50 protein-coding genes (1 of these 50 running past the window's edge) are annotated in these 57,371 nt (G+C 61.8%); 28 read left to right on the top strand and 22 right to left on the bottom strand.

The window, feature by feature from the left end; translation table 11 throughout:
- Positions 1-559 carry the final stretch of a sugar phosphate nucleotidyltransferase gene (locus PHU01S_RS10155; protein WP_164763040.1) on the top strand. It extends 818 nt beyond the left edge of the window, so only the last 559 of its 1,377 coding nucleotides appear in the window; the start codon falls outside the window, past its left edge; its stop codon occupies positions 557-559.
- A gap of 88 nt (positions 560-647) precedes the next feature.
- Here PHU01S_RS10155 and PHU01S_RS10150 read toward each other — a convergent pair whose 3' ends face one another.
- The 3 genes from PHU01S_RS10150 to PHU01S_RS10140 form a co-directional block, all read right to left on the bottom strand.
- A complete protein-coding gene (locus tag PHU01S_RS10150) occupies positions 648-1,187 on the bottom strand; it encodes a GNAT family N-acetyltransferase (protein ID WP_127507467.1) in 540 nt (179 codons plus the stop codon).
- 127 nt (positions 1,188-1,314) lie between these two features.
- On the bottom strand, positions 1,315-3,024 hold the full coding sequence (locus tag PHU01S_RS10145; RefSeq protein ID WP_246029199.1) for a sigma-54 interaction domain-containing protein: 1,710 nt from the start codon (positions 3,022-3,024) through the stop codon (positions 1,315-1,317).
- A gap of 382 nt (positions 3,025-3,406) precedes the next feature.
- A complete protein-coding gene (locus PHU01S_RS10140) occupies positions 3,407-4,330 on the bottom strand; it encodes a proline dehydrogenase family protein (protein ID WP_127507463.1) in 924 nt (307 codons plus the stop codon).
- 258 nt (positions 4,331-4,588) lie between these two features.
- On the opposite strand from PHU01S_RS10140, the gene pruA reads away from it, so the two are divergent.
- The 6 genes from pruA (at position 4,589) to PHU01S_RS10110 (ending at position 10,477) form a co-directional block, all read left to right on the top strand.
- Positions 4,589-6,136: an L-glutamate gamma-semialdehyde dehydrogenase gene (pruA, locus tag PHU01S_RS10135; RefSeq protein ID WP_127507460.1), complete on the top strand. Its 1,548-nt coding sequence runs from the start codon at positions 4,589-4,591 to the stop codon at positions 6,134-6,136.
- Positions 6,137-6,335: 199 nt separating this feature from the next.
- The gene (gene rpoN / locus PHU01S_RS10130; protein ID WP_049868485.1) at positions 6,336-7,637 is read left to right on the top strand and encodes an RNA polymerase factor sigma-54; all 1,302 of its coding nucleotides are present in this window, start codon (positions 6,336-6,338) and stop codon (positions 7,635-7,637) included.
- Between the two features lie 315 nt (positions 7,638-7,952).
- Complete coding sequence (locus tag PHU01S_RS10125) at positions 7,953-8,432, top strand: hypothetical protein (protein ID WP_127507458.1); 480 nt, start codon at positions 7,953-7,955, stop codon at positions 8,430-8,432.
- 19 nt (positions 8,433-8,451) lie between these two features.
- Positions 8,452-9,144, top strand: coding sequence for a DUF2306 domain-containing protein (locus tag PHU01S_RS10120; RefSeq protein WP_048746861.1), 693 nt, complete (start codon positions 8,452-8,454; stop codon positions 9,142-9,144).
- 37 nt (positions 9,145-9,181) lie between these two features.
- A complete protein-coding gene (locus PHU01S_RS10115; protein WP_021879021.1) occupies positions 9,182-9,769 on the top strand; it encodes a TetR/AcrR family transcriptional regulator in 588 nt (195 codons plus the stop codon).
- 6 nt (positions 9,770-9,775) lie between these two features.
- Entirely contained in the window at positions 9,776-10,477 is a 702-nt protein-coding gene (locus tag PHU01S_RS10110) for a VC0807 family protein (protein WP_307721795.1), read from the top strand.
- Between the two features lie 83 nt (positions 10,478-10,560).
- Here PHU01S_RS10110 and PHU01S_RS10105 read toward each other — a convergent pair whose 3' ends face one another.
- Both PHU01S_RS10105 and PHU01S_RS10100 read right to left on the bottom strand, forming a co-directional pair.
- On the bottom strand, positions 10,561-11,181 hold the full coding sequence (locus PHU01S_RS10105; protein ID WP_048745230.1) for a DedA family protein: 621 nt from the start codon (positions 11,179-11,181) through the stop codon (positions 10,561-10,563).
- 394 nt (positions 11,182-11,575) lie between these two features.
- Complete coding sequence (locus tag PHU01S_RS10100) at positions 11,576-13,036, bottom strand: catalase (protein ID WP_048745242.1); 1,461 nt, start codon at positions 13,034-13,036, stop codon at positions 11,576-11,578.
- Between the two features lie 224 nt (positions 13,037-13,260).
- Here PHU01S_RS10100 and PHU01S_RS10095 point away from each other — a divergent pair, with 224 nt between their 5' ends.
- The 5 genes from PHU01S_RS10095 (at position 13,261) to PHU01S_RS10075 (ending at position 19,652) form a co-directional block, all read left to right on the top strand.
- Positions 13,261-14,568 carry an MFS transporter gene (locus tag PHU01S_RS10095; RefSeq protein WP_049868481.1) on the top strand — a complete coding sequence of 436 codons (1,308 nt, stop codon included), beginning with the start codon at positions 13,261-13,263 and terminating at the stop codon, positions 14,566-14,568.
- A complete protein-coding gene (locus PHU01S_RS10090; RefSeq protein WP_021879026.1) occupies positions 14,543-15,457 on the top strand; it encodes a polysaccharide deacetylase family protein in 915 nt (304 codons plus the stop codon). Before PHU01S_RS10095 ends, PHU01S_RS10090 begins: the two co-directional genes overlap by 26 nt.
- Positions 15,458-15,699: 242 nt before the next feature.
- Positions 15,700-17,220: an HD domain-containing phosphohydrolase gene (locus PHU01S_RS10085; protein ID WP_307721794.1), complete on the top strand. Its 1,521-nt coding sequence runs from the start codon at positions 15,700-15,702 to the stop codon at positions 17,218-17,220.
- Between the two features lie 197 nt (positions 17,221-17,417).
- On the top strand, positions 17,418-18,533 hold the full coding sequence (locus PHU01S_RS10080) for a hypothetical protein (protein ID WP_127507454.1): 1,116 nt from the start codon (positions 17,418-17,420) through the stop codon (positions 18,531-18,533).
- 9 nt (positions 18,534-18,542) lie between these two features.
- Complete coding sequence (locus tag PHU01S_RS10075; protein WP_048745228.1) at positions 18,543-19,652, top strand: DNA alkylation repair protein; 1,110 nt, start codon at positions 18,543-18,545, stop codon at positions 19,650-19,652.
- A gap of 208 nt (positions 19,653-19,860) precedes the next feature.
- Here the strand turns inward: PHU01S_RS10075 and PHU01S_RS10070 are convergent, their stop codons facing one another.
- The 10 genes from PHU01S_RS10070 to PHU01S_RS10025 form a co-directional block, all read right to left on the bottom strand.
- Complete coding sequence (locus PHU01S_RS10070; protein ID WP_127507452.1) at positions 19,861-21,135, bottom strand: MFS transporter; 1,275 nt, start codon at positions 21,133-21,135, stop codon at positions 19,861-19,863.
- 95 nt (positions 21,136-21,230) lie between these two features.
- The gene (locus PHU01S_RS10065; protein WP_049868478.1) at positions 21,231-21,680 is read right to left on the bottom strand and encodes a MarR family winged helix-turn-helix transcriptional regulator; all 450 of its coding nucleotides are present in this window, start codon (positions 21,678-21,680) and stop codon (positions 21,231-21,233) included.
- A 154-nt stretch (positions 21,681-21,834) separates the two neighbouring features.
- The gene (locus tag PHU01S_RS10060; protein ID WP_049868477.1) at positions 21,835-22,767 is read right to left on the bottom strand and encodes a methylenetetrahydrofolate reductase; all 933 of its coding nucleotides are present in this window, start codon (positions 22,765-22,767) and stop codon (positions 21,835-21,837) included.
- A 161-nt stretch (positions 22,768-22,928) separates the two neighbouring features.
- Positions 22,929-24,293, bottom strand: a complete 1,365-nt coding sequence (locus tag PHU01S_RS10055; RefSeq protein ID WP_246029198.1) for a lytic polysaccharide monooxygenase — start codon at positions 24,291-24,293, stop codon at positions 22,929-22,931.
- A gap of 364 nt (positions 24,294-24,657) precedes the next feature.
- A complete protein-coding gene (locus tag PHU01S_RS10050) occupies positions 24,658-25,164 on the bottom strand; it encodes a DinB family protein (RefSeq protein WP_048745227.1) in 507 nt (168 codons plus the stop codon).
- A gap of 120 nt (positions 25,165-25,284) precedes the next feature.
- A complete protein-coding gene (locus tag PHU01S_RS10045; RefSeq protein WP_021879036.1) occupies positions 25,285-26,766 on the bottom strand; it encodes an alpha-amylase in 1,482 nt (493 codons plus the stop codon).
- A 212-nt stretch (positions 26,767-26,978) separates the two neighbouring features.
- Positions 26,979-27,638: a TetR/AcrR family transcriptional regulator gene (locus PHU01S_RS10040; RefSeq protein ID WP_232316971.1), complete on the bottom strand. Its 660-nt coding sequence runs from the start codon at positions 27,636-27,638 to the stop codon at positions 26,979-26,981.
- Positions 27,639-27,684: 46 nt separating this feature from the next.
- Positions 27,685-28,731 carry an ABC transporter permease gene (locus PHU01S_RS10035; RefSeq protein ID WP_127507450.1) on the bottom strand — a complete coding sequence of 349 codons (1,047 nt, stop codon included), beginning with the start codon at positions 28,729-28,731 and terminating at the stop codon, positions 27,685-27,687.
- The gene (locus PHU01S_RS10030) at positions 28,728-29,465 is read right to left on the bottom strand and encodes an ABC transporter ATP-binding protein (protein ID WP_048745224.1); all 738 of its coding nucleotides are present in this window, start codon (positions 29,463-29,465) and stop codon (positions 28,728-28,730) included. Before PHU01S_RS10030 ends, PHU01S_RS10035 begins: the two co-directional genes overlap by 4 nt.
- A gap of 193 nt (positions 29,466-29,658) precedes the next feature.
- On the bottom strand, positions 29,659-30,189 hold the full coding sequence (locus tag PHU01S_RS10025) for a cupin domain-containing protein (protein WP_127507448.1): 531 nt from the start codon (positions 30,187-30,189) through the stop codon (positions 29,659-29,661).
- A gap of 175 nt (positions 30,190-30,364) precedes the next feature.
- Here PHU01S_RS10025 and PHU01S_RS26995 point away from each other — a divergent pair, with 175 nt between their 5' ends.
- Complete coding sequence (locus PHU01S_RS26995) at positions 30,365-31,828, top strand: GTPase (protein WP_307721793.1); 1,464 nt, start codon at positions 30,365-30,367, stop codon at positions 31,826-31,828.
- Positions 31,829-32,086: 258 nt separating this feature from the next.
- Positions 32,087-33,022, top strand: a complete 936-nt coding sequence (locus PHU01S_RS10015; RefSeq protein ID WP_021881799.1) for a methyl-accepting chemotaxis protein — start codon at positions 32,087-32,089, stop codon at positions 33,020-33,022.
- 179 nt (positions 33,023-33,201) lie between these two features.
- Here the strand turns inward: PHU01S_RS10015 and PHU01S_RS10010 are convergent, their stop codons facing one another.
- The gene (locus PHU01S_RS10010) at positions 33,202-33,372 is read right to left on the bottom strand and encodes a DUF1540 domain-containing protein (RefSeq protein ID WP_083436304.1); all 171 of its coding nucleotides are present in this window, start codon (positions 33,370-33,372) and stop codon (positions 33,202-33,204) included.
- Positions 33,373-33,563: 191 nt separating this feature from the next.
- Between PHU01S_RS10010 and PHU01S_RS10005 the strand changes: the two genes are divergently transcribed.
- On the top strand, positions 33,564-34,526 hold the full coding sequence (locus PHU01S_RS10005; RefSeq protein ID WP_021881800.1) for a hypothetical protein: 963 nt from the start codon (positions 33,564-33,566) through the stop codon (positions 34,524-34,526).
- 255 nt (positions 34,527-34,781) lie between these two features.
- Positions 34,782-34,949, top strand: a complete 168-nt coding sequence (locus PHU01S_RS25730; protein WP_021881801.1) for a hypothetical protein — start codon at positions 34,782-34,784, stop codon at positions 34,947-34,949.
- Between the two features lie 55 nt (positions 34,950-35,004).
- Here PHU01S_RS25730 and PHU01S_RS10000 read toward each other — a convergent pair whose 3' ends face one another.
- The 3 genes from PHU01S_RS10000 to PHU01S_RS09990 form a co-directional block, all read right to left on the bottom strand.
- Positions 35,005-35,373, bottom strand: a complete 369-nt coding sequence (locus tag PHU01S_RS10000; protein ID WP_021881802.1) for a hypothetical protein — start codon at positions 35,371-35,373, stop codon at positions 35,005-35,007.
- Between the two features lie 149 nt (positions 35,374-35,522).
- Positions 35,523-37,109 carry a histidine kinase N-terminal 7TM domain-containing diguanylate cyclase gene (locus PHU01S_RS09995; protein WP_069202607.1) on the bottom strand — a complete coding sequence of 529 codons (1,587 nt, stop codon included), beginning with the start codon at positions 37,107-37,109 and terminating at the stop codon, positions 35,523-35,525.
- Between the two features lie 206 nt (positions 37,110-37,315).
- The gene (locus PHU01S_RS09990; protein WP_127507446.1) at positions 37,316-38,155 is read right to left on the bottom strand and encodes an alpha/beta fold hydrolase; all 840 of its coding nucleotides are present in this window, start codon (positions 38,153-38,155) and stop codon (positions 37,316-37,318) included.
- Between the two features lie 243 nt (positions 38,156-38,398).
- Between PHU01S_RS09990 and PHU01S_RS09985 the strand changes: the two genes are divergently transcribed.
- The 9 genes from PHU01S_RS09985 (at position 38,399) to PHU01S_RS09945 (ending at position 51,345) form a co-directional block, all read left to right on the top strand.
- Positions 38,399-41,326, top strand: coding sequence for an ATP-dependent DNA helicase (locus tag PHU01S_RS09985; protein WP_246029197.1), 2,928 nt, complete (start codon positions 38,399-38,401; stop codon positions 41,324-41,326).
- A 616-nt stretch (positions 41,327-41,942) separates the two neighbouring features.
- Complete coding sequence (locus tag PHU01S_RS09980) at positions 41,943-43,481, top strand: phytoene desaturase family protein (protein ID WP_246029196.1); 1,539 nt, start codon at positions 41,943-41,945, stop codon at positions 43,479-43,481.
- On the top strand, positions 43,478-44,935 hold the full coding sequence (locus PHU01S_RS09975; protein ID WP_021880467.1) for a phytoene desaturase family protein: 1,458 nt from the start codon (positions 43,478-43,480) through the stop codon (positions 44,933-44,935). The genes PHU01S_RS09980 and PHU01S_RS09975 overlap by 4 nt, the downstream gene beginning before the upstream one ends.
- Positions 44,929-45,858 carry a phytoene/squalene synthase family protein gene (locus tag PHU01S_RS09970; protein ID WP_127507444.1) on the top strand — a complete coding sequence of 310 codons (930 nt, stop codon included), beginning with the start codon at positions 44,929-44,931 and terminating at the stop codon, positions 45,856-45,858. Before PHU01S_RS09975 ends, PHU01S_RS09970 begins: the two co-directional genes overlap by 7 nt.
- 65 nt (positions 45,859-45,923) lie before the next feature.
- Positions 45,924-46,820: a carotenoid biosynthesis protein gene (locus tag PHU01S_RS09965; protein WP_246029195.1), complete on the top strand. Its 897-nt coding sequence runs from the start codon at positions 45,924-45,926 to the stop codon at positions 46,818-46,820.
- Positions 46,804-47,574 (top strand): lysophospholipid acyltransferase family protein, encoded by a 771-nt coding sequence (locus tag PHU01S_RS09960; RefSeq protein ID WP_049868470.1) that lies wholly within the window; start codon positions 46,804-46,806, stop codon positions 47,572-47,574. Before PHU01S_RS09965 ends, PHU01S_RS09960 begins: the two co-directional genes overlap by 17 nt.
- Positions 47,550-48,782, top strand: a complete 1,233-nt coding sequence (locus tag PHU01S_RS09955) for a glycosyltransferase family 2 protein (protein WP_049868469.1) — start codon at positions 47,550-47,552, stop codon at positions 48,780-48,782. The genes PHU01S_RS09960 and PHU01S_RS09955 overlap by 25 nt, the downstream gene beginning before the upstream one ends.
- Positions 48,779-50,302 carry a phytoene desaturase family protein gene (locus tag PHU01S_RS09950; RefSeq protein WP_048745234.1) on the top strand — a complete coding sequence of 508 codons (1,524 nt, stop codon included), beginning with the start codon at positions 48,779-48,781 and terminating at the stop codon, positions 50,300-50,302. The genes PHU01S_RS09955 and PHU01S_RS09950 overlap by 4 nt, the downstream gene beginning before the upstream one ends.
- Positions 50,303-50,574: 272 nt before the next feature.
- Positions 50,575-51,345: a sporulation protein gene (locus PHU01S_RS09945; protein WP_049868468.1), complete on the top strand. Its 771-nt coding sequence runs from the start codon at positions 50,575-50,577 to the stop codon at positions 51,343-51,345.
- 186 nt (positions 51,346-51,531) lie between these two features.
- Here the strand turns inward: PHU01S_RS09945 and dat are convergent, their stop codons facing one another.
- Together dat and PHU01S_RS09935 are read right to left on the bottom strand one after the other, a co-directional pair.
- Positions 51,532-52,386, bottom strand: coding sequence for a D-amino-acid transaminase (gene dat / locus PHU01S_RS09940; protein WP_127507442.1), 855 nt, complete (start codon positions 52,384-52,386; stop codon positions 51,532-51,534).
- Positions 52,383-53,009: a nucleotidyltransferase family protein gene (locus PHU01S_RS09935; protein ID WP_127507440.1), complete on the bottom strand. Its 627-nt coding sequence runs from the start codon at positions 53,007-53,009 to the stop codon at positions 52,383-52,385. Before PHU01S_RS09935 ends, dat begins: the two co-directional genes overlap by 4 nt.
- Before the next feature lie 226 nt (positions 53,010-53,235).
- On the opposite strand from PHU01S_RS09935, the gene PHU01S_RS09930 reads away from it, so the two are divergent.
- Positions 53,236-53,895, top strand: a complete 660-nt coding sequence (locus tag PHU01S_RS09930; RefSeq protein WP_246029194.1) for an ATP-binding protein — start codon at positions 53,236-53,238, stop codon at positions 53,893-53,895.
- A gap of 93 nt (positions 53,896-53,988) precedes the next feature.
- On the opposite strand, the gene PHU01S_RS09925 is transcribed toward PHU01S_RS09930, so the two are convergent.
- The gene (locus tag PHU01S_RS09925) at positions 53,989-55,272 is read right to left on the bottom strand and encodes an NAD(P)/FAD-dependent oxidoreductase (RefSeq protein WP_127507438.1); all 1,284 of its coding nucleotides are present in this window, start codon (positions 55,270-55,272) and stop codon (positions 53,989-53,991) included.
- Between the two features lie 568 nt (positions 55,273-55,840).
- Between PHU01S_RS09925 and PHU01S_RS09920 the strand changes: the two genes are divergently transcribed.
- Entirely contained in the window at positions 55,841-57,043 is a 1,203-nt protein-coding gene (locus tag PHU01S_RS09920; protein ID WP_049868464.1) for a ParM/StbA family protein, read from the top strand.
- 28 nt (positions 57,044-57,071) lie between these two features.
- Positions 57,072-57,371 (top strand): hypothetical protein (locus PHU01S_RS26630; protein WP_246029193.1); only part of this gene is annotated, 300 nt, incomplete at its 3' end.

Raw genomic sequence — 57,371 nt, 5'->3', positions numbered from 1 at the left:
CTGGGAGACGTTCGTCAGCCATATGGACGGCACTGTGATCGGGCCTGGACATGTCGCTGAAGGCTCCCACAACACCCATCTGATCAACGAGCTGAGCAGCCCGATTCATGTGATCGGCTTGTGCGATGTCATCGTGGCGGCAAGCCCGGACGGAATTCTCGTCGCCAGCAAGAGCGAGGCGAGCCGCATCAAGAGCATGCTGGGCGAGCAGGCGCGGCTGCCCATGTACGAGGAGAAGCGATGGGGAATATGCCGGACGATCGATTACGCCGAGACGGAGGACGGGGCGGTGCTGACGCGGCGCGTGGAGCTGCAGCCGGGCAGCCACACAAGCTACCATCTGCATGAGCGCAAGGAAGAGGTGTGGACGGTTCTGTCCGGGACCGGCCGCTTCATGCTCGAGGATCAGATCTACACGGTCGGACCCGGGGATGTGATGCGGTTTCCTCCTGGCGCCAGGCACGGAGTGAAGGCTGTCACGGAGCTGCTCTGCATGCAGGTCGAGATTGGCGATGTGCTGGATGAAAAAGACATCGAGCGGCTGCTGATGAGCTGGTAGCGGCGGCATTCCATGCGAAAAGAGGCCATCGGCCGCGCATCAGGTTCTGACTGCGCAGCGGATGGCCTTTTTAAATGGAAGGGAGGGATCAGGGGCTCGGCACCTTTCTTTTCCAGATCATGTGGTCCTCGCCTTTTCCCCAGTAGTCTCGCAGCCGGAAGTCCGGCTCGCCGAACTTTTTCGTCCAGATCCGCTGGGCGCTCCTGTAGCCGCTGTCCAGGCAAAATTCGTCGATGCCCCGCTCCCGCAAGGAAGCGAAGGCGCCTTCAAAGAGAGAATTGCCGATTCCGCGCCGCTGGTAGGCGGGATGGACGAAGACGGTGCCGATCTCCGGAAGATGGCCGTACCGGCCATCGGTCACTTCGAGAATCAGGCTGCTGGGCGGACCGTGCTCGATGGAACCGACAAGGGCTCCGTCGACCTCGGCAACCAGGAAATGAACTTCCCCGCCTTCGCTCTCGAAGCAGCGCTCCAGGCGGAGCCGCTTGCTTTCGATTTCATTTTCCAGGTCTTCAGCGTGATCGTTCAAGCCTTCCTTGGCAAACGTATCCGTGATTACGGTCCGGAAAAAAGCGTTCATCGACGCGGCCTCTTCACGCTTCGGAATCCGGATTTTCATCGAATGCATATCGCTTTCCCCTCTTTCTGCTTGGGTCCCGCAGGGGAAGCGCACAGCGGTCGGCCTCAGGCTCCGCCGGCGCATCGGTCCGGCCTTGGCCCGGCATCGGGACAATTCCGTGCTCCGTCGGTATGTCCTAAAGCGGCAATCCCAGCCGTTTCATCCGGTTGTACAGCGTCGCCCGCGAGATATCGAGCTTTTTGGCGACGGCCCGCTTGTTGCCTTTTTCGGCTTCCAGCATTTCGAGAATCTTCTGCTTCTCGACCTCGTCCTTCATGGACTGCAGCCGGGCGCCGGCCTGCGCTTCCTTGACGGGAGCAGCCGGAGCCGCCGAGCCCGGAGCGCTCAGCACCGGCCCCGGCAAGTACTCCGGCTTGAGCTCTCCGTCGGAAGAAAGAATGACGAGCCTCTCGACCGCATTGCGCAGCTCTCGGACGTTGCCGGGCCAATCGTAGCTCATCATCGCCTGCACCACTTCGCTCGGACAAGCTTCGATGAATCGGCCGTAGGCGACGGAGAATTCCGAGAGGAAGGTCTGGATCAGCTCATAAATGTCGCTCTTCCGGTGCCGAAGCGGAGGCACGTCGAGCGTGACGACATTGAGGCGGTAGTACAGATCCTCGCGGAACTTATTCTCGCCGATCATCGCCTTGAGATCGCGGTTCGTAGCGGCGACGATCCGGCAATCCGCCTGCTTCAAGGCCGAGCCGCCGACCGCGTAATACTTCTTCTCCTGCAGCACGCGCAGCAGCTTGACCTGCATGTCGAGAGGCATTTCCCCGATCTCGTCGAGAAAAAGAGTGCCGCCTCCGGCCATTTCGATCTTGCCCTTCTTGCCTCTCGGATCGGCGCCGGAGAACGCTCCGCGCTCATAGCCGAACAGCTCGCTCTCGAACAGGGAAGGAGGGATGGCGCCGCAGTTGATGGCGATGAACGGGGCTCCGGCCTTCTCCCTCGAATCGTGGATGGCGCGCGCGTAGAGCTCCTTGCCGACCCCGCTTTCGCCGAGGATGAGCGCGGTCGCCTGGGTGGAGCCGATCTTGCGGGCCGTCTCGACGGAGGTTTTGAGCGCCGCGCTCGTTCCCTTGATGGGGGCGAAAGGATCGCTCGTCGGGCTGAGCTTGGCGACCTCCCGCTCCAGATGCTGGACTTTGGCCGCCATCGTGAACAACTGCTTGTTCATGCGGATCTGGGAGGTGATGTCGATCTCCGCAGCTACCGCCCCAATCACCTTGCCGTCCAGCTCGATCGGGCGGGCGTTGATCATGGCATGGATATCCTGCCGCGGCTGATGCTGCATCTGTCGGACGGCGTCGCCCGTATGCAGCGTGCGCAGCACCTGAAGGCGCTCTCTGGGGAAAAAGTCCGATGCCTGCTTGCCGAGAATATCCTCGCGGCGGATGCCGAACATCCGCTCCGCGTCGGCGGTCCATGCGATCACCTCGCTGTGCTCGTTGATGACTGTAATCGCAATCTCCGATGCTTCCAGAGCCGCGTCGAAGCCCGCCTTGAGCTGCCGGTAGGCCAGCGCAAGCTCCCGGCGGACATCGCTCATGCGGACGATGCCGCAGGGCTGTCCGGATGTCCCGGTAAGCAGCGCGTAGGGACAGTCCCCGGCAATGGCGGCCAGCTCGTCCAGTCCGGTTCCTTCCGGAACGGCATGGACCGCGATCCGGCCGGAATTGCCGGGGGCTCCAGGCACGAGCCACTCATAGAGCCCTTCCGCGGTGCGGATGAAGGTAACGATGCCCGTCTGGGGCAAAATGCCGGAGCCGGCCTCTTCCTCGGTCCATAGGGCAAAGTCTTGCGTCATGATGCTGCAGCCTGCAGGAAGCTGGTGCCTCATCTTATCCCTCCTCATCCGCGGTTTCAGATGTAACCGTTATCTTTATTATAAGAATTGGCGGCGAAAAGTGTACAAAAATTTTGACACTTTCGGTCGAAACGCAAAAAAACAGGCTGCTTAATCCCTTGGGAGGGATGCAGCCTGGCATGAAACGAGGGCTAGAAAGGCTAAGGCGCCGAATCGATCGGGAAGCCGATCTCTCCGAAGCGTTTTCGTTGCCGTCTGCGCCATGAGCATATCGGACGAGCCCCTATGTGCTGCATGGAGAACGGTTCGCTTGGAGGCGGGCTCTCGCCTCCAAGGGGCTTGCACCGAAATGTCTCTGGCAAGACATGTCAAAAAAAGTCCAAAGTGTCTAATGGATTAGACACTTTGGAGAGAACTAGTTGAACATGTTTTTGAGGACCATCATCAGGTTGGCTGGCTTCTCCGCCAGGCGGCGAGTGTAATAGGGGTACCACATCGCCCCGTAAGGCACATAACAGCGGACGCGGTAGCCTTGCCGGGCGAGCTCGGCCTGGTAGGACATGCGGAGGCCGTACAGCATCTGGAATTCAAAGGCGTCCTTGGAGATGCCGTTGTCCTCCACATACTTCTTGGTCCAGTCGATGATCGTATCGTCGTGGGACGCGACGGCGGTATAGATGCCGCGGTCCAGATGGGTGCGGATCATGTCCTTGAAATTGTCGATGACGGCCGATTTCTTCTGAATGGCGACCTCGGCGGGCTCTTTGTAGGCTCCCTTCACAAGGCGCAGCCGGATCCCGGCTTCGATCATGTCCTCGATATCCTGCCTGGTCCGGTGCAGGTAGGCTTGAATGACCGTGCCGACGTTGGTCAGCCCTTCGGCATGCAGACGCTTGACGATGTCGATCGTCGCCTGCGTGAACGGCGTGTCCTCCATGTCGATGCGGACGAAGTTGCCGCATTGCTGCGCTTCCTTTACGACCAGCCGGATGTTTTCGTAGCAAGCCTGGGGATCGAGGGCGAGGCCCATCTGAGTCGGCTTCAGCGAAATGTTGGAGACGACTCCGGCTGCGGCGATCGCCTGGACGAGCCGGACATATTCCTTGCGGTAGCCTTCGGCTTCCCGCATGCTTTTGATTCCTTCGCCGAGATGATCCAGCGTGGCCATGATGCCTTTGCCGTTCAACTCCCGGATGGCGTCTATCGCTTCGGGAAGCTCTTGCCCCGCTATGAATTTGCCGGCAAGCTTCTTGCCGTATTTGAGCGTCAGCTTCTCTACCAGGCTGTTGCCCGTAATGGTAAGCAAGGTTTTGCGGTACAGCTCGGATCCGATTTCCATCCTCGATTGCCCCTTCCGTTCTCCGTCGAAAAAAATAGATTCCCGAAGCCTTGTCGCCGGGAATCGGCTGCCTGCAAATAATAGAAGCAAGCGCCGTGCCAACATCGAGGAAGCCGAGCTTGAAAAATAAAAAAACATTTTGCATCAACAAAGAGTTGAAGTTGGCATGAAACTTGCTTGAATACTTATGTTGAGAAACAAAAAAAGGAGCCGGCCATGCAGACGCAGGGCTGAGAACATATCCAAGGAGGATGTACCATGAGAGAGGAATTTGTGAACGAGCCGTTTTCCAACTTCAAGGATGAAAAGACCGCCCAAGCCTACGACGAAGCTTTGAAAAAGGTGGAGGCCGAGCTCGGCCAAACCTATCCGGTCGTCATCGGCGGCGAGAAGATCGAGACAGGCAGCCTGCTCGATTCCATCAATCCGGCGGATACGAAGCAGGTTGTCGGCCGCGTCCACCAGGCGGACCGCGAGCTTGCGGAACGCGCCATCCAGACGGCATCCGACACGTTCAAGACTTGGAGGACGATGGCTCCGGAGTCCCGCGCCCGCTGCCTGTTCAAGGCTGCTGCGATCATGCGCCGCCGCAAGCATGAGTTCTCCGCATGGCTGACGTTCGAATCGGGCAAAAACCGTGCGGAAGCGGATGCGGACACGGCCGAAGCGATCGACTTCATGGAATTCTACGCCCGTGAAATGCTGCGTCTGCACGCTCCTCAGCCGCTGACCCGCCTCGCGGATGAGGACAACGAGCTCTATTACATGCCGCTCGGAGTCGGCATCGTCATCCCGCCGTGGAACTTCCCGCTGGCCATCATGGCCGGCATGACGACGGCCGCGCTCGTATCCGGCAATACCGTCGTCCTTAAGCCTGCCAGCCCGACCGCGGTCATTGCGGCGAAGTTCGTGGAGCTGCTCGAAGAAGCGGGCGTTCCTGCGGGCGTCGTCAACTTTCTGCCCGGACCTGGAGGAGAAATCGGGGACTACCTCGTCGAGCATCCCCTGACCCGCTTCATCAGCTTCACCGGCTCCCGGGACGTGGGCCTGCGCATCAATGAGCGCGCGGCGAAGACGGCGCCCGGCCAGAAGTGGATCAAGCGCGTCATCGCCGAGATGGGCGGCAAGGACTCTATCGTCGTCGACTCCGACAGCGATCTCGACCTGGCGGCGGAAGCCATCACGGCATCGGCGTTCGGCTTCTCCGGACAGAAGTGCTCCGCCTGCTCGCGCGCGATCGTCCATGAGGACGTCTACGACACGGTGCTGGAGAAAGTAACGGCGCTGACGAAGCAGCTCCGGATCGGCAACCCGGCCGAGGCGGCTTCCCATATCGGTCCGGTAGTGGACGCGAACGCCTACCGCAAAATCCAGGAGTACATCGAGATCGGCAAGCAGGAGGGCCGGCTCGTGACGGGCGGCGGCACCGGCGATCCGTCCGGCTATTTCATCGAGCCGACGATTTTCGCCGACGTGGACTCCCAGGCCCGCATCGCGCAAGAAGAAATCTTCGGGCCGGTTGTCGCGTTCATCAAGGCGTCCTCCTTCGACGAGGCGCTCGAATTCGCCAACAATACGGATTACGGCCTTACTGGAGCGGTCATATCGCGCAGCCGGGAGAACCTGGAGAAGGCCCGCCGCGAATTTTTTGCCGGCAACCTGTACTTCAACCGCAAATGCACCGGCGCTCTCGTCGGGGTCCATCCGTTCGGCGGCTTCAACATGTCGGGCACCGATTCCAAGGCGGGCGGACGCGATTACCTGCTTCTGTTCACGCAAGCGAAGCTCGTATCGGAGAAAATGTAGCTTGTTCCTGAGAGCAGCAGCCGATCCGGGGAGAAAGGCAGCTGTCCCTGAGGGAAAGCGGCCGATCCGGAGAGAAAGCGGCTCGTACCGGGGAAAGCGCAGTGGAATCAAAGCGGGGAGCGGGACTGTTATCGTCCGCTCCCCTTAGGTATACTGGGGGCATGAAGCGCCGCGAGAGTCTGGATCAAGGAGGCGGAGGATGATGATGACAGGACTGGAGCTGCGCCAGGAGCAGAGGCTCAGGCTGGCCGTAACGCCGGAGATCAGGCAATCGATCCATATGCTGACGCTGCCCGCATGCGAGCTGGACAGCTATGTGCGGGAGCTGGCTGCGGAGAATCCGGTTTTGGAGTACGAGGGCACCCGCGCCGGAGGCGCCTTGCGCAGCGGCCGTGCATCCTCCTTCCCCGGGAATCCGCTCTCCCGCGCTGCAGAGGCCGAGCCGACGCTGGAGGCAGAGCTGGCCGGCCAGCTGCGGCTGCTGTCTCTGCCTCGGCGCATCCATCAGGCAGCAGCTTATATGGCGGGCAACCTGAACGACGACGGTTATTTGCAGCTGGATCTGGGCGAGATCGCCTCCGAGCTGGGACTGGATCAGGCGGAGGCGGAGGAAGCGCTCCGGTGGCTGCAATCGCTCCATCCCGCCGGGGTCGGGGCGAGGAGCCTGCAGGAGTGCCTCCTGCTCCAGATCGCCCGCGACGACCGGAGCCCGGCGCTGGCCGCCGTGGCGGTGGAGCGGCATCTGGACCAGCTGGCCGGCCAAAAGTGGGAGGCCGTCTCGTCATCCCTTGGCCTGAGCCGATCCAAGGTCATCGAGATCCGCGATTATATCCGCGGCTTGAGTCCGCGCCCCTGCGCAGGCATATGTCCAGGCAAACCGCAGACCATCATTCCCGATGCCCGAATCGAGCGCATGCCCTCCGGCTTCCGCATCGAGCTCAATGCCTCCTGGGAGCCGCGGCTGTCGGTGGATTCCGGTTACGGCCGGCTGCTCGGAGACAGGCTGGGGGAAGCGGGGGCCTACCTGGAGGCGTGCTACCGGTCGGCCTATGGGATCATGCAGAGCCTGGAGAAGCGCAGGCGGACGATACGCAGAGTCCTTCAAGCGATCATGGACGGACAGCCGGGCTTTCTGGAAGCGGGCGCTTCAGCCCTTCGGCCGATGACGCTTGCGGATATCGCGGCCGTCGTGCATCTGCATGAGTCGACGGTCAGCCGGGCTGTCAGCGGCAAATACGTACAGACGCCGCACGGCGTGTTCAGCTTCCGCTCGTTCTTCTCCGCCAGCCTGTCCCCGGACGGCGGCGATGGGACCGCAGCTGCGGCCGCGAAGCAGCGTCTCAAGGCCATGATCGGCGCGGAGAACAAGGCGCATCCCTGGTCGGACCAGCAGCTCGCGGCTTTGCTTGAGGGAGAAGGGATTGCCTTGTCCCGCCGGACCGTAGCCAAATACCGGGAAGAGCTCCGAATTCCGGCTTCTTCGGTCCGGAAGCGCCGATAATCCAAGAAAAGAGCATGCCTGGAGGCATGCTCTTTTTTTTGCGCGGACAGAGGTAGCAAAGGGGAAGAAAGCGGAGAAGCGCGGAGCGTTCTGCGGCAGCGGAAGGATAGGGCAAAATAAATCGTTTCTTTCATCCCCTCTTGACAGACCGCTGGTCGGTTTGTATTCTAGTAACAACAGACCGCTGGTCGGTATGGAAATTTATTAAAGCCTAAAGGGAGAGATAAGACATGACGCAGCAGCAATGGGATTCGATCGGCCGCTACACTTCCTGTAGACCGGCCGGTTTGACTCGGAGAAAGGAGCTGAGCTAGCATGCCAGCCATTTTGTCGCCGATCGTCATCTCCCTTCTCTTTCTCCTGATGCTGCGATCGCAGCTGAAAACCAGACTATTGAGCGCCAGGCTGTTCGTTCTTCCCATGCTGCTGCTGGGAGGCGCTCTCGCGGCTTCCTCCGGCGCTGAGGCTGGAGAGGGAGAAGGTATTCTGCTGCTGCTGGAAGCTTTGATGGGGATAGGCATCGGCCTGCTTCAGGGCCATCTGAGCCTGATCTTCCAAGAGGGCTCTGTGTGGGTCATACGGGGCTCCGTTGCGGGCGCGGCAGTCTGGCTCTTTTCCATTCCTTTGAGGCTGGGCATCGAGCTCGGCGCGGCCAGCGCATTCGGGATTCCAATGGAGCTGTCGCATGAGCTTCCCTTCGTGCCTTATCTGCTTGGCATCGGGGGAATATTCCTTGGACGTGCCCTTCTCGTAGCGCTGCGCTACCCGCGGCAAATGGCCCATCAGTCCATATGAGGCAGGAGGAGATCGAAGAATGACGTTGAAGTCGAGAATGGGAATCTGGTCGCTCACTGCCGCCGCGCTGCTGCTCGTGTTCGGCTATGTGCTGGTGCAGTACGGCATTGCGGGAGCGAGGCAGGCGGGGTTCGTCAATTACAAGCTGCAGTCGGCGGGGTTCAGCTACACGCCGTGGATCTACATGCTGTATGTCCACATCGTCACGGCAAGCGCCGCCATGCTCAGCGGCTTGTACGCGCTGCTGCGCCCTGCGGCCGGGCAGGCAGGGCGGACCCGCTCGCCGTCCTTGAGAAGGGCGCGGCTGCACCGGCTCGCCGGTCGGATTTATGCGGTTTCCGTAGCGCTCAGCAGCCTGGCAAGCCTGTATCTGGCCTTCAAGGCCAGCGGTGGCCGGATCGCCGGCGCCGGCTTCCTCCTTATGGACGCATTATGGCTGGCAACGACGATTCATGGCGTCAGGCAGGCGATGCTTGGCCGCATCGGGAAGCACCGCCGCTGGATGATCCGCAGTTATGCCCTGACCTTTTCAGGCGTATCCCTGCGTGTCCTGCTGGGACCTCTGGTGCTGCTGCTCGGCTCCTTCACACCGGCTTACCAGGCTGTGAGCTGGCTGTGCTGGCTCGTCAATCTGGCCGTCGCCGAGTGGATCATCCGCAGATCGAAGGGGCGCGACGTTGGGTTGACCGGACCGACGGTTGGTATACAATAAGAAGACCATAACCGACAGCTGAAGGAGAGGACGATATATGAACGAACCCGCAAGCCGAACCTCCAGCTTCCAGCTCATTTTGGATACGGCGGAGCAGATCATTCAGGAGAAGGGCTGCCGCCAGACGACGATGCAGGACATCATCGACCGCTCGGGGCTGTCGAAGGGCGCGATCTATCATTACGTATCGGGCAAGGACGAGCTGTTCGGCCTGATTCTGAAAGCCAAGATGGACCGGATGAACGAGAGCTTCAAGCAATCCGTATCGGAAGCGCCCAAAGGAGAGGCGACTCCTCCCATCCGCATGATCTCGGAGGCGATCCAGCGCAATACGGACCGGAATGCCGTCACCAACAAAATCTTTACGTATCTGCTCAGCCAAATCGACAATCCCAAAATCGAAGCCATGATGAACGAGCTTCACCGGTTCAATCTGGAGCTCAGCCGCCGCTGGATCGAGACCGGCCAACAGGCAGGGGCGATTCCGGGGGAGATCGACGCCGCGAAGATGGCCGGACTGTTCATCGTATTCAGCTATGGCATGCGGACGCTGGGGACGCTGGAACAAGAGGACGGATTGGCGTCGGCAGACATCTTTTCGCTGATCTCAAAGGCGCTTCGCTGATTCATCATGCAGCTTAAGTTCATTCGACAACGGGAGTGGATGGATTGGATGGCGGGTTCGAGAGTCAGGGCTCTGCGCCGGATTCCTGCCGGAGCGGCGGCGACGATCTTAATGAATGCGGTTTTGCCTTTTATGGCGTATCGTATCCTGAGCGAGGGCATGACCGGGCTGCAGGCGCTGCTGATCGCGACCTGCCTCCCGCTGCTGGAGCAGCTGTGGCATTTGACGCGGCGCAGAAAGCCGGACGCATTCGGCCTGCTTATGGCCGGGCTCTTCGTGCTGGGAGCGGGAGCGGCGCTGGCCGGAGGCGGCGAGCGGGCCGTGCTGCTGCGCGAGTCGCTGGTCACGGGAGCTGCCGGAGCCGCTTTCCTGCTGTCTCTGGCAGGACGGCGTCCGCTCGTCTACCGGCTGGCGGCGAGGTTCGTGCCGGCGGAGGATGCCGCAGCGATGGAGCAGAGATGGGAGCTTGCGGAATACCGCCGGGCCTCGCGGGTGTCGACCGTGTTCTGGGGAGGGCTGCTGCTGTCGGAAAGCCTGCTGAGGACAGGGCTGGTTTTCGTTCTGAGCGTCGAGACTTTTTTGGCCGTATCCGGCCTGCTCCTATATGGCGGGCTTGGACTTGGAGCCTTATGGAGTATGGCATACCGCCGGCGTACGCTGAGACGAATCGGCGCGGAGAGAGCCGGGCTGAAGGCTTCGGAAGCATGATGGAGTTAGCAGGACGAGGACTTGACGGCAAAAAAGCAGGAGGGGGCGAGGCCCCTCCTGCTTTTTTTGGCGATGCAGCGTCGTCAGCGGCGGCTCCTGCTCCTGCTCCGGCTGCGGTAGAACAAATAGACGGCTGCGGCGGCGCCTGCGGCGAGCAGTCCATAAACGACGTTGGAGAAGACGTCCATGAACCCGACGACCGATTCCCAGGAAGCTCCGACGGATGCGCCGACGCTTACAAGCACGATATTCCAGATGAGCGAGCCGATCGTCGTATACAGCAGGAACAGGGGCAGATTCATGCCCGACATGCCGGCCGGAATCGAGATCAGGCTGCGCACGAGCGGCACGAGCCGGCAGAGCAGCACCGCCCATGGGCCATAGCGGTCGAACCAGCGGTCGGCCTTGCGCACATCCTCCGGCTTGAGGCGCAGCCAGCGGCCGTACCGTTCGACGATCCGCTCCAGCCGCTCGGCATGGAGCCAGGCGCCGATTCCGTATAGGATCAGCGCTCCGGAGACGGAGCCGATCGTGGCGGCGATGACCACCCCTGTCACGGTGAGGCTGGTCTGTGTCGTCATGAATCCTCCGAACGTAAGAATGACCTCGGAGGGAATCGGAGGGAACAGGTTCTCGAGGGCGATCAGCAGCGCGACGCCGGCGTAGCCGAACTTGTCCATGACCTCCGTAATCCAGGCTTCCAAAAAAGCGCACTTCCTTTCGGGAGTCCCGCCTCGGGCGGCGGACATTGGTTTCCCCTTATACGCTTGATGCCGCCGCTTGGATTCAGAAGATGCTTCCATGGCGGCCGCTCGTCTCAGCCCCGCTCGATCGATGAACAACATCGAATGTTGCTGGAGGATGCTTCAAGCTGTCGCAAGCAAGCCGGTTCCATGCTGCATGAGGCTCAAATGTCGGGCTTCCATTCTGCACTCCAGAAGAACGGATTCCTCTTGTTCATCGAAAAAAAGGGCAGCCGCCAGTCCTGTTCAAGACTGGCGGCTGCCCTTTATACCGTTCCGAGGTGTTGGGGAAATAGGCTATCTATGTCCAAGGCGCTGTCTCCCGCCGGGTGGCGGAGGGAGACAGGAGGCCGAATCAGCCCAGATGCTGGAGATAAGGAGTGAGATCGACGCCCAGCTCCGCGGACAGCCGCTTGCCGAGCTCGGCATCGGCGCGGAAGAAGTTGCAGATCGCGCGCAGCTGTGTGGACGCCTCGACGGAGGCGAGATCGGCGGACAGGTTGCGGACAAGCGCATCCTGCTCGGCCGGGGAGTAGCGGCGGAACACTTGGCCGGCCTGGCCGAAGTCGTTGGTCTTGGCGATGCGCTGGCGTCCTGCGGCAGCTCCGGCTTCGAGAGGAGCGGCAGCTTCGGCATAGGCCGGATCCGGCTGAGGCGCGTCGAGGTGGCGGCTCGGCTCATAATTGACGGAGCCGCTGAACTTGCCGTGCTGCATGGCGCCGTCACGCTGGTTGTTGCTCACCTGGGCGAACGGGCAGTTGACCGGCAGCTGCAAGTAGTTCGGTCCGATCCGGTAACGCTGCGTATCGGAGTAGGAGAAGAGGCGTCCTTGGAGCAGTTTGTCCTCGGACGGCTCGATGCCCGGGACGACGACGCCGGGATTGAAGCCGACCTGCTCCGTTTCGGCAAAGACGTTGTCGGGATTGCGGTTCAGCTCCATCGTGCCGACATGCACGTAAGGGATATCCTCCTCGAACCAATCCTTGGTCGGATCGAGCGGATCGAAGTCGAAGGAATCGAGATCGGCCGGATCGAGGATCTGGACGAACAGATCCCATTCCGGGAAGTCGCCGCGGTTAATGGCGTCGATAAGGTCGCGCGTGGCGTGGTTGAAGTCGCGGCCCTGAATCTCCGACGCCTGCTCGGCGCTGAGGCTGCGCACGCCTTGCTTCGGCACCCACCGCAGCTTGGTGTACACGCGGTTGCCATGCTCGTTCACCCATTTGAACGCATGGACGCTGGAGCCGCGCATCTCGCGGTAGTTCGCGGGAATGCCTTCGTCGGAGAACAAATGCACCAGCATGTTGGTGGACTCGGGAGTCAGCGACATGAAATCCCAGTAGCGGTCGGCTGTCTGCAGGTTCGTGCTTGGATCCGGCTTCAGGGAGTGGACCATGTCCGGGAACTTCATCGCGTCGCGGATGAAGAAGACCGGCAGGTTGTTGCCGACAAAATCGTAGTTCCCCTCCGTCGTATAGAACTTGACGGCGAAGCCGCGAGGATCGCGCAGCGTCTCGGGGGAATGCTGGCCGTGGATGACGGTGGAGAAGCGGACGAAGACCGGCGTCTCGGTTCCGGCATCCTGCAGGAACGCCGCCTTGGTCCAGCGCTTCATGCTGGCCGCCGTGCGGAATACGCCATGCGCGCCTGCGCCGCGGGCATGGACGACGCGCTCAGGCACGCGTTCCCGGTCGAAATGGGCCAGCTTCTCCAGCAGCTGGTAATCCTCCAGCAGCGTCGGGCCGTTCTGTCCGGCAGTTCTGGAATTCTGGTTGTCTCCGATCGGGACACCCTGGTTCGTCGTAAGTCTGTTCATCGCAAGCTCCCCTTCCTTCGGCTCGAATTTTTCGGCATAAGCGCCCATGTATGAGTTCATTCTGTTGCCATAAACTTTATACGTTTCTAATTTGATAGTCAATACTTTTTTATAATGATTATAATAAACTTATGGAAGGATTTTTCTGGAAGACCGTGAAGTAATATAGAGCATCGGGAGCCGCTGCGGAGCTGCCGCAATTCCATCAGCCGGGAGTGTGAATCATGTCGTCCAAACGCGTGAATTCCACCTTTATGTACGCGCTAGGAATGTTCGCCATCATGGTGCCCAGCCAGGCTTTCACGTCGTTCTACAGTTATTACTACGTGGAGAAGCTGGGGCTCGGCATCGGTCTTGCGACGCTGGCCCGATCGGTCTATCTCGTATGGGATGCGGTCAACCAGCCGCTTCTCGGCTACTGGTCCGACCGGACCCGGTCTCCCCGAGGCCGGCGCAAGCCCTGGCTCTATGGAGGACTCCCCGCATTCGCCATCCTGTTCGTGCTGATGTTCTCCGTCCCGCCCGGGCTGTCCGGAGCCTCGGCTGCCGGAGAGCTGTTCTGGTGGTTTCTGATCGTGCTGATTTTGTTCGAGAGCGCTTCATCCGTCCTTTGGGTCAATTACGGCTCCCTCCTTCCCGAGCTGTTCGCCGGAGCCGCGCTCCGGGCCAAAGCCTCCGCCGTCCAGCAGAGCTTCCAGATGCTGGCCATCCTGATCGGCACGGCGGCCACGCCGCTGCTGTTCAAAGCGGTCGGCTTCAGCGGCATGTCTGTCGCATACGCCGCTCTCTTCCTTCTATGCATGCTCGTCTTTCTGAAGCATCTGCAGGAGAGCCCCGCAGCCCGCGTCCCGTCTCCGCTGCCGCTGCGGCAAGCTTTCCGCGAAACGCTGCGCAACCGCAATTTCTGGATTTTCCATCTGGCGAATTCGTTCGCCCAAACGGTGAACGGGCTGCTCAGCTCCATGATTCCGTTTTATGCCAAGTATGCCCTGCATATTCCGGAGAGCCAGGTTTCCATTCTGCTTGCCTCCGTATTCGTTTCCGTCATTCCGCTGGTCGCGGTCTGGTATCTCATTGCCCGGCGTCTCGGCGGCTTGCGCAGCTGGCGGCTGTCGCTTGCCGTGTACGGAGTCACGGCGATTCCGCTCTGGTTCGCGGGAAGCCTGGGGACGGGGATCGCGGCGGGAATCTCGATCGGCTTCGGTCTGGCCGGATTTCTGGTGACTCCGGCGGTGCTGAACGGGCATATCATCGATCAGGATGCGGAGCGCACCGGGCGGCGGCGGGAGGGGGTCTATACCGCAGTCGGAGGGTTCATCAACCGTTCCAGCGGGCTCATATCCGCTGTGGCTTTCTGGATTGTAGGCCGCATGTTCGGCTATGTCAGCGGCCATGACCCGGGACCGGATCCGGAGCAGGCCTTCCGCTGGCTGATCAGTCTCGTGCCGTTCGGCCTCATGGCCGTATCGCTGGCGATATCATTGCTGTACCGGGAGGAGAAGCGGCATGGGGAGCAAAAAGCTGATTCTTAACTGCGACGACTTCGGCCAAAGCCGGGCCGCCAACGAAGCGATCATTTGCCTGCTGGAGGAGAAGCTTGTCTCTTCGGCCACAATCATGGCGCCTGCCCCTGCATTTTCCGAGGCGGCGGCATGGTGCAGGCGGACCGGCGCCGTCAATATCGGGGCCCATCTGACCTTCACGAGCGAATTTCCCGGGTACAGATGGGGCAGCCTCACCGGAGGCAGGTCTCTGCAGGACGCGGAAGGGTACTTGCATCTCACCGTGGAGGCGTTCGAACGCCGCGTCGATGCGCGCGAGCTTCGCACGGAGATGAGGGCGCAGTTCGATGCGATCCGGGAGGCGGGCATCCCGGTCTCCCATGCGGACAATCACATGGGCAGTCTGTTCGGCCTCGCTACGGGCAGAAGCTTTCTCCCGATGGCGCTGCGGGAATGCTCGCGGAGAAGGCTGCCGTACCGGTTGTTCCGCCGGATCTGGGAGCGGGATCAGTTCCTGGCTTCGATACCGGGAGCCCAAGGAATATTGGATAAGGTCCTCGTGCTGGCGGATGCCTTGAATGTTCCCGTTCCCGACTATCTGGTCAGCCATTCCTATCATGCGGAGCCCGGAGAGACGTACGATTCCTTCAAGGAGATGATGATTCGCAAGCTGTACGCCCTGCCGGAAGGCATTGTCGAGACGTATATCCATCCCGCCGTGCCCGATCCGGCGATGGCCGCCATCATACCTTCCTGGGAAAAACGGGAGTGGGAATTCCTGCTTCCGCAGGATGCCGACTTCCGTTATGCGATCCGGGATGCCGGCATCGAGCTGACGACTTATGCGGAAGTCGACCGGGTGCAGCGTCAGCCGAGGCTGCGCTCCTGGTGCCGTCTTTGGCGCTTATTAGGAAAATAAGCAAGAAAAGGCTATTATTCGACAAACAATCATTAATTTCGCCAAAATCTAACAAAATACAACTCTACGGGCGATAATAAGGAGAGCAATAGGTCCGGCACTGAGGCTGGGACCCTCTTCGCTCATGTAAGGTGCTCCGAGGCAAGGCGCACGGAATCGAGGTCTTCATGTTGTCCAGCAGCTACCGTCATTTTCAACGGAATCTTATCCGCAATTATTGGGCTGGCTCTCTCCTGGCCGTTTTGGGTGTAGGAGGAGCTGTCATATGGATTACGCTCGGCGTCGAGGGCGAGCAGCTGGCCGTTGTGACCGCCGTGCTGCTCGTATCCTTGCTGATCATGGGATCGTTGGAGGGACTTGTGTTCCGCAGCCATCTGAAGCCGATCCGCAAGCTGTTCATGGCGGATCAGTTCAGTGAAACGGAGATCCGCGCAGCTTATCTGAGAGCCCACCGCCTGCCGATGCTCGCCGTGTTGCGAATCATAGGGCCGCATTTGTTCGGCTTCATAGTACCCGCTCTCATCTTGGCCTCCATCAGCGTGGAATTCGGCTGGCTTACCCTCAAGCCCTACTTCCTGAGCATTGCCGCGATCGCTTCGTTTCTCGTCGCCTGCCTGCATGCGCTCGTGGAATTTTTCCTGACGGTCCAAGCGGTAAGGCCGGTGCTTGTGCAAATCCGCGACTGTGCCGTCAAGGCGGGAATCAGCGGCCTGTCGCTTGAAGGCAAGGTGCTGGTGCCGATCCAGCAGAAATTCCAACTGAGCGTATTCGTCATCGGAACGCTGCCCGTCATCCTGTTCCTGCTCTCCACGCAGATCCGCCAGACTGTCCACGGCAGCGGCCATCACAATCAGGATTGGGGCTGGTCGGGATTCGTCCTGATCGTCAGCCTGGGCTTCGCTTCCTTTGCCGCCTGGCTGCTCGGTCGCAACATCAAGCAGCCGATCGAGGAGCTGTACGGGACGATGCAGCAGGTCCGCCGAGGCGATCTGGGCGCTACCGTTCCGGATCTGTACTCGGATGAATTCTCCCGGCTCGTCGACGGGTTCAACGATATGATCCGCAGCCTGGAGGAGCGCGCCAAGATGAACGAGCAGCTGCTGCAGAGCTACTTCTCGACGCTTGCCGCCGCGCTCGATGCCCGTGATACCTATACGGCGGGCCATTCCGACCGGGTGGCGGGGTACGCGCTCATGATCGGACGCTCCGCCGGCCTGAATGCATGGACGCTAGATGCGCTGCACAAGACCGCTCTCCTGCATGATATCGGCAAGATCGGGGTCCGGGACAGCGTGCTGCTCAAGGAAGGCCGCCTGACCGACGAGGAGTTCGACCAGATCAAGCTCCATACCGTTATGGGCGAGAACATCCTGAGGCAGATCGAGCCTGCCGAGGCGATGGCCGCCTTCCTGCCCGGCGTCCGATCCCATCATGAACGCTATGACGGCCAAGGGTACCCGGACGGCCTGAGCGGGATGGATATTCCGATGATGGGCAGAATCATCGCCGTGGCCGACGCCTTCGATGCGATGACTTCCGACCGCCCTTACAGGCGCGGGATGCCGATCGACCGTGCGCTCCGGATTCTGGAGGAAGGCAGCGGCACCCAGTGGGACCCGGAGTATGCCAAGCTGTTCATCGATGCGATGGGCGGAGTGGGTCAATCCGGCACGTCCGATTCGGATTCTTCCGCTCGCGCAGGCGGGCTTTTGCCCGGCGGGAAAATGGAAGAACGGGGACTGGGGAAGCGGAAGAGCTCCTGACGGAGCAAGGTTTTCGGCAATCGGCCGGGCGGGCAGCCCGGTTTTTTTGCATTTCCGCTCTACTAGCCGGATTTCGGCGTCTAACGCTTGAGGCGAGGCTGCGTTGATGAATTTTTTGTTTCCTGACAACAAGCTGTCAGCATTGCATGGGTATAATGGGAAGAAGATCGGCATGAGGAAAAGCGGGGAGAAGAAAAATGGCGGGAATGGACCATGCCGGATGGGAACGGTATCGCGGCAGCAGCCCGCTGCAGAGAGCGGATTGCGGCGGAGAAGGCAGCAGCCGATGGAGCTGGCCCGCTCAAGGCTCGGCCATGGCTGAGCTCGGCGGTTATGGGCTGCAAGGGCTGGATCGCCTGCGCCGCCCGGATGCGTTCGTCCGTGCGGCGGAAGTGATGGCGTCGTTGCCGGAGCGGGACCGGTACGAGCGCGGCGAGCTGCTTGTCCCCGGCTTGCTGCTGAAGAGCTCGGGGAGACTGCAGGAATATTACGCTCCCCATAATGAAATCGCAAGCAGCCGGGCGAAAGTTCTGATTGCCGGACTCACTCCCGGCTGGAGGCAGATGGAAATCTCGCTTCGGACGATGCGCCGCGCCTTGCTCGATGGCCGGGATGCCCCCGGGGCTTGTCTGATGGCCAAGCGGGAAGCGAGATTCGCCGGATCGATGCGGCGCGACTTGCTGGCCATGCTGGAGCGGCTCGGCCTTCCCGGCAAGCTGGCGGAATGGGAAGCGGCGGAGAGCGCGGCTCGTGAACCGGCTGGCAAGCATTCGCCAGCCTCCGACGGGCTTGCTGGTTCTCCGGCCGGCCTTGACGGGCATGAGGCTGCGGATGGAATGAAGGAGCAGAATTCTGCCGCGCAGGCACACCTGCATTTCCCGGCAGGGGAGCCGTTTGCCCTGCTGGATCACCGCTTGGTCCATACGACATCGGTGCTGCCTTGTCCGGTATTCATGGACGGGGCGAATTACTCGGGCCATCGTCCGCCGCTGAGACGAAGCCCGCTGCTGGCCGAGATCATGATTGGCCATATGGGGACCGAGCTGAGCTCGATGCACAAGCCTCTGATCATTCCCCTCGGCCGCGCCGTCGAGGAGGCGCTGCGGCTGCTTGCCGCAGACGGATGGCTTTCCGAAGCTCAAGTGCTCTGGGGCTTTCCGCATCCGTCGGGCGCCAATGGCAGCCGCCATTCGCAGTTTGAAGCCGCACTGCCCGGCATGCTGGAGCGCATGCGGGATTTCAAGCCGGATTTTGCCTATCAGTCTCCTGCAATGGGAGCTGAGCGGTCTTTATTAAACCTAGAGGAGTTGTGAAGCCGAACGATGGAGCCGCTGCGCAATTTGTACACCGATGAGAAGCTTGAAGCCGTCGCGGATACGCTCCGCAAGCTGGAGCCGGCCTTTCCGGCGGGACGGTTCATGGACCTGGTTCACCGCGACCCCTGGGGGGAGGCTCCGTTCAAGGAAAGGATGAGGCTCGTCACGCTCGCGCTGCGGGACACGCTGCCGGAATCGTACGAAATGGCTCTGCATCTCTTATGTCAGGCGGCGAAAGAGTTCCGTGGCGTCGAATATATCTTCTTTCCCGATTTCATCGAGCTTAGAGGCATGGAGAAGCCGGAGCATGAGCCGGCCTCCCTCGCGGCATTGGCCGAGATCAGCCGGTATTCGACATCGGAATTCGCGATTCGTCCGTTCCTGCAACGCCGCCCGGAGGCCGTCATGGAGCGGCTCGCGCTCTGGTCCAAAAGCCCCGACGAGCATGTCAGGAGGCTCGCAAGCGAAGGCTGCCGCCCGCGGCTTCCTTGGGGGACGAGGCTGCCCGTGTTCGTCCGGAATCCCGAGCCTGTGCTCAGCCTGCTGGAGACAATGCTGGACGATGCCAGCGAATATGTCAGGCGCAGCGTTGCCAACAATCTCAACGATATCGCCAAAGACCACCCGCAGCGGGTGCTGGAGCTGGCTGTCCGCGAGATCGGAAGCTCGGCCCGGACGGACTGGATCCTGAAGCACGGCTGCCGCACCTTGCTCAAGCAGGGATTGCCGGAGGCGCTGGCGCTGTTCGGCTATCCGGCCGCGGCCGATGCCGGCGTGGAGCGGTTCCGCATCCTGACGCCGTCGGTAGAGTTCGGGGGCGAGCTTGAATTTTCCTTTGAAGTGCACAATCGGGGAGAATATTCCGTGCCGCTGCGGATCGAATATGAGATCGGCTTCGTCAAGGCAAGCGGCAGCCTCTCGGGCAAGCGGTTCAAGCTGTCGGAGCGCAGCTACCCGCCGGGAATTTCCGCCGTCGCCCGGCATCATGCCTTGAAGCCGATCACGACCCGCCGCTACTACCCGGGCGTCCATGCCCTGAAGGTGCTGGTCAACGGCGTCGAGCTCGCGGCCGGACCGTTCGAGCTGACGATGCCGGCGGCAGAAGCGCGCGCATAATCCGAAAGCCCGGCTATGGATGAAGGTCATCCGCAGCCGGGCTTTCTTGCCGTGATCCCACTATGCAGGCTCCCGCCTTGGAGCCAGAGGCCGGGGAGCCGGTCGCCGGCCGTCCGCAAGGCCGACTATAGGGAGGCGGAGGCTCAGGAATAAGGACCAGAGGCGAGGAGCAGGCTGGGGCCGTGCTTTAATCTCTTTTCAAGCCTATTCAAGCCCCCAGGCTGCCGCTAACCGTTCCGGCGGCCCGGATACGGACGGCCATGAGAGCCGCGAACAGGCAGGCGAAGCCAGCCATCGCGAATGCGACGGTATAGCTGCCCATGAAATCCCGGATCAGGCCGGCGCCATAAGCGGCCGTTGAAGCGCCGATCTGGTGGAAGACGACGATCCAGCCGAAGATCATGCCGGATCTCTCTTTGCCGAACGCCTCCGCGGCCAGCTTGACGGTGGGAGGGACCGTGGCGATCCAGTCCAGTCCGTAGAAGACGGAAAAGATCAGCAGGTTGACGGGGCTTGCATGGAGGGCGTATGGCAGGAAGAGCAGGGACAGTCCGCGCAGCCCGTAGTACCAGAACAGCAGCCGGCGGCTGTCGAACCGGTCGGACAGCCAGCCCGACAAGGTCGTCCCGACGAGGTCGAACATGCCCATGAGCGCCAGCAGCCCGGCGGCCGTCACGGCGGCGATGCCGGCATCGCCGCAGGCGGGAATGAGGTGGGTGCCGATCAGGCCGTTGGTCGAGAACCCGCAGAAGAAAAAGGTGCCGGAGAGCAGCCAGAACACCGGCGTCCGGGCCGCATCGCGCAGCGCCTGCAGCGGGCCGAGGAACACATTGCCGCGGAACGGTTCTGGCGGCGATGTGTCGTCGGATCCGTAAGGGGCGAGACCAGCCTGATGAGGATGGTCTTTCATGAACAGGGCGACGAGCAGCAGGACGGCAATGACCGCTGCGACCGCCGCAAGCACCGCCGTTCTCCATCCGGAGCCGACGGTGATCTTCGCCAGCAGCGGCAGGAACAGCAGCTGGCCGGTGGCGGCGCTGGCGGTCAGCATGCCGACGACGAGTCCGCGGCGCTTGACGAACCACCGGCTGGCGACGGTCACCCCGAGCACATTGGCCATCATGCCGGTGCTGAGGCCGGACAGGACGCCCCACAGCAGCTCGAATTGCCATAGGCGGGTGATGAACGGAGTCAGAGCCAGGCTTGCGGCGAGAGCGGCCAGAGAGAGCACAACGACACGCTTGATGCCGAATCGGAGCAGGAGGGCGGCCGAGAAGGGGCCGGCCAGTCCGTAGAGCAGGATTCCGATGGAGACGACGCCCGAGATGCTGCCCCTGCTCCAGCCGAATTCGTTCTGGAAGGGGAGCATGAACAGGCTCGGCATGGAGCGGACGCCTGCGGACACAAGCAGCGTGACGAATGTGACGGCCAGCACGAACCAGCCGTAATGGAGCGGCTTTGCTTGCGGAGAATTGAGGTTCAAGAATCAGACCGCCTTTAATTTTAGTTGTACATACAATATATGAAAACGAATCTCCGCAAGTCTTGCAGCTTGGCGAAGTCCGGATTTAAGGGCGGTTATTCCAGCGTTCCGCTGGCGGTCTTCAAATCTTCCGACAGCTTGCGGGCCATCTCGGGTCCGAGCAGCTCCTCGTAGCGGACGCGAAGGCTGCGGGAAGCCTCGACGATCGTATCGCCAAGCTCCAGTCCTTTGGGCGTCGGATAGACGCGGACGGTTTTGCCGTCGACACGGCGCTCGGCAAGCCGCCGAATCTCCAGCTTGTCGATGAAGCGGGTCAGAGTGGAGGGCGCGATGGAGAGCTTGGAGGCCAGCTCCTTCTGCGAGATGCCCGGCGATCCATTGACGAGGCGGATGACATAGCCGTACATGGGCGTCAGTCCGGTCGGCGCAAATTCCTCCTCCGCCATTCGGGTGATGGCGCGTCCGAGACGGTTGGCGGTGAAGAACAGGCATGTATCCAGGAAGCCGTCATCCGGTCCCTGTTGAGCTTGAGGATTGGTATCCATGGATCAACCATCTCCTTTCAATTTTGTATGTACAACGAATATAATGGGGTAGGGCTTCGCTGTCAATGGGCGCGGACGGCACAATGAAAAAAAGAGCGCCGAGGCGCTCTTCGTCCTGCAAACCCGCCAGCTGCCTTCTGCCTGAGGCAGGGCTTCAGCGTCTCATATCGGATTTGATGTCCTTCACCAGCTGAATGGAAGCTTCGATCTCGACCTTGCGGGTTGATACGCTCTCGATGCTGCAGCCGATCGGGATGCCCTTCTCCAGGCCGAACTGATACAGCTCGCGGAAGGTCTCCCGCGAGAGCTGGACCGATTTGTCCAGAATATCGTGGGAATGAATCAGCTCGTTCTCGAGCCACTTGGGGATGCTGATGCCGAGCCACTTCATGAACTCCAGCGTTTTCGCGGAGCCGCATGGCGCCAGATTGAACAGAATCGGCGCCATGCCGATGCCGTTGTCGCGGCAGTGGTAGTAGTAGTCGGACAGAAAGCTTTTGGACGCCTCCACGTCGTAGGTCGCCTGGGAGATGAAGAAGGCGCAGCCGGACTCCTGCTTGTGGAGCGCGCGCAGATGCTCGTCTCCCTTGCCCCGGTGCCGTTCCGGGATGACGACGCCGCCGAGCATCAGCTTCTCGTTCAGGCTGGTGCCCAGACGATAGGCTTCGGGCAGCTTGACCTGCACCTGCTGCCTGCTCGACGAGGCGCCGACGAACACCGAATAACGCTGCTCGTCGCGGTTCTGGTGAATCCATTCCTCCAGCTCGCTTCGGCTCCCGCCGGCGACGCAGTGGTAGATGACAGCCGGAAGGCCGAGCTCCTGCTGGAGATAGTCCCGATAATAGGCGGTCGGATCAAGCGAGGCCAGATAGGGGAAGGGCCGGTCCTTGTCGGTGCGCTGGGCTTCGTCCTGGACGTCGTACAGCACGAGGCCGTCGAGGCCGATGCCCTGCAGACGCTCGATCTGCTTGTCGGCGATTTCCCTCACCTTCTCCGCCGGATGCGTATTTTTGGGCGGGGTCATGCCGTAGGTGATGATGCCGCTCTGCCGGCTCAGCAGCTTGTCCTTAAGGGTGGGGGTACTCATGAAGGGCCTCCTTGTGCCGCGCTTGCTAGTCTTTTACCTAGTTTAGCACTTCGAATACCTGTCTTGATATTCCTTTTCCGAATAGCTGGTTATAGGCCGAAAAAGCCCCTGCCGGAGGCAGGGGCTCTTCGCTATTCTCCTTTTTTGGATCGGAAGCCTCGTCAGGTTTGCAGCAGCCACAGGGCCGGCGTCGATGGCGGCTCCCAACCTGTCAGGGAGGTGTGGTTCTGGCGGCAGGAATACGTCTTGCCGCCGTAAGTGACGAGATCGCCTATTTTATAGGCGACGCCAGCGGCCCAGGCTTGAGGGCCGGTCGGCGGCGTCGTGGAGTCGGAAGTCTTGCCGGCAACGGTCGCCGACGGGCTGACGTTGCCGGCCGCATCGACAGCCTGCACGCTCAGAGTGTAGGAGGTGCCGGCGCTGAGGCCGCTCACCTTGTACTCGAGCGTCGTACCGGAGACGGTGGCGACCAGGGTGGAGCCGTTGTAGATGCGGTAGCCGGTGACGCCTACGTTATCCGTCGAAGCGCTCCACATGAGCGAGATGCTGGAGGCGTCGAAGGTATGGATATGAAGGCCGCCAGGCACGGTCGGAGCCGTCGTGTCCGGCGTGGAGCCCGTCGGCGTCGTGACGTTCAGGGGGGCGCTGGAAGCGCTGGCGTTGCCTGCGGCGTCAACGGCCTGGACCGTGAAGCTGTAGGCGGTGCCGGCCGTCAGGCCGGTTGCCGTGTAGGTCGTCGTGGAGCCGGACACGGTGGCCAGCAGCGTCGTGCCGCGATAGACTTTGTAGCCGGTAACGCCGACATTGTCGGAGGAGGAGTTCCAGGCGAGGCCTACGCTGGTGGAAGATACCGTCGTGGAGCGCAGGTTGCCCGGGACAGATGGAGCTGTCGTGTCGGCCGGCGTGCCGCCGCCGTTCGTCAGGTTGACGTCGATGGCTTGGTAGAAGGCGTTGCCGGTGTCCGCGATTTCCCAGACGCCGAGGATGACGTAGTAGCCGCTGCGGTCGGTCGGCACGCTGCAAGTATGCGTGACGGTGGCTTCAGGCTGCTTGCCTGTATCCTTGATGTAGCAGAACTGCTCAAGATCCGCTCGGGCGATCGCCTTGTTCGGATCCCAGCCTTTTTTGGTGATGTAGTATTTCCATTCGGCCGTGGCATGGCGGGCCGTCAGCTTCCACGTGAACGTGTTCGAGCCGCCGCTCAGGTTGACTTTGCTCCAGCGCGTCGCGGATTGCACATTCATCTCCGGGAAGGCGCCTGCGCCCGTAATTTGGCCGTCGGCCGGGCCGCCTGTCGGGAAGTTGCCTTTGGCCTCAAGACTCTGAGGCTCGTACTGAATCGCGCCGCAGCCGGTGTTGACGCCGGTGCTGCACAGCTTGGAGCGGCTGGACGGGGAATCGATATAGCCATGCGCGGAGGCGCTTCCGGCAAAGGCTTTGGCGCAGGCGAGGGCCAGCAGCATCAACGCGAAAGCGGCTGCCAGCTTCCAGATGAACATGCGGCTGTCATTCATTCGTACACTCATTAATCATGCCTCCTGTAAGATGGATAAATGAAGTTCCTTCTGTCTGATCCGTGGCGGGAACGGGGTTCCTCCGGGTCGGCGACAGGCCTCCTTTGCGCTAAAGTGGGAGACATTGGAAGGTCTCTTGCTACCACAATAAGGCATTTAACGTGAAAGCAATAGGGGAAAAATATTCCTAGCAGGGGGTAAATAATGCTTCATCCAGACGAAGCGAAAGGAAATGCCGCCTTTGCCGCTCTTTTCGGCGGGAGGCGGTTTTTTGCTTCGGCGAATGCCATAGGAGCATGCGCGCAAAAAAGACCGTATCCGCCTTAGGCGGGATACGGTCTATCTAATTCCAGCAAGCTTCGGCAAGTGATGTCGGTCAGCTTCCGCTCTTCAGGCCTGCGGCAACCTCCCGAATCTGATCCAGGTGGCGCGCTTCATGGAGCGGAATCAGCTCCACCCATTGCTTGGCGCTCATCGGCCCGAACGCAGGGTGGTCGAAGCCGTGGCTGTCCATGGCGTCGGTGCCTATCGACGAAGCCAGAGCTTCGAGCGTGCGCTGCCGCGCGCCATGGAGAGCCTCCAGCGCATCTGCGAGCGTATGGTAGCGCCCGGAAGGCTCGGCCTGGCTTGGAGCTTGAAGCTTGCGGGAGCGGTCCTTGACGAGCTCCAGCGGGGCAGGGCGGAGATCGGCGCGTTCCGGGGCCAGCAGCGAGGCCTCGATGCCCTTGACGATGCGCGCCTCCAGCAGCGACAGATGCTCGAGGATCTCCATGACGGACCAGCCGCCTCCCGCGGGCTTCTGCGTCAGCAGATCAACGGGTATGGCATGGACCTCTTCCACAAGCTCCGAACGGGTCATTTCCAGGGAGTCGATTACATTCATGGTCACAGCTCTCCTTTTTTGGGGGACAGGCTGCAGGCTCAGGCTTTGAGACGCTGCTCCTGCTCTTCTTCTTCTTTGCAGGCAAGCCGGTCTGCAAACGCAAATGATCTGCGGGGCGTCCTATTCGCCGCCCTCAGGCTCTACGTCGAACTCGGGCAGCGCCCATACCGAGACGCTGCCGCCATTTACCGGGAAATCAGCGAATCCGTCCTCGCCGATGACGATCCGCTCCGCGCGGGTATTGGTAAGATCGACCCACACCTGGCCGGAGCGTTCCTCGCCGACGAACATCCGCTTGGAGCATTCCTCCTTGTTGCAGACCACGACCGCGCATCCGGAGCGCTCGAATTCCTGCACGCCCCTGCGCACCCATCCGATCACATTCGGATCGTCGAAGTAGTCGTCCTGATCGCCGTAAGCGCGGTGATAGCGGGCGTACAGCAGCGGGTCGATGGCCATCTTCTTGCCTTCTACCGGAGCCTCTCCGCCGATGCCGTAATAATCTCCGTAGAAAACGACCGGATAGCCGTCCTTGCGGAGCAGGATAAGCGCATATGCGCTCTGCTTGAACCAGTCGTCCACCCACGATTCCAGCGCTTCCCCCGGCTGGGTGTCATGGTTGTCGACGAGCGTCACCGCCTCCAGAGGGCGTTCCTTGACGATGGAGCCGTCGAAGATCGTGCGCAGGTCGAAGCCTTGACCGGCCTGGGCCGCTTCCTTGAACCGGTAATGAAGGGGGGCGTCGAACAGGTCGACGCTGCTCTCCACCGCATCCAGATAAGCGAAGCAGTCCTCCGGAATGCTGTTCCAGAACTCGCCCACAATGTAGAACGGACCGTCCTGATCTTCCCGGACGGCATGGGCGAAATCACGGATGAACGTATGGTCGATATGCTTGATCGCGTCCAGCCGGAAGCCGTCCACGCCCGTTTCCTTGACCAGCCATTTGCCCCATTTGATCATTTCTTCCCTGACCTCAGGGTTGTTGTAATCGATGTTGGCGAACATCAGGTAGTCGTAGTTGCCGAACTGGTCGTCGACATTCTCGTTCCAGTCCTTGTTCTCGCCGAGGATGCGGTATACGCCGGTCTCGTCCCGCTTGGCGTCGAAGTCGGTTCCATTGAAATGGTTGAAGTTCCAGGTGAAGTCCGAGTACTTGCCGCCGCGTCCGGGGAACGTGAATCTCGTCCATCCCTCGATGTTACGGGCATCGGATATCTCCTCCTGGCGGTTGTCGCCTTCGACTTCGACCACCTTGAACTTCTCCTTCTCGTCCGCGCCGGCCTTATGGTTCATGACGAGATCCGCATAGACGGCGATGCCTTCCAGCTTGCAGGCCTGAATAGCTTCGAGCAGCTCCGCCTTCGTCCCGTATTTCGTGCGGACAGCGCCCTTCTGGTCGAATTCGCCCAGATCGTACAGGTCGTAGATGCTGTAGCCGTTGTCCTCCGGAGAGGAGGCTTTGGTGGCGGGAGGGATCCAGACGGCATCAATGCCGGCTGCCTTAAGCTCGGCGGACCTTTCCTTGAGCCGCTGCCAATGGCGGCCGTCGGCGGGTACATGCCATTCAAAAAACTGCATCATCGTATGGTTGCGCTCCATCGTGCGGAAATCACCCTTCTGCTTGTCGTTTCCGCATCATTAACCTTCGGAGGCGGCCGGTTAATCAAGGCAGCGGAGCCTCGCCAAAAAGCCCGCCTCGGGCGGGCGGGCATAATCAGTCGGAAGCCGGGCTGACGGGGACCCCGCCTCGATCTCGAAGACTTCCCGCCTGAGGGGTGAAGCGCCGCTTCCTTCCCCTCTGGACGGACTTGTCAGGGTGCGAGCCCCTTCGCCAGAAACGCGATCGTCGCTTCGAGCTCGGCCGTCTCGTCCCAGCCGTCGGCGTTCTGATCGGCGGCGACCAGATGGGCGAGGATATAGCCCATGATGCCGGAGGCGGTAAGCCGGAGAACGGTCAAGGGCGGCAGCGGGGCGAGGCTGCCCTCGTCCTGGAACTTCCGAATGACCGACAGCAGCTGGGGAAGGACGAGCGGCATCAGCGTTTCCCTGGCCTGCTGCTGAAGCTCGGGGTGGAAGGGCAGCTCCTGGAGCAGCACCTTGAACAGCCGCTTGTTCTGGGAAATGAACTGCAGCCGGTTCGTAGCCATGGCCCGGAGGAACTCCTCGTAGGCGCCGTAGCGGGCATGGAGCACGTCCTTGAATTCCCGCAGCAGAAAGGGGGCCAGCAGCTTGATGATCGCCGGCTTCGCAATCGTCAGCAGCAGGTCCTTCTTCGTCTTGTAGTGGCGGAATATCGTTCCTTCGGCAACGCCCGCCCTGGAGGCGATCTCGCTCGTGGAGGAGGAGGCATACCCTTTCTCGGCGAACAGATCCGCTGCGGCGGCGATGATGCGCGCCTGCTTGTCGGTCATCTTGCCTTCGCCGCCCTGCAGCAGCTCCTCCAGCCATGGTTCTCTCTCATCGTTCATCATTGCCAACTCCTTATGGCGTCCATCGTAACACAGCCGGCAGGCTCGTTTAAATGGAGCGCTGCTTCTTGAGCGCCAGCACATTGAGCAGGGCGAACAACAGGGAGAAGCCGAACAGCACGGCGAGATCAGGCCATATGGAGGCAAGCCCTTCTCCCCTCAGCATGACGCCCTTCAGCGCGTCGGCGCCGTAATAGAGGGGCATGACGAGGCGGATATGCCTCAGCCATTCATTCATGGCATCGAGGTTGAAGAGGCCGGAGAAGAACACTTGCGGCACGATGACGAGGGGGATGAATTGAATGATCTGGAACTCGTTGCCCGCATAAGTGGAGAGGAGCGTGCCGAGAGTGAGCGCCGTCAGCGCCAGCAGTAGGTTCACGAGCATGAGCAGCCAGAAGGAGCCCTCCATATACAAGCCAAGCACCGACGTGGAGTACCAGGCGATGAGGGCGGCTTGAAGCAGGGTGAACAAGCCGAATCCGCCCAGATAGCCGGCGACGACTTCCCATCTGCGGATCGGCGCGGCCAGCAGCCGCTCCAGCGTCCCGGTCGTCCGCTCGCGCAGGAAGGAAACGCCGGCCAGCAGGAAGACGAAGAAGAACCCGAACAGGCCGACGAGCACGGGGCCGAAGGCGTCGAAGGAGCTTAGGCTTGCGGAGCCGTGCAGGTAGTCCACCTGCAGCTTGCCGTCCATGCTCCCGGATGCCGCGGCGCCGGGGGAAAGAGCTTGTTGGAGAAGCCCGAGCGACGCCTTGGATACGGCAGGATCGGTTCCCTCCAGCGCGATGCGCGGCGCGGCGCCTCCCAGATCCAGCAGAGCGTCGATATCCCCATGCTCCAGAGCGGTCTCTCCCGACTTGGAGTCTCCATAGCCGCGGATGGTCGCACCGGCCTGACGAAGCTGTTGGGACACGGTCTCCTGCGAAGTCCCCGGGACGGTGACGAGGCCGATGGAAGGGGCCGGGGAGGCGCCGCCGAAGACGAAATTCATGAGCGTCAGCACGAGCAGCGGCGCCAGGAACAGCAGCGCGAGCGTGCGCTTGTCGCGCAGGAACTGGCGGATGATGCGGTAGGCGAGAGCGCGCGTCCTCATGCGGTGACACCCTCTCCCATGGCGATGAACGCCTGCTCGATGCTGGAGGCGCCGCTGCGCTCCATCAGCTCGCGCGGAGATCCGGCGGCGGTCAGCTCGCCGCTGCGGATGAAGGCGATGGAGTCGCATTTCTCGGCTTCGTCCATGACGTGAGTCGTCATCAGAATCGTCGTGCCGCCGTCGCGCAGCTGCAGCAGCTCCCGCCAGATGGATTGGCGCAGCACGGGGTCGATGCCGACCGTCGGCTCGTCGAGCAGCAGCAGCTCCGGCTCGTGCAGCAGCGAGATGGCCAGCGACAGCCGCCGCTTCATGCCTCCGGAATAGGCTGCGACGCTCTTGTGGAGATGATCGTCCAGGGCGACGAGCGCCATTACGGCGGCGATCCTTTCCTGCAATCGGCTTCCGCGCAGCCCGTAGAGCTTCCCGAAGAAGACCAGATTGTCCTTGGCGGTCAGATCGGCATAGAGAGCGTCTGACTGCGCCATATACCCGATGCGCTGCAGCACGGGCAAGGCTGGCATGCTCCGGCCAAGAACGGTCACTTCGCCTTCATCGGCCTTGTCGATGCCGGCCAGCAGCTTGACAAGCGTTGTCTTCCCGGAGCCCGACGGGCCGAGCAGGCCGGTCAGCCGGCCGCGAGGAATCTGCAGGCTGAGGTTCCTCAGCACTTCACGATTGCCCAGGCGGCGGGTAATCTGCCGCAGGTCTGCGGCTGGAAGCGTTGGATGATCCATGGAGGCTTCAACTCCTTCAAAAAAAGTGATTACTCACTTCTATTTTAAGCCGAAAAAAGGAAATAAAGAAGGGTTATCTTAATTCCATGCCTGACCTATGCTTCTCCTGCGCAGGTATGGAAAGGGGCCGGCTCCATCGTTGCTTTCGCCGGAGCAGCCGGCTCCAATGTTGGAGCCAAGTCCGCCGTATTCTCTATTTGAACCCTTCGGTTTGGTCCCACAGCGTCAGAAGCGGTCCTTCCCTTCCGAAGACGGGATCGGAAACGGGCATCGGCACGAGCCGGATCTCCTCCAGAACGCGCGGACGCTCGCCGGGCTTGCCTGTGCGGATGTTGTAATCCATGCCTCCGGGATAACCGCCGGAGACAAGGAAATCGGCGCTCGCCTGAAGCTTCTTGTGTCCGGTTCCTGCCGGCAGGACGATCACGTCGCCTGCCTGAACCTCGACGATCTCTCCTTGCTCTCCTCCCAGCTGGAGCTTGGCGCTGCCGCGCACGACGCCGAGCGCCTCATGGGCATTGCTGTGGTAGTGATGATAGGAAAAGACTCCGTTCGTCCACGTATTTCCCCATCCGTTGGAGGCGAAGAGCGGCTCCATCCGTCCCGGCTCGGAGACGGCCGAAGGATAGAGAAGGACGGAAAGGCTGTGATGGTTGGGAATGCTGCCGTCATCGCGGAATGAAAATGTTCGGACGGAAGGGCGATGCTCGGGAACGGGTTTCATAGCGGACCTCCTTGGTTTTACGGTTATGAGGCTATCATACCCGCGGCGCGGTGCGGGCAACCTTTTCTTCCGCTGCGCGGCGCTTCGCCAGAGATTCACGCCGGGCCTTTTCGAGGTAAGAGAGAGAAAGACTTCATGACGGTCGAATACGGAAGAGCCGAAGGGAGAACTGGGAATGGAAGAGCGGGTATATGGACACGACGAGGGACGGGAATTGCCGGAAGCGGATCGCGTTCGGAAAATGGCCGAGGAGGCCATGCAAGGCGAGGCGGATGCCATGATCGAAGCGGGGCGTGCGGCGGCGGCCGGATTGCCTGCCGGAGCGGCTTCATCCGAAGCCTCAGGCGCCCCCGCATCGCTGACGGATGGCATCGCATCGTACGCGGCGGCGTTCCCGGATGGCTCCGAGGACGGGGCAAGCGCGGCGGCGCCCTCGGGAGGGGATGCCGCGGATGCTTATGCCGCCGCTGCCGAGCTGGATCAGGCGTCGAGCCAGCAGAGCGCCGGCGCTCTGCTGGTCCACCCGGCGGAAGGAGGCTCCATGTGCGCGCTTGCAGCCGGTATGGATGATTCCCGCCCGGACTCCAGCCTGCTCTCGCCTCCTCTCGGGGAACGCTTGAATGAGCTTCTGCCCGCAGCTTCCGGCTGGGAAGTCGAATGGAGACGAGCCGCGGAGGCGCAGTACGAGCAGCATATGGCCGAGATCGGCAGGGAGCTCGACCAGGATATTCTGATCGCGCTCGTCGGCGACGTGAACGCCGGCAAATCCTCGACCCTCAACCGCATTGTCGGCGAGACGGTGGCGGCAGTCGGGGCGGAGCCTGGAGAAACGGCCGATATCCGCCCGTACCTGTTCAAGGAGCGGATCTTCTTTGTCGATACGCCGGGCTTGAACGACGTGCGGGTGGAGAATTCGCAGCAGACGATGGATTATTACCGTCAGGCGGACATCATCCTGTTCTTTCTGAATGCAGCCGGAACGGTATATTCGGAGGCGGAGAAGCGCTCCTTCGAGGCGATCCGGGACACGAATCCGAATATTCTGATCGTGCTCAACAAGATCGATGCGGCGGACGAGGTCGACCGCATCACGGCAAGGGTGAAGCAGGAGACCGGAGGCAAGTACGATGTCGTTCCCGTCTCCTCCCGCACCGGCGAGAATATCGAAGCGCTGAGGGCCGCCATTCTGGAGCTGCTCCGAAAAAAGTCCAAGGATCTGCTGTTCGCGAAAAATCTCAAGGAGAAATCGGCGGCGGCTAACAAGTGGATCCTCGGAGCGGCCGCCTCCGCATCGGCCATCGGAGCGGCTCCGATTCCCGGCGCGGATATCGTGCCGATCACGGCGGTGCAGATCGGACTGCTGACGCGGCTGGCCGTCTTGTACGGCAAGCCGATCAGCAAGGAGACGGCGCGCGAGCTCGTCGTCGCCACTGTGGTCGGCAATATCGGCAAAAGCGTATTCAGGCAAGTGCTGAAGCTGTTTCCCGGAGCGGGGTCCGTAGCCGGAGCTTCGGTGGCGGGAGCGATGACGCTGGCGCTCGGCTACGCGGTCAAGTATGCCTACGAGAACAATATGGATATCAATACCGCTACGATCGGCAAGCTGTACGGCATGTTCCGCAAGCAAGCAAAAGGGTAAGGAGGCTTTGGGAAATCGGGGCCTTGCATTGGGAAAAGGGATCGACAGGCCTGCCGGAGCCATGCTGCCGGCGGGCTTTTTTGTGCGCGGAGATCCGTTCGGGGCAACGGTTTCTGAGCATGATGGCGATGAAGGTCGTATTCCCGCCGAAAAATAGTTTTCTCGATGGTTAACAGAAACGGTTCAAGCCGCCGAATGAAGGGTAATGAACGTCCATATGCCTGCCGACATCTAGATTCCTAAACCAGCCGCGGGGAAGTGTCATCTTTGAGTACAATAGCCCACCTAACACCTGAGAGCACGCAAGTGCTGGAGGGGAATTCCGTCCTGGCTGCGCTTGAGCAGGCTTTGGCGATGATCGAGTTCGATGCCCAAGGAAATGTGCTCTGGGCCAATGAAAACTTTGCCGCGGCAATGGGATACCGGAAGGACGAGCTGCCGGGCCTGCATCACAGGGAGTTTTGCACGGCTGAATTTGCAGCCAGCGAGGCCTATCTGAAGCTATGGGAAGAATTGAGGAAAGGCCGCAAATTCCAGGAGAAGATTCTGCGTCTGGCCAAGGACGGGAGGAAGCTGTGGCTGGAAGCGACCTATATGCCGATTATCGGAGCCGACGGCGGCGTGAAGGCCGTCTTGAAGGTGGCGACCGATATTACGGAACGCGAAGCCGCAGCCGCGGGCGTGAGGGAGAAGCTGACGGGAATGGCGGAGGAGCTGCGGGAGCGGACAGAAGTCGGCATCGGGCGCAATGAGCGCATTGCGGCGACGTTCGAGGAACTGGTCGAAGACAGCGAGTCGAAGCTCGGCTTTCTTCTGGATCTGGAGCAGCAGGCCGAAGCGGTCGGCGGCATCGTCCAGATCATCGGAGAGATTTCGTCCCAGACGCATCTGCTCGGCCTGAACGCGGCGATCGAAGCCGCGCATGCCGGGGAGCATGGACGGGGGTTCAATGTCGTGGCGACGGAAGTGAGAAAGCTCGCCCAGAGAGTGCAGACCTCCGCCAAGGAGATCGAGGAGACGGTCGAGGCCATATCCGGAAAGATCGGCCGGCTCAGCCAAGACACCCGCAGGTCGCAGTCCGCGATGCGGGACAGCCGAGCCCGGATCCGGGAGGCTGTAGCGGAGTTCCATTCGATCGGAGATGCTGCGGAGCAGCTGGAAGTCGAAGCCCAGGCTTTGAACCGGCTCCTCTGAGCGGCTGTCTGGATCTGCAGAAATAAATGCCGCGACAAAAAGGCGCCTAGGCGCCTTTTTGTCGTTTGGCAGACCGACAGGCTTTCGACCGCCGCCGGCTCGGCCGGCACCGTTCCAACTGCCGGCAGTTGAGCGCATGAAGCCTGCACGCCGCTTCGGAAGAGCGGAGAAGAAGGAAATCAGGCGGTAGCTTCCTGCTGTCTGGGCTCGAACGTGCGGCAGCCCGCTTCCTCGGCCTTGCGGTCCGTCCGCTCGCCGGACAGCGCCACTGTGATCGCTGCCGCCGCGCAGACGTTGTTGAGAGACCAGTTCTTGCAGCTGCTGACCTCGCATGTTACTTCGCATGCCATTGCATTCACCTCCGTCTCGATGCTGCTGGATACCTGTCCCTAATAGGGTATGCGGGCCGCTGAACCGGCATGACTCGCATGAATGCGGAGCGGACTTTGATTCTCTTGCAACCTTCCCGTGTATATACCGTCTGAAAGGGTAAGCAGGGTGCGCACCTGAAGCAAAAGCGGAATGATCAGGGAGGAACAACATGATGAACAAGACTTGGAAACGAACCGCAGGCTCTCTTTTGGCTTTGACGATGGCTCTCTCCGGAGGCGGCGCTGTATTTGCCCTCGAAGGCCAGCCGGCACCCGCAGCAGGCGAAGCGGCCATAACCGCCGTTCCCGGAAATGCGGCAGCGATCAAGAAGATGTACAACGAATATATCAGGCTGGCATCCAGCTCCAAAACGCTGGGCCAGGCCGTTGCCTATTTGAACAAGCATATTGGCGAAGCCGACAAATGGACGGCCTCCATGATGGTGCTGCGTCTGGAGAATGCGCAGACTGCCGGGCTGGAATCGCTGCAGGACCGCATCGCCGCGAGCTCCGTGCAGAAGTCGATCGACGCGGCTTGGCGCAAGGGAAGCAGCGGCTCGATCGATTCGCTGATCAAAAACGCGGCCGACGAGAAGACGAAGAAGCTGCTCGGCGAAGCCCGCAGCCAAGGCTACCGCATCTCCACGGCGGAAGGAATGTACTTCCCCGAAATCGATTATGTGTCCTATGAAGCCTACAAATCCCATGTCGGGGCCGATATCGCCGCATATATCGCGATGATGTCCCTCGAGACGTCGAAGCCGACGCTTAGAGATGCGGCGATCATTATCGGCTGGGGAGAGCTGCTGCAGCGCAACCTGGCCCAGGAGAAATTCCTGCGCAGCTATCCGTCCTCGAACCGCAAGGCCAAGGTGGAATCCATGTACCGCCTGACCAAGTGGAACGTCTTTTATGGCAGCAACAACACGCCTTTGTTTGATTACGAGAGCAAAGTCATCGATGCCAAGGCGGTTGAAGCCTACAAGAAAGCCGTGGCGGACGGAGATGTCTCCAAGAGCCCGCTGCTGCTCAAGCTGTCCAACTTCCTCAAAGTCTCCGACCGCAATGGCGGCAAGCTGACCGATGAGCTGAGTCTCTGGAGAAGCAAGCAAATTCCGATGCAGTACAACTGAGTGCTCGACAGCCGGCCGGATTTTCCGGGCCGGCTTTTTTATGGCCGGCGGCTCCTCCGCCCCGTGTCCAGGCTCGCGGCGAGCGATGTCGCCGCCCCGTGCAGCCGTGAAGTCCTCTTGCGCCGATGATTCCGGTATGGGCTTGCCATCGTTCGGGAACGCTCTTTGAACAGCGAGACAGGGAAGGCGTTTCTAAATCCGGGAAACCGTTGAAGGAAGAACATGAGGCTTACTATGCGGGAAAGGGATGAGGACATGGAATCATTCGCAGAGAAGGACAAGTCGGTGCGCGAGGAAGTCGAGAGCGAGGAGGCCGAAGTCGGCAAGGGAGGCGCCGAAGTGCCGAGCGAGAAGGTCGAGCAGCAGGACGATCCCGAGCCGGAAGGCGGCAAGGCAAGCGGCCAATCCGGGCTGAACGCCTAAAACAAATGCAAAAGGGTATCCGGCCGGCTGCGGCTGGATACCCTTTTTTTATCTCCTACCCTTTCAGGCTGCTCCGGCCTGGCTGCCGGCTAACTTCCTCTGCGCTCTGGCGGAGGCGGGCGGCCAGACGCGAGCGTTCCTTGCGGAGCTTCCAGGCCGCTTCCCACAGCCGGGCGCGAATCTCGTCGTTCTCCGCTTCCTTCAGGCGGCCGTACAGGCCTTCCAGCCTGCGGTTGATTTCCTCGAATTCGCTCCAGAGCTTCGAACGGGCCTCATCCCGGAGCAGCTGCTCCTGGAAGCTTTCTTTGTCCTGCAGCTGCTGCAGCAGCTCGCGCCGCCATGGATCGTCGCCGATCCGCACCGCGTAATTGTACAGATCCAGCTGGTCATCCATCCACTGAGCATACTTTTGCGCATTCGTCATCGGCTTCTCTCCTGTTCTCCAAACCCATTTATACCGACTATTATACTCGGTTATAAAGAGAGCGCAACCCTTCCCTCCGAAAGGCAAGATTGGAGGAGCGTCATGCCGGCCGCAGCCCGAAAGGAGATTCGGCTTCGGGACAGGGGGCTTCATGAAGACGGAGCGGAGATGACGCGGTTCCTTCCTTGCTCTTTGGCTGCATAAAGAGCTTGGTCGGCGGAGCGGAACAACGCCCGGTAGCCATCCTGCACGGGCAGCGCCGCCCTGCCGAAGCCGGCGACGCCGAAGCTTGCCCGGATGCCGAGCGGACGTCCGTCCGGGTCGAGGGCAGGAGTGCTCTCCAGCGCCATGCGGATGGATTCAGCCAGCTTTTCGGCCGTGAAGCTGTCGATGCCGGGCAGCAGCAGCACGAATTCTTCGCCGCCGTAGCGCGCGAACAGGACGTCTGGGCCGAGCAGAGAGCTGCATACGGAGACGGCGTGCAGCAAGGCGGAATCGCCGGCTTCATGGCCGAGCGTGTCGTTGATGCCTTTGAAGTGGTCGATGTCGAACAGAATCATCGAGACGGGAAGTCCGTCGCCGAAGCAGCGGCCAAGCGCTTCCTCCGCTTCGCGCATGAAGGCGCCGCGGTTGAGAATTCCCGTCAGCGGGTCGCGGGAGGCCAGCCGCTTGAGCTCCTCCTGCAGGCTTCGCCTCTCCGTAATGTCGCTCAGCACAAGCAGGCAGCCGCCGGCTTGTCCCCCGCCTCTCGAGATGGGAGCGGCGTAGACCTCGCACCAGCGAGGCTCTTCGCCCGGCAGCGGAGGGCTAGCGAACGAATAAGGCTTGCCCGGCTGCTCCCAGGCGCTGCGGAAGGCGGCGGCGGCTCCGTCCGGAAGCTCGAGGCTGCCCAGGCTCTGCCCCAGGGCGGAGCGCGCCAGCGCGGGCAGCAGAACGCGGGCGGAACGGTTGCTGTCGAGCAGGCGCCAGGAAGCGTCCAGCACGAGCACGCCTTCTCCCATGCTCTCCATGACGTTTTCCCGCGCGACGGGAAGCAGGGCCATTTTGTCCGTGGACAGGAAGGCATAGACGAACAGAAGGCTCGTGAAGCAGAGCACGACCGGCACGGGATCGACTCCGTTCGGACTGAAGCCCAGCAAGTAGAGGAGCGAGGCTGTAATCGGAAGCAGGATTCCCGCGAACAAAGCGATCAGCTGGCGGCGGTAAGCTTTGTTCCCGGGACGGAGCAGCGCCTGGAACATGAGGCAGAGAGCCGCGAAAAGGGTGCCGAAGGTGTAGCAGCCATGGACCACGTACCATTCGCCCATCGTGAAATCCATCGTCGGCGTGGACGGACCCCTATGGAAGTAGATGTCCTGGTAGAAAAGATGATGATGGCTGTTGGTCAGAACAAGGAGAAAGGTAATGGAGGGGATGACGAACAGAAGCCAGCGTCCCCAAGCGGGAATCAGGTCGGCCTTGCCGAGAAAGTGGAGCGCGAGCAGCAAGGTGAGCACCGCGGAGAAAGGCATCCCGGCATACTGGACGGTCGTCCAGAGCATCATGCCGTCAAGAGTCTCGGACGTCTTCTCCAATGCGGCTCCGAACGTATAGAAGGAATTGGCCAGCGCCATCAGGATGAAGACGAGCTTGCCCGAGAACAAAGCCCTGCTCATCAGGGCATAGAGGGCGACAAAAACGTTCAGGACGCCGGCCAGAGCCGTCAGAACGATATAGGTAGAGGTAAAGGCTGTCACGTCATACATCCCGTTCCAGTGGAATCTAGTTTCCTCAGCGTAGCACAGCCGCAGGCTCGATGGAACAGCGAATGTGACGATAAGCCGCAATATTTATGGAGAAGGAAGGGAAAAAGCCCCGGAAAGGGGCTTTTCATCTCCGCAGGCGCATGGAATTCGCGCTTCCTCTCCGACAGCCGGGAAGGAAAAGGGGCGGAGCGCCAAGGCTAGAGTACGCGTCCCGCCGCTGCCGCGCCGCTGCCGGCTCTCAGCAGATCCAGCAAAGACTCGTTGAACAGGGCCGGCTCATCATAGAGCATCGCATGGCCGCTTTCCTCGAAGCGGATCATGGTGGAGCCGTGGATGCGCGCCTTGGTCTCCTCGGCCAGCTCGAACGGGCAGATCTCGTCCTTGACTCCCTGGAAGATCGATGTCGGCACGCTGATGTTCGAGAGATCATGCCGCAGGTCTTCGTCGCGGAGCGATTCCATCGCCCGGATCGTGCCATGCGCGGTCGCCTCCAGGCAAAGCATCGACATATAGGCCTCGAATGAAGGCGAAGGCTTCTTGAGCGTGAACTTGGCGCCGAAGTCGCTGATCATCGCCGGGCGGTCCCGGTAAGTGTCGTCGATCATCTCGTCGACCTTCTCCGGCGGCGTCCCATAAGGGAAACTCTCGGATTGCGTGAAGCGCGGCGCGGCGGCGCCAGCCAGAACGAGGCGCTCTACGCCGTGCTGCCGGTGGCGGCTCATGTACCGTACGGCAATAGCTCCGCCCATGGAGAATCCAAGCAGGGTGAAGGACGAGAGGCCGAGCTTGTCCACGACGGCCTTCACGTCGTCCGCCATGCGGTCATAATCATAGCTTTCCCATGGAGAGTCGGATTTGCCGAAGCCGCGGAAGTCGATGCCGATGTAGCGGTATCCGTTTTTCGGCAGAAGCACGGATTGGGTTTCGAACATGCGCTGGCTGGCCGGCCAGCCGTGCAGGAACACGACCGGATGTCCTTGGCCGAGATCCTCGACGTACAGGCGGACGTTCGGCTCAACTTCGATATAGGTTCCCATGGATAAAACCTCCTTGAACTCTTTTTGTTTCCGTTGGGTTGTTTTCGCAGGTTCTGGAAGGAAAAGAAGAAAGCAAGCATGTCCCCTCTTACCCGGCACGGCGCATGGCGACGCGCCGGTTTCGGTTCCCGGCGGGAGGTCGAGCCCGCCTGAACGGCGGAGGCAAGTCCGGAGCGGGCGTCGATTCGGGACGGGCCGGCGGGATCGTGCAAAGTGCCGGTCCATGCTACAATGGAGGAACGAGTGTTCGCAGAAGGAGACGGAAAGGGGACGGCGCGGATGGAACGGCTTGGAGCGGAGGAAAGCGGAACGGAGCAAGCCCGCCGAACGGATGGGAGCGGACCGAAGCAGGCTGCGGCAGCGCCGGCAGGATCGGAAGCTGCAGATGCGGCAGAAGCGCCGGAAGCGCCGGTGAAACCGGAAGCGGTTGTAGCGGCGGAAGAGATGGACAAGCCGGAAGCTTTGGGGAGACTTGAAGCAGCCGAAGCGCCGGAAGCGATGAGCACGCCGGCAGCGACGGATATATCGGAAGCGCCGGAAGCGTTGAGACAACCGGAAGCTGCAGAAACCGCGCCGGCGGTTCGAATCGCGGTAAGGGCGCTGGCCGAATATGCATGCCGCAGCGGCAGCATCGAGACTGGCTTCCGCAGCCTGACCTCCTTGACGGAAGGGACGCGGATCCACAAAGCGGTGCAGGCCGAATATGGAGAAGGCAGCGAGCGCGAGGTGTTTCTTCGCATGGAGCTGGCCCTGGGCGGCGTGGAATGGACCGTGGAGGGGCGCTGCGACGGCTTGCTCGCCGCAGAAGGCGGTCCCGTCATCGACGAGATCAAGTCTACTTCCGGGAGGCTGGAGGATCTGGGAGGGGAAGGCCACCGGGTCCACTGGATGCAAGCCCGGGGCTACGCTTATATCTATGCCATGCAGCAAGGCCTGGAACGGATGGATGTTCAGCTCACCTATGTGCAGGCCGACTCGGGAGCGGTATTCCGGATCCGGCGGAGCTTCGGGCTGAACGAGCTGCGGGAGGGAATGTTCTGGATGCTGGAGCAGTACGCTCCCTTCGCCCGGATGCTGCGCCGGCATCGTCTGGAGCGGAATGCCAGCCTGGAGCGGCTGGAGTTCCCGTTCCAGGGCTTCCGTCCCGGCCAGCGCAAGCTGTCCGCCGCCGTCTACAAGACGCTGGAGGATAAGGGAGGGCTTTTCGCCAAAGCCCCTACCGGCATCGGCAAGACGATGTCGGTGCTCTGGCCCGCTGTGCGCGCCCTCGGAACGGGCGCGGCTTCACGGCTGTTCTATTTGACGGCGCGCACGACGACGCGGACTGCCGCCGAGGATGCGGTCCGCCGCATGGAAGAGCAGGGGTTGAAGCTCCATGCCGTCACGCTGACGGCAAAGGAGAAGATCTGCCTGCAGGACACCGTCAGCTGCCGCAAGGAGGACTGCCCGTTCGCGGACGGATACTACGACCGGATCAACGGCGCGGTGCTGGATCTGATGGAGCATGAGACGCTGATGACGCGCGAGGTCATCGAGCGGTACGCGCTCAAGCACCGGGTGTGCCCGTTCGAATTTTCCCTTGAGGCGGCCTATGCCTCCGATGCCGTCATCTGCGACTACAACTACATCTATGATCCCAAGGTTTCGCTGAAGCGGTTTTTGGCCGAGCAGGCCAAGGGGACCGCGCTGCTCGTCGACGAGGCCCATAATCTGCCCGACCGCGCCCGCTCCATGTACAGCGCGGAGCTGGACAAGGCGCCTTTCCTGGCGCTGCAGCGCGCCTACAAGGGTTTGTCCGCCGGGCTGTCCGCCGCTGCCAAGGGCGTCAACGCGGCGTTCATCGCTCTGCGCAAGGAAGCGGAGGCTGGAGCTGCAGCGGGAGAGGGCGGGCTGCGTCCGGCAGGTCCCGGCGCGTATGTGTCGGAAGCTCCTCCGCAGCAGCTGCTGGAGTCGGTCCATGCGTTCATCGCGCAGGCGGAGCCGCATCTGGCGGCAGGCGGGGATGAGGGCGGAGCGGAGACCGCGGCGCTGCTGCTTGAAGCCTACTGGGCAGCCAAGGCGTTCGCAGCTGCCGGGGAGTGGATGGACGAGCGGTTCGTTGCGATGGCCGAGCTGGCAAGGGGCGGCGTGAAGGCGAGAATCATGTGCCTCGATCCATCCCGTCTGCTGCAGCAGACGGGCAAGGCCTACGGAGGACGCGTGTTCTTCTCCGCGACTCTGTCGCCGCTGCCCTTCTATATGGATCAGCTAGGCGCCATGGAGGAGGATCGCTCCTTGACGCTGCCGTCCCCGTTCGGACGGGAGCAGCTTGAGGTCCGCCTCGTGCCGCTGTCCACGCGTTATGCCGACCGCGGCGCCACGCTTAAGCCGCTGGCCCGCCTGCTGCTTGAAGCGGTGCGGGAGAAGGGCGGCAACTGGCTCGCCTTCTTTCCCTCCTATGCTTATATGAACGCCTTATACGAACAGCTTCTGCTGGAATTGAATCCCGGCAGCGCCGCCGCGCTGCCGGATGGTGCGGAAGCGGGTGAAGCTGGCGCCGATTCCGTGAAGGCTTCCGGAACCAACCCGGCGGAAGGTTCGGGCGAGCAAGAGGAAGCGAGTGGGGGCAAGAATCCGAGCGGGCAAGAGGAAGCAAGCGGGGACAAAGGGTCGGTCCTGCATGCGGAAGGCGAGGCTGCCGATGCCCGAGAGCCTGCGGAAGAAGCGCTGTTCCCTGCGCGGGCGGGAAGCGGGGGCAAGGAGCGCGGTTTGCGGCTGCGCCTTCAGAGGCCCGACATGGACGAGGAGGCGAGGGACCGCTTTCTCGCCGCTTACCAGCCTCCGGAGCCCGGGGGCGATGCCCTGCTCGGCATGGCCGTCATGGGCGGCATCTTCTCCGAGGGCGTGGATCTCGCCGGCGAACGGCTGGAAGGAGTCGCGGTCATCGGCGTCGGGCTTCCCCAGCTCGGTCCCGAACGCGACCTGCTTGCCGCTTACGAGAAGAAGCAAGGAAGGAGCGGCTTCGATTACGCTTATGTCTATCCCGGCATCAGCAAGGTTCTGCAGGCCGGCGGGCGCCTCATCCGCTCCGAGAGCGACACCGGCGTCCTGCTGCTCGTGGACGACCGCTATATGCAGCCCCGCTATCAGCGGCTGCTGCCGGAAGAATGGCGAAGGGAAGGGGACGCGTAAGGCACGACGGGCGAGCGGGCCGAATCGAGGCGTTTCTATCCCTCCTCTCGGAGAAAGCCGTCTTTTCCGGCAGACCGGTCCGTTCATCCCGTTGCCGTGGCCTTGTGCCCGGGGCTTTCGCTGGCCAAGAAAGCGCGCATTTGCTGATGAAAAGAGGGCAGAGCCCGCGGCAGAGAGGGTACTCTGCTTGCGGGTTCTTACTTTTTGTGGAAGTATGGAGGGTAGAATTGCTTGCCGCTCTTTGTGAACTCACTTGCTTGTTCGGCCTCGCTTCCGGGAGCTCGGATCCATTCTCGCGCTTGAGAGCATGAGCATGATCAGCGTCCGGAAATCATTCAGCTGCGCCTCGAGTTGCTCCCGCTCATTCTGCGGCTGCCCCGTTGTCATATCCCCGATTCCGTCCTTCCGTTCTCAATCGCATCTCCGGCTCATATCCTGCAAGTACAAGCTTTAAAAACTTATCTTCATGCCCGCCTGCGGACAAGCAGGAAAATCCGGATGGAAAGAGAAATAGTCCTGATTGATAATTATACCGTTGGGTTAATTAATGGGTATGGTTAAGCTTTCCTTTATGTCTATTTTCAGGGCCAGATCGGATAATGGGAGCGGTGATGGGATGGTTGTGGGAAAAAGGGCTGTCATAATCGGCGCCGGACCGGGCGGGCTGGCGGCAGCGATGCTGCTGGCCTCCCAAGGTGTGGACGTGACTGTCGTGGAGAAGCAGCCCTATGTAGGAGGGAGAACCTCGGGCCTGCGTCTGGGAGCGTACAGCTTCGACCGCGGTCCGACGTTCCTCATGATGCTTCCCGTCATGGAGGAGCTGTTCCAGCGCAGCGGGCGCAGGCTGCAGGATTATGTGGAGCTGAAGCGGGTCGATCCTCTGTATACGTTGAAATTCGGAGAGAAGGAATTCTCTCCCGGAGGCAGCCACGAGGAGACGGCGGCCCATGTCGAGGAGCTGTTCCCGGGCAATGGGGCGAACTACCTCCGGTTCATGGAGCGCGAGCGCAAAAAGCTTGCCGGTCTCATGCCGCTGCTGCGGCAGCCGTTCTCGCGGCGGTCCGACTATCTGTCGGGACGGATGCTGCGCGCGCTCCCGAAGATGGATGTCCTGGACACCGTCCACAGCCGATTGTCCAAGTATTTTACGGATGAGCGGCTGCGCTGGGCGTTCTCTTTCCAGTCCAAATACCTCGGCATGTCGCCTTGGGAATGTCCCGGAGCCTTCACGATGCTGAGCTTCCTGGAGCATGAATACGGACTCTATCATCCGGTCGGAGGCTTGAACCGCATCTGCGAGGCGATGGCGGAGGTGACGCGGGAGCATGGAGGCGTCATCCGAACCGGGATCGGGGCCGAACGGGTGCTGCTGAGCGCTGGCCGCGCAGCCGGAGTCCGCCTGGAGGACGGTACGGTCGTCGAAGCGGACGACGTCGTCATCGGCGCCGATTACGGACATGCCGTCAGCACGCTGTTCGAGCCCGGGGAGCTTCGCCGCCATGCGCCGGCCCGGCTGGAGAAGAAGAAGCTGAGCCTCTCCACATTCATGCTGTATCTGGGCATCGGGGCTCCGCTGCAGCTTCCCCACCACAAGATCGTGTTCGCCGAAGATTACCGCCTCAATGTGGATGACATGACCAAGCGGCTGCGGCTGTCGGAGAACCCGTCCGTCTATATCCATAATCCGTCGCGGCTGGATCCAACCTTGGCCCCGGAAGGGAAATCGGCCGTGTATCTGCTGATGCCGGTGCCTAATAACCGGTCGGGAATCGACTGGGAGCGGGAAGCCCCCGGCATCCGCAGAAGGATGCTGGACGTTCTCGCCCGGGAGAGCGGCCTTGCGGAGGTCGACAGCCTGATCGAGGAGGAGCGGATGCATACGCCTGCGGACTGGGAGCGGGAATCGTTCGTCTACCGGGGAGCGACCTTCAATCTCGCCCACAGCCTGGATCAGATGATGTATATGCGGCCGCATAACAAGTTCCAGGATGCGGAGCATTGCTTCCTCGTCGGCGGAGGCACCCATCCCGGCAGCGGGCTGCCGACGATCATGCAGTCGGCGATGATCAGCTCGGAGCTTCTGCTGAGGCAATATGAACGGCAGGCGCGGACGGATGCCCATGCGCCGCTGCAGGCGAGGAGGGCGGGACGATGAGGATCGCCGTCATCGGTGCCGGAGTCGGCGGGCTGGTCTCGGCGCTGCTGCTGCGCCGGCAGGGACATGACATCGACGTCTACGAGAAGGAGGCGGCGCCGGGAGGACGGCTGGCCTACGAATCGGACGAGTCGGGCATGTACCGGATCGACCGGGGGCCGACGATCGTCCTGCTGCCGGAGCTGCTGAGGGAGATTCTCTCCGAAGCCGGAGTGCCGGACGATGCCGTGCAGCTGCTTCGCTGCGATCCGCTGTACGACTTCTACTACCCGGACGGAACGCGCTGGACCAAGTGGCAGGATCGAAGCCTGCAAGAGGCCAATCTGGAGAGAGCGTATTCCGGCGGCGGGGCTGACTTCCGGCGGTACATGGAGGATATGGAGGAGCTGTTCGAATACGGCTTCGACGCATTTCTATCCCGTTCGTTCCCCGGCATCCGTTCCTTCCTGACGCCTGCCAACCTGAAATTCCTGCTTCGCTCGAGAGCCTACCGGGCTATCGATCCTTGGGCGGGCTCCTACTTCCGCAGCCGCCGGATCCGCGAGGCGTACTCTCTGCAGTCGCTGTACATAGGAGGATCGCCGCAGGAGGCCCCGGCTCTGTACGGCTTGATTCCCTACAGCGAGCACAAGCACGGCATCTGGTATTTGAAAGGCGGGTACGCCGGATTGGCGCCTGTGCTTGAGCAGGCCTGCGCCGACCAGGGCATTCTCATCCGCTGCTCGGCTCCGGTGGACAAGGTTGTCGTATCGGGCGGACGCTGCACGGGCATCCGGACCGGCGGGGAGGAGCTCGCCTACGATGCGGTCGTGTTCAATGGAGACTATCCGGCGCTGGCCGGGCTGCTGGAAGGATGGCGCGGCAAGCCGCGCCGCTTCCGCCCATCCTCCGGCTGCCTGCTCATCTATGCCGGGACGGCAAGGCGATGGGACCATGCCGGCGTTCATCAGTTCTTCCTGGGCGAGCGCCACGGAGACCATATGAAGGATGTGTTCCGGCGCGGACGCTTGTCCGAGGAGCCCTCCTTCTACATGTTCAACCCTGCCGCCATCGACCCGGATGCCGCTCCCGATGGGCATAGCGCGCTGTACTTCCTCGTCCCCGTGCCGGCCGACGAGGCTCTGGATTGGGACGGTGCGGGCGAGGCGCTGGCGGGACGCGTGCTGGAGCGGGCCGAGAGGCTGCTGCTCCCCGGCTTGCGGGAAAGCATCCGCTGGCGCCGCATCCGGACGCCGCGCGATGCCGCCCGCGACGGCCTTTACCGGGGAGGCAGCTTCGGCATCGCTCCGGTGCTGACTCAGTCCGGCAGCTTCCGTCCTCAGGTCAAGCCGCTTCCGGTGGAGGGGCTGTATGCGGTCGGAGCTTCGGTCCATCCCGGCGGGGGCATTCCGATCGTCATGCAAGGCGCGCGCCTGCTCGCCCAACAAATCGCAAAGGAGCTGGAACCATGTTGAATCCGCGGCTGGCCGCCTCATGCGAGGAGGTCATGAAAAGAAGCTCAGCCAGCTTTTACGAAGCCTTCCGCCTGCTGTCCTCGCCCCGTCGCGAGGCTGTTTTCGTCATCTATGCCTTCTGCCGGATGATCGACGATTCCGTAGACGAGCCGGACAAGGCCGATTACAGTCTGGACGAGCTGGAGGCGCTGTTCGGCAATCTCGACGAAGCGGAAGGCCACTTCATCTGGCCCTCCCTGCGCTGGCTGATGGCCAGCTTCCCGCTCGCGAAGGAGCCGTTCCTGACCCAGATGAGCGGACAGCGGCTGGACCGTGTCCAGACCCATTACAACTCGCTGGATCAGCTGGAGGATTACTGCTACCGAGTCGCCGGCTCCGTCGGCGAGATGCTGCTTCCCGTCCTGCACGAAAGCCCGGACAGGGACATCGTCGAGGCGGGGATCTGGCTCGGCAAAGGCATGCAGATCGTCAACATCATCCGGGACGTCGGAGAAGACCGCGGTCTTGGAAGGCGGTACATCCCGCTTGAGCTGATGAGGCGCTGCGGGTATTCGGAGGAAATGTTCGAGGCCGGAGAGGTGGACGCGGCGTTCCGCCGGCTGCTCGGCGAGCTTGCCGGGACGGCCCGGGAGTGGTTCGGGCGCGGCCTCGCCCATCTGTCCTCGTATCCCCAGGAAAGCGCGTTCGCTATCCGCCTCGCCGCGCATTACTATTTTGCCATTCTGCACGCGGTGGAAGAGAACGGATACGATGTGTACGGCAAGCGGGCGTATGTGAGCGACGAGGCCAAAAAGACGATTTTCCGGGCGGTGATGGCCGATATGGCCGAGGCGGAGCGGGAAGCCGCCGATCCGGGAGAAGGGTTTACGGCGGAGGAGGAAGCCGGAATGCAGCCCTCGTCTCCGGAGAGGCTGGCTCAATGAGCCGCCCCGCGCAGGAGGAGACATTTCCCGTCCATCCTTCCAGAAGCACGGAACGGGAGGGGCACATGGACAGCGGCCTTCAGAATCTCCAGGAACGGCCTGGCAGCCAGAAACGGCAAGAAAGGCAGAAACGGCAAGCGAGAGAAGAGGGGCAAGGGCGGGCATCGGGAAAAGGGCAGCGGGCCGCTCTTCGGCGGCTTGCATCCGCATATCCCGTTACCGCTCTGTTCGCCGTCTGGTACTCCGTCGGCTTCCTGCTGATGGTGTTCTCCGAGGTGCCGAAGCCGCTTGAGTTCTCCAATGGAGTGTTTCTGGTCCTCTACGCGCTCTGTCTGTGCGAGCTGGCCGCGAACGGAATAGGCGCAGTTCCGAAGCATCGGGATGAAGCTCTCTCCCGGCCGGTCGGCTGGAGCCGTCTCGCTCTGTCCGCCGCCGGCATTGCGGCAGGCACCTTCGCGGTGGAGTATGCAGGCGTGCATACCGGATTCCCCTTCGGCTCCTACCGCTACGAAAATACGCTGGGATCGCTGCTCGGCGGCGTTCCGTGGACGATGGGGCTGGCATGGGTCGGAGTCATTCTGAACGGCGCCCTCCTGTCGGGCTCGCGGGGCAGGCTTGTCCGCGCCCTGGAGACGGGCGCATGGGTCGTGCTGCTCGATCTGGTGCTGGATCCTGTCGCGGAGGCGCGGGGGTTCTGGCACTGGCAGGACGGCGGAGCCTACTACGGCATCCCGGCCGCCAATTTTGCCGGCTGGTTCGTCGTCGGGGCGCTCCTGTCCCTGCTGCTGCCTTCCGGCAATGTGCTTGCTTCAGCCCGTTTTGCCGCGCTGCGGGTCATGCAGGGAATGCTGCTGCTGTTCGGGCTGCTCGCGGCCAAGGCAGGCATGATGCCTGTATTTCTGCTGTCGCTGTTGGTCATGGCGGCCGCCGAAGGGAGGGTCCGCTTTGATTCAGGCCGATAAGAAGACATGGTTCCGGCGGCTGTTTTTCCGCTATCAGCAGCACTACCTGTTCCCGAGATATCTGCACGGCCTGTATGTATCGGGAGACATGGAAGGAGACCGGGAAGGAACAGGCGCCGGTGTTCCCGTGCTCTATGTTTGCAACCATGTGTCCTGGTGGGACGGGCTTGTGCTGTTCCAGCTGACGGAGCAGCTGTCCCGGCTGGACCATTACATCATGATGGATGAGCAAGGCCTCAGGAACTATCCTTTCTTCCGGAAGATCGGGGCGTTCTCGGTCAACCGCGGCCGGCCGCGGGACATGCTGGAATCGATGAGCTATGCGGAAAGCCTTCTGCAGGCGGGAGCGCCGGTTTGGGTCTTTCCGCAGGGAGCCATCATGTCTCCGGATGCGGACATTCGGGCCGCAAGCGGAATCGGCCATCTGATGCGCCGGGCCGGGCGGGCCGAGCTCAGGCCGGTCACGCTGCGCTATTTGCTCGGCGATCACCAGAAGCCCCTTGCGGCTGTCCGCTTCGGCGAGCCCGTGAGGCGGGATTGGAGCCGCATGGACCGCAGCGAGGCCGCGTTCGAGGTCGAAGTCATGCTCCGGGAGCAGGCGGCCGAGCAGCGGAGGATTCTTGCGGAATGCCCGCTGCCCGGGACCGGGAACGGATATGAGGCGGTCTGGGAAGGCGGCAGGAGAACGACAGCGGACCGGTACCGGAAGCTCAAGAAGGGGGTCCGGCCATGGCAGCCATTCTCGCGGCATTGACGGGCGCGCTCGCAGTCCAGCTGCTGTTCGTGCTGTGGAACCGCCGTTACCTTGTGGAGCTTGGCGAGCCAAGCAGGCACAGGGGAGGCCGGAACAAGAAGGAAGCCGAGAGCCGGGTCGGAAGCGCCAGAGCCAGAGCCAGAGCGGACATTCCTCTAGAGGGTTACAAAGTAATGCCGAGTGATATCTCTATTCTCGTGCCGGCCCGCAATGAAGAAAGGAATATCGGAGATTGCCTGCAGTCGCTGCTGGCGCTGCGCGGGCGGCCGCATGAAATTCTGGTGCTTGACGACCATTCCGAGGATGGGACGGCGAGCATCGTGAGCAGGATTGCCGGCGATCCGGAGTCAGGGGTGAAGCTGCTGCAGGGCGGACCGCTGCCTGAAGGCTGGATGGGCAAGTCCCATGCCTGTTCCCAGCTGGCGGAGGCCGCTTCAGGCCGATGGCTGCTGTTCGTGGACGCCGATGTCCGGCTTGGTCCGGACGCGCTGGAGGCAGCCGCGGCGGAAGCCTCGCTTCAGCGGAGCGGACTCGTCAGCGGATTTCCCCGGCAGGAAACCGGAGGCTGGATGGAGCGGCTCGTCGTATCCATGATGATGTTCACGATATTGAGCCATCTGCCGCTGCGGCTCGTCTCCCGCTCGGACGATCCGCGCTTCGCCGCGGCCAACGGCGCCTTCATTTTCGTCGAAGCCCGGAGCTACGAGAGAATGGGCGGGCACGGGGCGGTCCGCGAGTCTCTATTGGACGATATGGATTTGATCCGCCAGGCGAAGCTCCGGGGCGAGCCGGTACGGCTCGCCCGGATCGACCGGGTAGCGTCCATGCGCATGTACCGCAGCCCGGGCGAAGTATGGAGCGGCTACCGCAAAAACCTGTTCCCCGGCCTCGGGAGAAGCCTTCCCTTGATGGGATTCGTATTCATCGTCTATGCCTTGCTCTATCTGGCGCCTCCTGCCGCTCTGCTGGGCGGACTGGCGGCATGGGCCGTCTCCGGGGCGGCTCCTCTCTGGCTGGGCTGGGCCGCGTCCGCGGCGGCGCTGGGCATGGCGGTGAAGACGGCGGCGGATCTATCCAGCGGACTTCCGGCCTGGTACGGCATGTTCGTGCCCGCCAGCATCTTGCTGACGATTTTCATCGGCCTGGATTCGGCGAGGGTCCATTATGCCGGAAGCGGCTACGAATGGAAAGGCAGGCGGTACGCATGAGCGGAAGCCGAAAAGCCGTTGTCGTGGGCGCCGGCCTGGGAGGGCTCAGCTGCGCAATCCATCTGGCCCTGCAGGGATGGAACGTGACAGTCGTCGAAAAGGAGCCCCGCCCCGGCGGCAAGCTGCAGCGCGTGGAGGAAGCCGGCTACCGGTTCGACAACGGCCCGAGCACGATGACGATGCAGCCGGTCTTCGACTCGGTGTTCGAGGCGGCCGGACGGCGCAGAGAGGATTATGTCGAGTTCTATCCGCTCGATCCCGTCGCGCGCAATGCCTTCCACGATGGGACGGTGGTGGATGTCACCGGCGACATCGGTCACATGGAGGAGCAGATTGCCCGCTACAGTCCGGAGGACGCGCTGAAATACCGGCCGTTCATGAAGGAAAGCGCCCGCTTGTATGAGCTGGCTTCCAAAGAGTTTCTCAGCCGCCTCGTGCTGGATTGGCGGGACAAGCTGCAGCCTTCGCTGCTCGCCGGCTTTGGGCGGATTCGTCCGTTCACCCCGATGAGCCGGACGATCCGGACCTATTTCCGCCATCCTCATACATTGGCGATGTTCGGTCGTTATGCCACCTATGTCGGCGCATCCCCGCAGCGCGCTCCGTCCATCTTCAATATGATGGCTCATGTCGAAGCCGGCCAAGGGGTGTTCGGAGTCAAGGGAGGCACGTACTCCATTGTAGAGGCTTTCGCGAAGCTGGCCGGAGAACTGGGGGTCGTCATCGCGGCCGGCGACGCGGCCAAGGAGATTCTTATTGCCGGAGGGAAAGCGGCGGGCGTAGAAACCGAAGGCGGCAACTTGTGGGAGGCCGACGCCGTCGTGGTCAACGCCGATGCGCTGGCGGCCGTGCCCCGCCTGATTCCGGACCATCCGGGAGCTTCACGGATGACCTCCAGGCTGCATAAGCTGGAGCCTTCCGTCAGCGGCTTCGTTCTGCTGGCCGGGGCGGAGAGCGACTACCCTCAGCTCCTGCATCACAATGTCTTCTTCCCCGAGCGGTACCATCTTGAATTCGACGACCTGTTCCGCAAAGGAATTCTGCCGGAGAAGCCGGCCGTCTACGTCTGCCGTTCCGGCGGAGGGGCGGTTAGGGCGGGTGCGGGCGAAATCCCGAGGTCCAGCCTGTTCGTGCTGGTCAACGCTCCCGCGCAGCGCGACGGCTATTCCGTGGAGAACAGGAAGGAAGAATATGCCGCACGCATCCTGGGCTTGCTGGAGGACCGCGGCCTGCGCGGCATCGGAGCGGCTGTCCGGCGGGAAGGAGGCTTGCTTCGGATTCAGACGCCGGATGATCTGGAGCGCCGGACCGGAGCCTGGAGGGGGAGCATCTATGGCATGTCTTCCAACGGCTTCCGCCAGTCCTTCTTCCGCTACCCGAGCAAGGATTCCCGCCTTGGCGGATTGTGGTATGTCGGAGGCTCCACCCATCCGGGCGGAGGCACCCCGATCGTGACGATCGGCGGGCGGCTGGTGGCGGAGCGCATCGCCAAAGAAGGAGTAAGAACGGGATGGGCATGATGCGGGTCTCGAGACAGACACATCGGGATGGGCAAGAACATGATGATGATTCCAGCACCGCAGCAAGCATGCGGCAGGACCCGGGGGAGCGCGCTTCCGCCGGTTCCTTTGCATGCATGCCGGAGCCCGCGGCAAGCCGGCTGCCGATCTGAAACCTGGAACGGCATGAGCCGTACTACCTGTCAATCCATGATCTGACGGCAGCCACACCGCCAGCTGTTCCCGGTGCAGCCGAGAGATCCTGGGAATACAGATGCAGGAGCGTGGCAGGGATGTCTTTTTTCAAGAATATGATGGCTTCAATCGGGATCGGGTCGGCCAAGGTCGATACGGTTCTGGAAGTATCCTACAGCGGCATTCGTCCAGGGGATGAGATCAACGGACGGGTCATCGTGACGGGAGGGGCGGTACCCCAGCAGATCAACGGCATCGAGCTGCTGCTCATGACCTCCTTCATCAAGGAAGTGAATGACCAGAAGGTCCGGGAAAACGCAGCGATCGCCAGGCTGCCCCTGCGCACGGCATTCGAGGTCAAAGCCGGGGGCAAGGAAGAGATTCCGTTCCGCTGGCAGCTGCCGGTGACGGCGCCGATCACCGCCGGCGGCACGCAGATCTGGCTGAAGACCGCGCTGGATATCGCGAGCTCTCTCGACGCATCGGACGAGGATTACATCAAGGTGCTCCCCCATCCTTTGGTGGGCGAGGTGCTGGAAGCGTTGTCCTCGCTCGGATTCCACACCCGCGAGGTCGAATGCAAATATGCCCCCCACAGTCGGTATGGGACGACTCTGCTGCAGGAATTCGAGCTGGTTCCGGGCAGAGCGTCGGGCTTCGGCAAACTCGACGAGCTGGAGATCGTCTTCATCCCTTCGGCTGCGTACGTGGATGTGCTGATGGAGGTCGACCGCCGTTCGGGCGGCTTTGCCGAGTGGCTCGGTACGGATGAATCCCGTATTTCCTTCCGTCTATACGAGGCGGATATCCAGCGCGGCAGGACTGCCCTGGCCGAGAATCTGTCCTCCCGCATCCGCAGCTGCATGTAAGAGCTGTCCGGACGGCATCCTTCGTCTGCTGAGGCTGTCTCCCTGAATATTCATCCGGATTTCCTTTGGCAAGCAATCAACCGGTCGAGGGAGAGCGGAATAGCAATAAATATAGCATGGAATAAGAAGAGAAGGCCGTCCTCCGCATGCTGGAGGGACGGCCTTCTTTTCTGCGGACAATCAGGATCAGACCGAAGCCGGCAGCGAGGTCTTCTCCAGGAACAGGCGATGCAGCTCGCGGACCGTCTCGCCCGGCGCGCCGGAGCCGATCGGCCCCTGGCCGTGGAGCTGCACAACCGGAATGATTTCGATGCCGGTGCTGGTCAGGAACGCTTCATCGGCATCCAGCAGCTCGGCCGGCGTGAACGGCTCCTCGATGAACGGGATGCCGGCTTCCAGCGCGATGCGGCGGACCGCTTCGCGCCTGATGCCGGGCAGAATCCGATTGGACAGCGGCGCGGTGCGGATGGCGCCGTCCTTGACGAGGTACATGTTGGAGCTGGAGCCTTCGGTGATGTATCCGTCCTCCCGAATCAGCACGGCCTCGAAGCAGCCCGCATCGACGGCCGCCTGCTTGGCCAGCACGTTGGGGAGCAGATTGAGCGACTTGATATGGCAGTTCATCCAGCGCTCGTCGGGATGCAGCAGGACGGATGCGCCCTGCTTGCGCAGCTCGGGATCCACTTTCCTGGAAGGCTTCACCGTCATGGACAGAGAGGCAGGCGCATCCGGGAACGGATGGTTGCGGGGGGCGATGCCCCTCGTCAGCTGCATGTAAATATCGGCATGGCGCAGCCCGCTCCTCTCCAGCAGCTCGCTCATGACGGCCAGCAGCTCGGCGCGGGAGATGCCGGGGTTCAATCGGATCAGCTCCGCGCTGCGGTAGAACCGGTCGAGATGCTCCTCCAGCATGAAGCCCTTTCCGTCGTAGAAGCGCATGTACTCGTAGACGCCGTCGCCGAATTGATGGCCGCGCTCCTCTACCGGAACGACCGCCTCCTCCAGCGGGACGAACCGGCCGTTGAAATAAGCCAGACTCATGTCAACTCCTCCTTCTTGTCCTTGTCCGAAATCAGCTGCAGCCGGGGCCATTTGGCCAGCCACTGCTTGGAGCGCGTCCTGCGCAGGAACAGCCCGGCATCTGTCAGCCGGGGCCCTGGCCGCAGCCGGAGGGCGAACAAGTCCTCCAGGCCATGCGGGGCGAGTACGGCTATGGCGCCGTCCTCCCTCATCGCGGCGGCGACGGCCGTTGCCGTCTCCGGCCAGCAGCTCATGGCATCGGCGACATCGCCATAAGGCGGGAGTCCGCTGACGATATGCATGCGCGCCTGGTTTTTGCAGGACCAGCGCAGCTCCGGGCAGCCTGCGCCCAGCCTGTGCTCCCATGCCTTTTCTTCCGCTTCGTCCGGATGCTCCTGATCATAATAGATGACGTCCGCATCTTCAAGCGGCGTGCGTTCCCGGTAGTCATGCAGGCGGTCCCAGACCAGATTGCGGACATAACCGGCGGCCAGCCAGGCTCCTGGCGGGCCGTGATCTCTCAAATGACTGAGATGACCGGGAGCCTGCGGATCGGACAGGAGTAAGGCAACGAGCCGTTGTTCAAGCTGCTGCTTGCGTTCGGCTCCATCTGTCCGCTGGAAGCTCCCTTGGATGTCGTTCATGCCCGACCTCCCTTCTTTCAGGTGTAATGCCCATAGAGAAGCAGGCGTATTCTCATAGAGATGCTTACCGGAAGCTTCGTACCCGGATCTTGCCTTCCCAGGGATCCGCACTTACCTCTGAGAGGGCGTCGTCTTCCGCCTCCTGCCGGCAACTTAAGAGGGGCCTCCTTCGTCTTATTGCTTCAAGACTATCATAAATGGAGATTAAAGGAAGGGCTGAAATGAAGTGAATGAACCGGGAGAAAGGAAGGCTGTCCATAGCGGGTTCCGCGGCTGCCGGATCGTCTGGATCAACGGGGCTTTCGGATCCGGCAAGACGCAGACCGCCTGGGAGCTGCACCGCAGGCTTCCGGGCTCCTATGTCTTCGATCCGGAGAATGCCGGCTACTACATCAGGGCGAACATGCCCGATTCCTTGCAAAAGGGGGATTTTCAGGAGTTCCCGCTGTGGAGGCGGTTCAATTACGACATGCTGTCCTATCTGGCCGACCTTCACGACGGCGTGCTGCTCGTGCCGATGACCGTGACGGACCCGCTCATATTCGCGGAGATTGCGGGACGGCTGCGCAGCGACGGGAGGGATCTGCGCCACTATGCGCTGCTCGCTTCCGAAGGAGAGCTGCTTCGCCGGCTGCGATCCCGGGGAGAAGGCCGCCGTTCCTGGGCTGCGGCTCAGATCGGACGCTGCGTCCGCGAGCTGAAGCAGGATGCTTTCGCCGAGCAGCTCGATACGGAGCCTTGGAGCGTCGCCGAGACGGCGGAGAGGATCGCGGCGCTCGCCGGTCTCGAGCTGCTTCCGCGCAGCGGCGGGGCTTCTGGAGCTTGGAGCCGGCTGCTGACACAGCTGCGCCATGTCCGATGGCAGAAGGGGATCGGCAAGAAATAACCGCCTGGCCTCGCCCGATCAGTGCGGAGAGCCGGGAGCGGCATGCGTCAAAAAGGACTGCAGCCCCGATTGGGCCGCAGTCCTTGGCTTCCTTTAGGCGAGCAGCGAGCGTCCGCGCTTGCCGCTGGCATCGTCTTGGCGGATGATGCGGCGCGGATTCAGCATGTCTGCCAGCGGATGCTTCTCTCCGGAAAGGGCGGCCAGCAGCATCGAGGCCGCCAGCGCACTGTAGACGGTGCCGTTGCCGCCGCAGCCCATCGAGTGGAAGATGCCGGGCTGCTCCTTGTCTTCCCCGATGAACGGAAGATCGTCCGCCGACTCGCCGAATGTGCCGCACCAGGCGTATTCCGCTTCGAATTCGGCGTCCGGGAAATAGCGCTTGAGATCGGAGAGCAGCATGTCGGAGCGGTCGCGCAGGAACGTCTCATCCCCGGCGGGGTCAGGACGGTCCTCGTCGAGCCCTCCGGCTACGATCCTTCCGTCCGGCGTCGTCCGGAAGTAGAAGTAAGGCCGGGCCGTTTCCCACACCATGCTGTCTTCCGGCCAGCCTGTCGGCACGCTGCCCGGCCGGGTAGCCAGGGCGTAGGTCCGGCGCAGGATCGGCTTTAGCTCCGAGGCTGCGCTGATGCCCGGGATATAACCGGTCGCCACGACGATATGGCTGGCCGACACCTCTCCATCCCCCGCGCTGATGACCCAGCTGCCGCCGCGCCGGCGCACCTCGCGGACAGGAGATTCCTCGAAGATGGGGACGCCATTATCCGACGCCATCCGCAGCAGCGCCCTCGCGAGCCGGGGCGGATTGGCCAGAGCGTCGCCGTAAGTCGTCATGCTGGCCGGAAAAGCCTCCGCAACGCTGGAAGGCATGGCGGCGGAAGCGCCCCAGGCTACGGGGAAGCCGTTCTTCTCCAGCATTCGGAACTCCCGCACCAGCTTGGCTTCATCCGCTTCCGATGATGCGGCGTAGAGGCTCGAAGCCGGCCGGAATCCGTCGTTCCATTGGCCTGCGGCGGCGGCCAGCCGGCCGAGCGAGCCTACCGCGCCCCGGCACTGCTCATAGAACCGGACTGCCGCCTGGCCGCCATACCGGTCCGCCAGCTCGCTCATCATGATATCGTTGGAGAACTGAAGCAGCCCGGTGCTCGCGGCGGTGCTCGCCGCGGCGGCGCGCTTGCCCTCCAGAATGACGGCAGGGATGCCGGCTTCCGCAAGGGAAGCCCCGATGATTGCCCCGGTCATTCCGCCGCCGATGACGGCGACCCGGGTAACGAGCTTTTCCGACAAAGCAGGGTACTGTCCCAGCTCATCCCGCCGATCCAGCGTCGAAGGCCAGTAAAGAGTACCGTCATGTAGCTTGCGCGCAGGCTGCTTGTTCATCTGTATTTCCTCCCGTGAGGCTTAGTTAGTATTGGCTTAACCTGCCCCGAGAGGAGTTGAACCAGGGATTTGATACGCGGAGGCGCCAGCGGCTCCGCGCTTTCGGGGAAGCGAGGATATTCCCGTGCCAGGGCCATCGTTCCCCTTACTTCGACAGAGCAGGTAGGTTATACTTGGTAAGCCTGGATAAGGACGTGCTTCGAGCGGGCGGCTGCCGGAAGGGATGCCGGAAATTGGCGGACGAGAGCAAGGAGAGCGCTGACGGCTAGTTGTCTGGCTTTCTTAACGTCTTCACCCCGAGCGGGGCCAAGGGGAGCCTCCCGGAGCCTGGCAGGCGAAAAAACGGTAATTGTTGGGCGACGGAAGGAAATGCTCTACGGCGCGTCGAACTATATTACTGGGTATCACCATCACCAGCCGCAATTGTTTTTGGCAATTCTTCGTAATTTTGATTTGGAGCATCGGCGTCAATCAGCCTCGGAGTGGCGGGAATCCTGCGTATTGGTGAAGGAATCATTCCATGCTAGCACAGCCTCCGCGGCATGCGGAGAGCGAAGGAGGAGACAAGATGAAGGTACATTTTCAAGTAGGCAACGACAACGGCAACAGCGAGCATGACCTGTTCGTCGACGGCAAAATGATCCGCCAGCCGAACGTGTGCTGCCGGGTGGACAAGCTTCCGTGGAGCGACGAGCTCCCGCCCGAGAGCTTCATCCGCAACCTGCAGGACCAATTGATCGTCACCATCGATTCGCCCGCGGCGCGCCCCGGGATGTACTATATCGGCAAGTTCGCCCTGATGAGCGGCGAGCTGCTGGAGAACCTGCAGATCGGCATCGACAACAAGAGCGACATGGATCTGCCGATCATCAACACTTTGGCGCAGGTAGCGGCCGTAGCGGTTCAGCGTGCCTATGACGAAGCGAAGGGCGTTCCGACGGAGCCTGTAGAGGCGACGGTCGACATGGCTACGGCTCTGCCGGTCACCCAGCATACCGACGAGACGGCGGCCAAGTTCGAAGCGAAGTTCATGGAAGGGACCCATCGCGTTACCGTTCACCTGAACAAGGTCCGCGTTCCGGTATCCATCGACTTCGAATACGTCAAGGCGATTCCGGAAGCGACGCCGGTCGTGTTCGCCCTGCAGAAGGACCGCGAAGGCAACTGGCGCTCCGGCGATATTTTCCAGGAATTCGTGGACCGGTACGAGCTCGGAGCGAAGTTCACGGGGGCTTATTTCAAGGACAAGCGCGTCCTTCATACGGATATCGGCGACGGGTCGACGGAATATCCGATTACCGAGGGCAACAAGTTCCTGCGCCAATTCGTGCACGGCAGCCATCATGGCGCCGGCTATGCGATCGAGGAAGCGCTGGACGACTTCAACCGCCTCGTGCATCTGCCGGACAGCCCGCGCCAGTTTTTCAGCGACGTCATCAAGAATCCGGCCCACAAGTACCATAGCCGGGCGATCCAGACGCTGCGCCGTCCGCTCGAAGGACAAGCCCGCCACATCGTGCAGAACATCCGCAAGCAGCTGACCAAGGCGCGCAACGAGATCGACGTCATCTGCGTGTACGGCGGCGGCAGCGTCCTGATGAAGCCGATTCTGCAGCCGATGCTCGAGGAGCTGTGCGAGGAGCGCGAGATCAAGCTTCTGTACATACCGGCCGAGCATGCCGTAACGATGAATGCCGAGGGACTGGACGCCTTCGTGCGCGGCAAGATCTTCGAAGCGCTCAAGTCGAAAGGGCCTAAGCAGCCGGCATAGGCGAGAAGGGTACAGGGGGTGAAGCCGGGTGAAGAAGATCAAGCAGCCCGGAGAGAATATCAGCCTGAAAACGAAAAAGAACGAATCCCCCGATGTGATGGACTGGATCAACGGCCAGTCCAATCTGATGGATTCAATCCGTTATCTGGTTGAAAACGAGATCCGCGAGCATGGCGTGCGGAATCTGCAGCTGCTCATTCCGTCCGAGAGGGGAACCCTCGTGGCCGGAAGCGGGTCGCGCATCGCCACGGCGCCTCCAGCGCCGGCGGTCGTGCCGGCGGAAGCCGAAGCGGCGCGGCGCGAGAGCGCAGCGGCTGCCGAAGCCGAA

Origin of the sequence: Paenibacillus humicus NBRC 102415 (genome assembly GCF_004000905.1) — a bacterium.
Lineage (GTDB): Bacteria > Bacillota > Bacilli > Paenibacillales > Paenibacillaceae > Paenibacillus_O > Paenibacillus_O humicus.
The sequence above is the reverse complement of the archived record's forward strand: the minus strand, read 5'-3'. Positions and strand labels throughout refer to the sequence as shown.

Bases quoted from the DNA above. Each gene is read 5' to 3' on its own strand.
- PHU01S_RS10150 (WP_127507467.1), bottom strand. From the start codon at position 1,187: ATGCATTCGATGAAAATCCGGATTCCGAAGCGTGAAGAGGCCGCGTCG.
- PHU01S_RS10145 (WP_246029199.1), bottom strand. From the start codon at position 3,024: ATGAGGCACCAGCTTCCTGCAGGCTGCAGCATCATGACGCAAGACTTT.
- PHU01S_RS10140 (WP_127507463.1), bottom strand. From the start codon at position 4,330: ATGGAAATCGGATCCGAGCTGTACCGCAAAACCTTGCTTACCATTACG.
- pruA (WP_127507460.1), top strand. From the start codon at position 4,589: ATGAGAGAGGAATTTGTGAACGAGCCGTTTTCCAACTTCAAGGATGAA.
- rpoN (WP_049868485.1), top strand. From the start codon at position 6,336: ATGATGATGACAGGACTGGAGCTGCGCCAGGAGCAGAGGCTCAGGCTG.
- PHU01S_RS10125 (WP_127507458.1), top strand. From the start codon at position 7,953: ATGCCAGCCATTTTGTCGCCGATCGTCATCTCCCTTCTCTTTCTCCTG.
- PHU01S_RS10120 (WP_048746861.1), top strand. From the start codon at position 8,452: ATGACGTTGAAGTCGAGAATGGGAATCTGGTCGCTCACTGCCGCCGCG.
- PHU01S_RS10115 (WP_021879021.1), top strand. From the start codon at position 9,182: ATGAACGAACCCGCAAGCCGAACCTCCAGCTTCCAGCTCATTTTGGAT.
- PHU01S_RS10110 (WP_307721795.1), top strand. From the start codon at position 9,776: ATGCAGCTTAAGTTCATTCGACAACGGGAGTGGATGGATTGGATGGCG.
- PHU01S_RS10100 (WP_048745242.1), bottom strand. From the start codon at position 13,036: ATGAACAGACTTACGACGAACCAGGGTGTCCCGATCGGAGACAACCAG.
- PHU01S_RS10095 (WP_049868481.1), top strand. From the start codon at position 13,261: ATGTCGTCCAAACGCGTGAATTCCACCTTTATGTACGCGCTAGGAATG.
- PHU01S_RS10090 (WP_021879026.1), top strand. From the start codon at position 14,543: ATGGGGAGCAAAAAGCTGATTCTTAACTGCGACGACTTCGGCCAAAGC.
- PHU01S_RS10080 (WP_127507454.1), top strand. From the start codon at position 17,418: ATGGCGGGAATGGACCATGCCGGATGGGAACGGTATCGCGGCAGCAGC.
- PHU01S_RS10075 (WP_048745228.1), top strand. From the start codon at position 18,543: ATGGAGCCGCTGCGCAATTTGTACACCGATGAGAAGCTTGAAGCCGTC.
- PHU01S_RS10065 (WP_049868478.1), bottom strand. From the start codon at position 21,680: ATGGATACCAATCCTCAAGCTCAACAGGGACCGGATGACGGCTTCCTG.
- PHU01S_RS10060 (WP_049868477.1), bottom strand. From the start codon at position 22,767: ATGAGTACCCCCACCCTTAAGGACAAGCTGCTGAGCCGGCAGAGCGGC.
- PHU01S_RS10055 (WP_246029198.1), bottom strand. From the start codon at position 24,293: ATGAGTGTACGAATGAATGACAGCCGCATGTTCATCTGGAAGCTGGCA.
- PHU01S_RS10050 (WP_048745227.1), bottom strand. From the start codon at position 25,164: ATGAATGTAATCGACTCCCTGGAAATGACCCGTTCGGAGCTTGTGGAA.
- PHU01S_RS10045 (WP_021879036.1), bottom strand. From the start codon at position 26,766: ATGGAGCGCAACCATACGATGATGCAGTTTTTTGAATGGCATGTACCC.
- PHU01S_RS10040 (WP_232316971.1), bottom strand. From the start codon at position 27,638: ATGATGAACGATGAGAGAGAACCATGGCTGGAGGAGCTGCTGCAGGGC.
- PHU01S_RS10035 (WP_127507450.1), bottom strand. From the start codon at position 28,731: ATGAGGACGCGCGCTCTCGCCTACCGCATCATCCGCCAGTTCCTGCGC.
- PHU01S_RS10030 (WP_048745224.1), bottom strand. From the start codon at position 29,465: ATGGATCATCCAACGCTTCCAGCCGCAGACCTGCGGCAGATTACCCGC.
- PHU01S_RS10025 (WP_127507448.1), bottom strand. From the start codon at position 30,189: ATGAAACCCGTTCCCGAGCATCGCCCTTCCGTCCGAACATTTTCATTC.
- PHU01S_RS26995 (WP_307721793.1), top strand. From the start codon at position 30,365: ATGGAAGAGCGGGTATATGGACACGACGAGGGACGGGAATTGCCGGAA.
- PHU01S_RS10010 (WP_083436304.1), bottom strand. From the start codon at position 33,372: ATGGCATGCGAAGTAACATGCGAGGTCAGCAGCTGCAAGAACTGGTCT.
- PHU01S_RS10005 (WP_021881800.1), top strand. From the start codon at position 33,564: ATGATGAACAAGACTTGGAAACGAACCGCAGGCTCTCTTTTGGCTTTG.
- PHU01S_RS25730 (WP_021881801.1), top strand. From the start codon at position 34,782: ATGGAATCATTCGCAGAGAAGGACAAGTCGGTGCGCGAGGAAGTCGAG.
- PHU01S_RS10000 (WP_021881802.1), bottom strand. From the start codon at position 35,373: ATGACGAATGCGCAAAAGTATGCTCAGTGGATGGATGACCAGCTGGAT.
- PHU01S_RS09990 (WP_127507446.1), bottom strand. From the start codon at position 38,155: ATGGGAACCTATATCGAAGTTGAGCCGAACGTCCGCCTGTACGTCGAG.
- PHU01S_RS09980 (WP_246029196.1), top strand. From the start codon at position 41,943: ATGGTTGTGGGAAAAAGGGCTGTCATAATCGGCGCCGGACCGGGCGGG.
- PHU01S_RS09975 (WP_021880467.1), top strand. From the start codon at position 43,478: ATGAGGATCGCCGTCATCGGTGCCGGAGTCGGCGGGCTGGTCTCGGCG.
- PHU01S_RS09970 (WP_127507444.1), top strand. From the start codon at position 44,929: ATGTTGAATCCGCGGCTGGCCGCCTCATGCGAGGAGGTCATGAAAAGA.
- PHU01S_RS09965 (WP_246029195.1), top strand. From the start codon at position 45,924: ATGGACAGCGGCCTTCAGAATCTCCAGGAACGGCCTGGCAGCCAGAAA.
- PHU01S_RS09955 (WP_049868469.1), top strand. From the start codon at position 47,550: ATGGCAGCCATTCTCGCGGCATTGACGGGCGCGCTCGCAGTCCAGCTG.
- PHU01S_RS09950 (WP_048745234.1), top strand. From the start codon at position 48,779: ATGAGCGGAAGCCGAAAAGCCGTTGTCGTGGGCGCCGGCCTGGGAGGG.
- PHU01S_RS09945 (WP_049868468.1), top strand. From the start codon at position 50,575: ATGTCTTTTTTCAAGAATATGATGGCTTCAATCGGGATCGGGTCGGCC.
- dat (WP_127507442.1), bottom strand. From the start codon at position 52,386: ATGAGTCTGGCTTATTTCAACGGCCGGTTCGTCCCGCTGGAGGAGGCG.
- PHU01S_RS09935 (WP_127507440.1), bottom strand. From the start codon at position 53,009: ATGAACGACATCCAAGGGAGCTTCCAGCGGACAGATGGAGCCGAACGC.
- PHU01S_RS09925 (WP_127507438.1), bottom strand. From the start codon at position 55,272: ATGAACAAGCAGCCTGCGCGCAAGCTACATGACGGTACTCTTTACTGG.
- PHU01S_RS09920 (WP_049868464.1), top strand. From the start codon at position 55,841: ATGAAGGTACATTTTCAAGTAGGCAACGACAACGGCAACAGCGAGCAT.